The 48,567-nt window shown below is 75.8% G+C and carries 35 protein-coding genes and 1 pseudogene; 19 read left to right on the top strand and 17 right to left on the bottom strand.

Annotated features, from left to right (window positions below):
* Positions 1-942: ACR3 family arsenite efflux transporter (gene arsB / locus CUT44_RS15745; protein ID WP_100202494.1), on the top strand; the 942-nt coding region annotated here is incomplete at its 5' end.
* Between the two features lie 340 nt (positions 943-1,282).
* Here arsB and CUT44_RS15740 read toward each other — a convergent pair.
* From CUT44_RS15740 to CUT44_RS15715, 6 genes are all read right to left on the bottom strand, one after another.
* Positions 1,283-2,017: an ABC transporter ATP-binding protein gene (locus CUT44_RS15740; RefSeq protein WP_100202493.1), complete on the bottom strand. Its 735-nt coding sequence runs from the start codon at positions 2,015-2,017 to the stop codon at positions 1,283-1,285.
* Between the two features lie 71 nt (positions 2,018-2,088).
* Positions 2,089-3,117 carry an ABC transporter ATP-binding protein gene (locus CUT44_RS15735; protein ID WP_100202492.1) on the bottom strand — a complete coding sequence of 343 codons (1,029 nt, stop codon included), beginning with the start codon at positions 3,115-3,117 and terminating at the stop codon, positions 2,089-2,091.
* On the bottom strand, positions 3,114-5,891 hold the full coding sequence (locus tag CUT44_RS15730) for a hypothetical protein (RefSeq protein ID WP_100202491.1): 2,778 nt from the start codon (positions 5,889-5,891) through the stop codon (positions 3,114-3,116). The genes CUT44_RS15735 and CUT44_RS15730 overlap by 4 nt, the downstream gene beginning before the upstream one ends.
* A 1-nt stretch (position 5,892) precedes the next feature.
* Positions 5,893-9,231, bottom strand: coding sequence for an FtsX-like permease family protein (locus tag CUT44_RS15725; RefSeq protein ID WP_100202490.1), 3,339 nt, complete (start codon positions 9,229-9,231; stop codon positions 5,893-5,895).
* A gap of 491 nt (positions 9,232-9,722) precedes the next feature.
* Entirely contained in the window at positions 9,723-10,172 is a 450-nt protein-coding gene (locus tag CUT44_RS15720; RefSeq protein WP_146252238.1) for an STAS domain-containing protein, read from the bottom strand.
* Between the two features lie 164 nt (positions 10,173-10,336).
* A complete protein-coding gene (locus CUT44_RS15715) occupies positions 10,337-12,865 on the bottom strand; it encodes an ATP-binding SpoIIE family protein phosphatase (RefSeq protein ID WP_100202488.1) in 2,529 nt (842 codons plus the stop codon).
* Between the two features lie 260 nt (positions 12,866-13,125).
* On the opposite strand from CUT44_RS15715, the gene CUT44_RS15710 reads away from it, so the two are divergent.
* From CUT44_RS15710 to CUT44_RS15700, 3 genes are all read left to right on the top strand, one after another.
* Positions 13,126-13,461: a DUF3140 domain-containing protein gene (locus CUT44_RS15710; protein ID WP_408646747.1), complete on the top strand. Its 336-nt coding sequence runs from the start codon at positions 13,126-13,128 to the stop codon at positions 13,459-13,461.
* Positions 13,462-13,732: 271 nt separating this feature from the next.
* Complete coding sequence (locus tag CUT44_RS15705) at positions 13,733-14,947, top strand: NAD(P)/FAD-dependent oxidoreductase (protein ID WP_100202486.1); 1,215 nt, start codon at positions 13,733-13,735, stop codon at positions 14,945-14,947.
* Between the two features lie 76 nt (positions 14,948-15,023).
* A complete protein-coding gene (locus CUT44_RS15700) occupies positions 15,024-15,920 on the top strand; it encodes an RNA polymerase sigma-70 factor (protein ID WP_100202485.1) in 897 nt (298 codons plus the stop codon).
* Positions 15,921-16,039: 119 nt separating this feature from the next.
* Here the strand turns inward: CUT44_RS15700 and CUT44_RS15695 are convergent, their stop codons facing one another.
* From CUT44_RS15695 to CUT44_RS15685, 3 genes are all read right to left on the bottom strand, one after another.
* A complete protein-coding gene (locus tag CUT44_RS15695) occupies positions 16,040-17,284 on the bottom strand; it encodes a glycosyltransferase (RefSeq protein ID WP_100202484.1) in 1,245 nt (414 codons plus the stop codon).
* A gap of 352 nt (positions 17,285-17,636) precedes the next feature.
* Positions 17,637-17,918 carry a type 2 periplasmic-binding domain-containing protein gene (locus CUT44_RS15690; RefSeq protein WP_100202483.1) on the bottom strand — a complete coding sequence of 94 codons (282 nt, stop codon included), beginning with the start codon at positions 17,916-17,918 and terminating at the stop codon, positions 17,637-17,639.
* Between the two features lie 398 nt (positions 17,919-18,316).
* A complete protein-coding gene (locus tag CUT44_RS15685; RefSeq protein WP_146252237.1) occupies positions 18,317-18,829 on the bottom strand; it encodes a hypothetical protein in 513 nt (170 codons plus the stop codon).
* Positions 18,830-19,085: 256 nt separating this feature from the next.
* Between CUT44_RS15685 and CUT44_RS15680 the strand changes: the two genes are divergently transcribed.
* The gene (locus CUT44_RS15680; protein ID WP_100202481.1) at positions 19,086-19,811 is read left to right on the top strand and encodes a CBS domain-containing protein; all 726 of its coding nucleotides are present in this window, start codon (positions 19,086-19,088) and stop codon (positions 19,809-19,811) included.
* A 1,242-nt stretch (positions 19,812-21,053) separates the two neighbouring features.
* Here the strand turns inward: CUT44_RS15680 and CUT44_RS34530 are convergent.
* A complete protein-coding gene (locus CUT44_RS34530) occupies positions 21,054-21,518 on the bottom strand; it encodes a MarR family winged helix-turn-helix transcriptional regulator (protein ID WP_100202479.1) in 465 nt (154 codons plus the stop codon).
* A gap of 217 nt (positions 21,519-21,735) precedes the next feature.
* Here CUT44_RS34530 and CUT44_RS15665 point away from each other — a divergent pair, with 217 nt between their 5' ends.
* The gene (locus CUT44_RS15665; protein ID WP_100202478.1) at positions 21,736-22,527 is read left to right on the top strand and encodes a nuclear transport factor 2 family protein; all 792 of its coding nucleotides are present in this window, start codon (positions 21,736-21,738) and stop codon (positions 22,525-22,527) included.
* A 110-nt stretch (positions 22,528-22,637) separates the two neighbouring features.
* On the opposite strand, the gene CUT44_RS15660 is transcribed toward CUT44_RS15665, so the two are convergent.
* The gene (locus tag CUT44_RS15660) at positions 22,638-23,141 is read right to left on the bottom strand and encodes an NUDIX hydrolase (protein ID WP_100202477.1); all 504 of its coding nucleotides are present in this window, start codon (positions 23,139-23,141) and stop codon (positions 22,638-22,640) included.
* A 219-nt stretch (positions 23,142-23,360) separates the two neighbouring features.
* Here CUT44_RS15660 and CUT44_RS15655 point away from each other — a divergent pair, with 219 nt between their 5' ends.
* Entirely contained in the window at positions 23,361-24,380 is a 1,020-nt protein-coding gene (locus CUT44_RS15655; protein ID WP_233221426.1) for an O-antigen ligase family protein, read from the top strand.
* Between the two features lie 70 nt (positions 24,381-24,450).
* Here CUT44_RS15655 and CUT44_RS15650 read toward each other — a convergent pair whose 3' ends face one another.
* Together CUT44_RS15650 and CUT44_RS15645 are read right to left on the bottom strand one after the other, a co-directional pair.
* Positions 24,451-25,290, bottom strand: a complete 840-nt coding sequence (locus CUT44_RS15650) for a glutamate racemase (RefSeq protein WP_199185715.1) — start codon at positions 25,288-25,290, stop codon at positions 24,451-24,453.
* Between the two features lie 94 nt (positions 25,291-25,384).
* A complete protein-coding gene (locus tag CUT44_RS15645) occupies positions 25,385-26,710 on the bottom strand; it encodes a TerD family protein (protein WP_100202475.1) in 1,326 nt (441 codons plus the stop codon).
* A gap of 400 nt (positions 26,711-27,110) precedes the next feature.
* Between CUT44_RS15645 and CUT44_RS15640 the strand changes: the two genes are divergently transcribed.
* The 5 genes from CUT44_RS15640 (at position 27,111) to CUT44_RS15620 (ending at position 34,954) form a co-directional block, all read left to right on the top strand.
* Positions 27,111-27,620 carry a DUF6643 family protein gene (locus CUT44_RS15640; protein WP_100202474.1) on the top strand — a complete coding sequence of 170 codons (510 nt, stop codon included), beginning with the start codon at positions 27,111-27,113 and terminating at the stop codon, positions 27,618-27,620.
* Between the two features lie 34 nt (positions 27,621-27,654).
* Positions 27,655-28,482: an MOSC domain-containing protein gene (locus tag CUT44_RS15635; RefSeq protein ID WP_100202473.1), complete on the top strand. Its 828-nt coding sequence runs from the start codon at positions 27,655-27,657 to the stop codon at positions 28,480-28,482.
* 561 nt (positions 28,483-29,043) lie between these two features.
* The gene (locus CUT44_RS15630; RefSeq protein ID WP_100202472.1) at positions 29,044-31,425 is read left to right on the top strand and encodes a phosphoketolase family protein; all 2,382 of its coding nucleotides are present in this window, start codon (positions 29,044-29,046) and stop codon (positions 31,423-31,425) included.
* A 347-nt stretch (positions 31,426-31,772) separates the two neighbouring features.
* Positions 31,773-32,366 (top strand): Rv1733c family protein, encoded by a 594-nt coding sequence (locus CUT44_RS15625; protein ID WP_100202471.1) that lies wholly within the window; start codon positions 31,773-31,775, stop codon positions 32,364-32,366.
* A 152-nt stretch (positions 32,367-32,518) separates the two neighbouring features.
* Positions 32,519-34,954 (top strand): right-handed parallel beta-helix repeat-containing protein, encoded by a 2,436-nt coding sequence (locus tag CUT44_RS15620; RefSeq protein ID WP_100202470.1) that lies wholly within the window; start codon positions 32,519-32,521, stop codon positions 34,952-34,954.
* Positions 34,955-35,010: 56 nt separating this feature from the next.
* Here the strand turns inward: CUT44_RS15620 and CUT44_RS15615 are convergent, their stop codons facing one another.
* Positions 35,011-37,356 carry a hypothetical protein gene (locus CUT44_RS15615; RefSeq protein WP_408646746.1) on the bottom strand — a complete coding sequence of 782 codons (2,346 nt, stop codon included), beginning with the start codon at positions 37,354-37,356 and terminating at the stop codon, positions 35,011-35,013.
* 313 nt (positions 37,357-37,669) lie between these two features.
* Here CUT44_RS15615 and CUT44_RS15610 point away from each other — a divergent pair, with 313 nt between their 5' ends.
* The 3 genes from CUT44_RS15610 (at position 37,670) to CUT44_RS15595 (ending at position 39,914) form a co-directional block, all read left to right on the top strand.
* The gene (locus CUT44_RS15610; RefSeq protein WP_199185714.1) at positions 37,670-38,515 is read left to right on the top strand and encodes a DeoR/GlpR family DNA-binding transcription regulator; all 846 of its coding nucleotides are present in this window, start codon (positions 37,670-37,672) and stop codon (positions 38,513-38,515) included.
* A 266-nt stretch (positions 38,516-38,781) separates the two neighbouring features.
* Positions 38,782-39,138 (top strand): hypothetical protein, encoded by a 357-nt coding sequence (locus tag CUT44_RS34045; RefSeq protein WP_233221425.1) that lies wholly within the window; start codon positions 38,782-38,784, stop codon positions 39,136-39,138.
* 149 nt (positions 39,139-39,287) lie between these two features.
* Positions 39,288-39,914, top strand: coding sequence for an ATP-binding protein (locus tag CUT44_RS15595; protein WP_100202468.1), 627 nt, complete (start codon positions 39,288-39,290; stop codon positions 39,912-39,914).
* Between the two features lie 297 nt (positions 39,915-40,211).
* On the opposite strand, the gene CUT44_RS15590 is transcribed toward CUT44_RS15595, so the two are convergent.
* Positions 40,212-40,772, bottom strand: coding sequence for a GNAT family N-acetyltransferase (locus CUT44_RS15590; RefSeq protein ID WP_233221424.1), 561 nt, complete (start codon positions 40,770-40,772; stop codon positions 40,212-40,214).
* 4 nt (positions 40,773-40,776) lie between these two features.
* Positions 40,777-42,009 (bottom strand): ROK family protein, encoded by a 1,233-nt coding sequence (locus CUT44_RS15585; protein ID WP_100202467.1) that lies wholly within the window; start codon positions 42,007-42,009, stop codon positions 40,777-40,779.
* 82 nt (positions 42,010-42,091) lie between these two features.
* On the opposite strand from CUT44_RS15585, the pseudogene CUT44_RS15580 reads away from it, so the two are divergent.
* Both CUT44_RS15580 and CUT44_RS15575 read left to right on the top strand, forming a co-directional pair.
* Positions 42,092-42,851: pseudogene (locus CUT44_RS15580) on the top strand (maleylpyruvate isomerase family mycothiol-dependent enzyme).
* A gap of 204 nt (positions 42,852-43,055) precedes the next feature.
* Positions 43,056-43,844 carry an AfsR/SARP family transcriptional regulator gene (locus tag CUT44_RS15575; protein ID WP_100202466.1) on the top strand — a complete coding sequence of 263 codons (789 nt, stop codon included), beginning with the start codon at positions 43,056-43,058 and terminating at the stop codon, positions 43,842-43,844.
* A gap of 275 nt (positions 43,845-44,119) precedes the next feature.
* Here CUT44_RS15575 and CUT44_RS15570 read toward each other — a convergent pair whose 3' ends face one another.
* Positions 44,120-45,352, bottom strand: a complete 1,233-nt coding sequence (locus CUT44_RS15570) for a geranylgeranyl reductase family protein (protein ID WP_100202465.1) — start codon at positions 45,350-45,352, stop codon at positions 44,120-44,122.
* 411 nt (positions 45,353-45,763) lie between these two features.
* On the opposite strand from CUT44_RS15570, the gene CUT44_RS15565 reads away from it, so the two are divergent.
* Positions 45,764-46,939 carry a CPBP family glutamic-type intramembrane protease gene (locus CUT44_RS15565; protein WP_100202464.1) on the top strand — a complete coding sequence of 392 codons (1,176 nt, stop codon included), beginning with the start codon at positions 45,764-45,766 and terminating at the stop codon, positions 46,937-46,939.
* Between the two features lie 329 nt (positions 46,940-47,268).
* Positions 47,269-48,567: cytochrome c oxidase subunit I (locus tag CUT44_RS15560; RefSeq protein ID WP_100202495.1), on the top strand; the 1,299-nt coding region annotated here is incomplete at its 3' end.

Raw genomic sequence — 48,567 nt, 5'->3', positions numbered from 1 at the left:
ATCTCCCTGCCCATCGCGCTCGGCCTGCTGATCATGATGTACCCGGTGCTGGCCAAGGTCCGCTACGACCGCCTCGACGCCGTCACCGGCGACAGGAGACTGGTCGTCACCTCACTGGTCGTCAACTGGCTCATCGGCCCGGCCGTGATGTTCGCCCTCGCCTGGATCTTCCTGCCCGACCTGCCCGAGTACCGCACCGGCCTGATCATCGTCGGACTCGCCCGCTGCATCGCCATGGTCATCATCTGGAACGACCTGGCCTGCGGCGACCGCGAGGCCGCCGCCGTCCTGGTCGCCCTCAACTCCGTCTTCCAGGTCCTCGCCTTCGGCCTGCTGGGCTGGTTCTACCTCGACCTGCTCCCCGGCTGGCTCGGCCTGGGCAACGGCGAGGCCCTGGACATCTCCATGTGGGAGATCGCCCTCAACGTCGTCATCTTCCTCGGCATCCCGCTGCTGGCCGGCTTCCTCACCCGCCACCTCGGCGAGAAGAAGATGGGCCGGGAGAACTACGAGCGGCGCTTCCTGCCGAAGATCGGCCCCTGGGCGCTGTACGGCCTGCTGTTCACCATCGTCATCCTCTTCGCCCTCCAGGGGAAGACGATCACCTCCCAGCCCCTCGACGTCGCCCGCATCGCCCTGCCCCTGCTGGTCTACTTCGCGCTGATGTTCTTCGGCACCTTCGCCCTGGGCAAGGCCCTCGGCCTGGCCTACGAACGCACCACCACCCTGGCCTTCACCGCCGCCGGCAACAACTTCGAACTGGCCATCGCCGTCGCCATCGCCACCTTCGGCGTCACCTCCGGCCAGGCCCTGTCCGGCGTCGTCGGCCCCCTCATCGAGGTCCCCGTCCTCATCGCCCTGGTCTACGTCGCCCTCGCCTGGCGCAAGAAGTTCACCATCCCCGCACGGCCCGCCGCCACCACACCGGCCCGGGAGGGCTGACCTTCCGCACCTCCCTCTGCGGCCCTTCCCCTCGCCTCCCCCAGACCGCCGCCGGTACGGCTCGTACCCGTACCGGCGGCGGTCTTCGGACGGTTCCCCGATGCCGCCCTGTTCGTGGACATCCGCACCGCGGACGTCCTGCCCTCGCCGTTCACCGCCGCGGACCAGGCGGCGGGCGGGCCGCCCGGCGTGGTGGCCGGCGGTCCGGACACCCCCGTCCCCGGCCGGGGCCGCCCCGGGGAGATGCGCCGGAAGCCGGCGGCGGGCCCGGCACCGGCTTCACCGACCGTGCCACCGGCATGTACGTCACCGAGGGCGGCACCGCCTTCGACCGGTTCGGCTACCGGCCGGCGGTCACCACACCGTCCCTCAGCTCGAACACCCGGTCGGCGCGGCGCAGCAGTTCGTCGTCGTGCGTGGTCAGCAGGACGGTGGCACCCTCGCTGTCCACCACGGCGCGCAGCAGTTCCAGCACCGTCTCGCGGGTGCGGGTGTCCAACTGCCCCGTCGGCTCGTCGGCCAGCAGCAGCGCGGGCCGGTTCGCCAGCGCACGGGCTATCGCCACCCGCTGCTGCTGGCCGCCGGAGAGCTCCCCCGGCCGCTGGGCGGCGTGTTCCCGCAGTCCGACGAGGGAGAGCAGCAGCTCCACCCGCGCCTCGCGCTCGTGCCGGGGGGCGCGGCGCAGTCGCAGCGGGACGCCCACGTTCTCGGCCGCGGTCAGCGTGGGGATGAGGCCGAAGGTCTGGAAGACGAAGCCGACGCGCTCGCGCCTGAGCTCCAGCAGCCGCCGCTCGCCGAGCCCGGCCAGGTCGACGCCGTCCACGGCGACCCGGCCGGCGTCGGGCCGGTCCAGGCCGCCGACCAGGTTCAGCAAGGTGGTCTTCCCCGCGCCCGAACGCCCCCGCACGGCCACCAGCTCTCCCCGCGGGACCTCGAAGGTCACCCCGCGCAGGGCGCGCACGGCAGCGGGGCCGCCGCCGTAGGTGCGCACCAGGTCCCGGACGGCGACCATCGCCTCCGGCCCCGGCCCGTCCGCCGTGCGCCGCATGGGCGTCCCGGTGCCGGTCACCGGCATGTCCTCCCCTTTCCCCGCTTTCCCCGCTTTCCCTGCTTTCTCCGCTTTCCCCGCGTCTTCTCCGCGCCGCTTCACCGGCGGCTGTCCCGGCCGCCGTCCGCCTGCGCACCCCGGAGGTCCTCCGGTGCGCTCTCCCGGAGGACCTCCCCGGCGTCGTCCCGGTGGACGGCGATGTGGTCCGGCCGGAGCGTGAGCCGGGCCCGGTCGCGGATCGCCAGCTTCTCGGCGAACTCGGCCGGCAACTGCAGCCGCCCGGCCCGGTCGACCGTGACGTACTCCTGGGTCGTCACGGTCTCGGCGCCCTTCCCGTCGCGGGTCGCACGGCGCAGCACCTCCGAGGAGGTCCGCCCGTCGCGGATAGCCACCGTACGGCGGACCGCCGAGGCGACCGCCGCGTCGTGCGTCACGATCAGCACGGTGGTGCCCAGCTCCTCGTTGACCGTCCGCAGGGCCGTGAGGACCTCCTCCGCCGCCCGCGAGTCCAGTTCACCGGTCGGTTCGTCCGCCAGCAGCAGCACGGGGGCGTTGGCCAGCGCCACGGCGACGGCGGTGCGCTGCTGTTCACCGCCCGACATCCGGTGCGGCACGCGGTCGTGGCAGTGGCCCACGCCGAGCAGGTCCAGCAGATCCCGTACCCGTGCGGCCCACTGCCGCCGCCGTATCCGGCCACCGCCCAGCCGCATCGGAAGCGCCACGTTCTGGGCCGCGGTGAGGAAGGGCAGGAGATTGCGGGCCGCCTGCTGCCAGACGAACCCCACCACCTCCCGGCGGTAGCGCAGCCGGGCCGCCGCGTCCATCGCCGTGAGGTCGAACCCGGCGACCGAGGCGGTACCGGCCGACGGCACGTCGAGCCCGGCGAGGACGTTCAGCAGGGTGGACTTGCCGCTGCCGGAGGCCCCGACGAGCGCGGTCAGTTCACCCGTCCGCACCACCAGGTCCAGGCCCTGCAGGGCCTGGACCTCCACACCGCCGGCCGTGAAGATGCGCACCAGCCGGTCGCAGACGATCAGCGCGTCCGGGCCGCGCCCGTCCTCGCTCCGTTCGTCCGCGGCCCGCCGTTCCAGCTCGGCCAGGCTCACCGGCACCGTCGAACGGCTCATTCCCGCTCCCCCTTCCGCAACCGTCCGCCCTCCTCGCGCGCGCCGCCCGGCCAGGCTTGCACGGCCGCCACCCCGCAGGCCAGGGCGAGCAGGGCCGACGAGGGCCACAGCAGCGCTCCCGCGTCGGTCACCAGGGCCGCCCGCACGGTCTCCTCCCCGGCGGCGCGCGCCCGGGCCGTGAACGCCATCGGGGTCAGATCCACGGCGGGGCGCAGCAGCGCCACGGCCCCCAGCGCTGTCGCCACCCCGCCCAGTACACCCAGCGCCGTCGGGGGGAGCGTCTCGGCCCACACCAGGGCGCGGCCCTGCCGCGGGCTCATCCCCACCGCCCGCAGCCGCGCCAGGGCGGCCCGGCGCTCGGCCGCCGACTGCAGCAGCCACAGCAGCAGCGCGAGCGCGGCATAGCCCGCTCCGGCCGCCGCGGCTGCCAGCTGCATCCGCCGGGTGCCCTCCCGCAGGGGGCCTGCGCCGTACCCGGCCTCCTGCCGGGAGCGCAGGCTCACCGTCAGGCCGTCCGCCGTGCGGCGGGCCGCGTCCGCCAGGGCCCGGCCGTCGAGTCCGGGGCCGCTCACCAGCAGCACGGTGGGGCGCGGCGGTGCACCGCCGCGCCCCGCGGGCAGCGCCGCGGCCGACACGACGGCGAACTCCCCCGTGACGGCGGGCGTCTCGGAGCGGACGGCGACGGCCCGGACGGTCGCGCGGCCGCCCGCGGTGTCGACGGCGGCCGTCCCCCCGTCCCCGAGAGCCTCGGCCAGGCCGGGGGAGACGACCGCGGGGAGCGGACCGGCGCCCGGGGCGCGGCCGAGCTCCCCGGCGGGGAAGGGCTCGCCGCCGTCGAGCCCGGTGCGGCCGGCCAGCCGTGCGTAGGAGCGCGGATCGACGGCGACCAGCGCGAAGGCCGGTCCCCCGGCATCCTCCGGCCGCTGCCCGTACTCGATCCGCACGGCGGCCGTCCCGTCCACCCCCGGTACCCGGCGGACCCGGTCCACCAGACCGCCGGGCAGGGCGTCCGGTGCCTCCACCCGGGCGTCGGCGCCCACCTCGGCCAGTGCCGCGCGGTCGCGGCTCTCGGCGACCCCGGTCAGCACCGCGCCGCCGAAGGCGGACACGGTCAGACCGACCAGCACCGCCAGCAGCGGCAGCGCCGACACGGCCGGGGCGCGGCCGAGCCTGGTCAGTGCGAGGGGGAGGACGAGCCCCCGCAGCCGGGCGGCCGGACGCGCGAGCATCCGCAGCGGCAGCGGATACACCCGTAGCAGCACCAGCGCGGCCACCAGCGCCAGCAGCACCGGTACGGCCGCGGCCAGCGGGTCGGTACCGCCGGAGGCGGTGCCGGCCCGCCGCGCGGCGACCAGCCCGCCCACCGCCAGCGCGACGACCGTGAGTTCCGCGACCGTGCGGCGCCGGGAGGGACGCGCGGTGGCGACGTCGCCGCGGACCTCCGGACGCGGCCGGCGGTGGGCGGCCGCCGCCAGGGCGGGCAGCGCCGTACACGCCACCGCGGCCACCACCGCGCCCGCCGCCAGCGACACCGGCAGCGTGTCCCGGGGGGCGGGTACCCACAGCAGGGCGCAGCCGGTGCCCGCCGCGGCGGCGGGCACCGCGACGGCGGCCGTCTCCCCGAGCAGGCCGAGCCCCAGACCGGGCAGGCTCGCGCCCCGGGCCCGCAGCAGCGCCAGTTCCGGCCGCCGCCCGGCGGCCGTGAGGACAGCGGCTGTCACCAGCACCACGGTGGCCGCCGCGCCGACACCGGTGACGGCGGTCAGGACGAGCGAACGGGAGGTGCGGCGCTCCTCCTCGAACCCTTCCAGCAGGGCGATGAGTTCATCGGCGGCGACATCGGTGCCGGACACCGGTGAGCGGTCCCGCACCTCCGCCTCGTCCGGTCCGGCGGACAGCGCGGCCAGCGCGGACCGCAGGGCCGGTACGTCCGCCGCCGTGAGGCCGGCGGTGCGCACCGGGTGGTGCCAGTAGGCCATGGCACCGCCGTTGCAGCGCAGCAGTACCGCGCGGGCCCCGCTGTCGATCAGCGCGGAGAAGTACCAGTACTGGTTCGGGGGCGGCACCGTGGCCGGCACGGTCCGCAGTTCGGGCTCCAGCAGGGCGGGCTCGGCCCGCCAGTGGTCGGCGTCCGGGTCGCGGGGGGCGACCAGTCCGCTGACACGCACCGTCACCCGGGCGGCGGTGACGTCGGGGAAGTGGAAGGTGGAGCCGACCGCGAGGTTCATCACCTCGGCGGTGCGGGTGGTGACCACGGCCTCGACGGTGGTGCCGCGGACGTCCGGCGACGGCATCCGGCCGGAGACCAGCCTCAGCCGCACGCCGGCGTCCTGCGGCCGGGTGTGGAGGGTCAGCTGCGGGTGCAGGCCCGTGGGCCTGGGCAGCCCGTCGCCGCGGACCGCCACCGGGGCGCTGTTGCGCAGCCCGTACACCGCCGCCTCCCGGTCCGGGACGAGCGGCGGGCGCGCGGTGTCCCGCAGCACCCGGGCCGTCTCCGCCAGCCGCGCCGGGGAGAGGAAGTCGCGGCCGGCCTCGGACACCTCCTGGTGGGAGGCGGGTGCGGTGACCGTCACCGTACGCTCGTCCGGCTGTGCCCGGGCGAACGCGTGCCGCAGCGCGGCGTCCTCCTGGGCCGCGGTCTGCCGCGGTACGGCGGCCGCCAGAAAGGCGGTCACCGCCACCAGCACGGCCAGCGCGAGGGCACCGCCCGCCGACGCCCGCAGCCGGGCACGGACCCAGGGCACGGCCGCCCGCGGCCGTCCGGTCGCCGCCATGTCAGTCCTCCCCTCCGCGCGGCCGGTCCACCGGGCGCGTGCGGCGCGCGGCAGCGGCCGCGGCCACCACGGCGGGCACCGCCACCACGACGGCCGCCAGTACGGCGGGGAGCCCGCCGGGGAAGACCGTCTCCACCGCGGGCTCGGGCCGGTCCCCCCGCGGCGTCACGACGGTCAGGGGCACGACGACGCGGGCCAGTACGGTTCCCGCCAGCGCGCCCAGGCCGACGGCCGCCACCGCCAGGAAACCCTGCTCGACGGCGACCGATGCGGCGATCCGCGGCCGCGGGGCGCCCAGGGCGCGCAGGACCGCGGTGTCGGCGGCGCGGTCGCGCAGGGCTCCGACCGTGACCACCGCGGCCCCGGACAGGGCGAGGACCGCGGCGGCGAGCCCGATGGCCGGCAGGGCCGAACGGGGGCCGGCCGCCAGCGGGTCGGTGGCCAGTTCCCGGGCCACCTCGTCGCGGGCGAGCAGTGTCACACCGTCCGGCCTGGCGCGCAGTGCCTCGGCCACCGGCCGGTCCTGGCCCGGCTCGGCGGCCAGCCACCACTCGCCGGGCCGTACTCCCGGGGCGGACCGGGCGAGCAGGGCGTCCTGAAGGCCGCGCAGGTCCATCAGCAGGGCGCCCTCCTCCCCGTCGCCGCCGTGCAGGGGCGTGGTGGGCAGGCCACGCACCGAGCCGGTGATGCGGACCTCCAGCCGGGTTCCGGAGAGGTCGACGGTGGTGGTGTCGCCGACCTCGGCCCCCTGGGCCCGCAGAAAGGCGTCGGTGGCGACGGCCGCCGGACGCGGCCCGGACTCGTCGGGGGCGCCGGAGTGGACGGCGCTCAGGGTCAGTTCGCCGCCGAACCGGTCGCCGTACGGCCCGGGAGGCGGCTGCGCCCCGCTGCCGTAGCGCACGTCGGGCAGGGCCCCGTCCCGGGCGGCGGCCGGCAGGTCGGCGCGGACGTCCACATAACCGCGCTCCGGCGCGGACCGGAAGTCCGGGTCGTCGACGCGGGCCCGCGCCTCCCAGCCGGTGTCCGGCGGCACGGGCACCGCCACCGTGCCGCCGCCGGCGGTCACGGCCCGCAGCCCGGTGACGGTCAGCCGCAGGTCCACCGGGTGCTCCGGCAGGGGATGGCCGGCCGTCAGCCGGGTCAGGCGCAGCGGGCCGGCGGGCACTCCCGCGGGGCCGGCCGCGGCGGCGAGGTCCGCCTCCAGTACGTGGGGTTCGCCGTCGGCGGGCAGTTCTCCCAGGAGGAAGGTGTGGGGGACGCCGTACCGGTCCCGGACGACGGCCCGCAGCCGCTCCCGCGGTCCGCCGGCGCCCGGTCCTTCCCCGGCCCGCAGCCGGGCGGTGACGAGCAGCCGCCGGGCCCCGTCCGGCAGGACACAGCCGGCGGGCGGCCGGTCCGCGGTGCGCAGCGGGGCGAACAGCTGCTCCCCGGACCGGTCCGCCAGGTCCCCGCGCAGCCGTACGACGTCGGCCGCCCGGCCGGTGTCCATCGCCAGTAGGGTCGCCGTGCGGTCCCCGGCGAGGACCACCTGTTCCCGCGCCACCGGGGTGGCGGCGAGGACCCCGGCCAGCCCGTCGTAGACGCCTCCCTGCCCGAACACCGGGGTCGACATCCCGGTGACCCGCAGATCGGCCCCCACCGCGTAGTCGGCCTGGTCCTGCCGGGACTGGTCCCAGCTCGCCCCCTGGCCCGCGGCGAGAGTGGCCGTGGCCACGACCAGGACCCCCAGCAGCAGTGGCCCCGCGATCCGTCCGGTGCGCCGCGACAGCTGCCAGTGGGCGCCGGCCAGGACGAGGCCGCGGCCGCGGCCGGCCGCCCACCGGCCGGCCCGCGCCACCACCGGCAGCAGCCGTACCGCCAGCACCGCGCCGGCCAGCAGGCAGACCGCGGGGGCGGCGACGAGGACGGGGTCCACCCCGAGCGTCCCGTCGCCGTCCGGAGGCGCGCCGCCGTCCGCGTGCCCCGCCAGCCTGGCGTAGGCGACCGCGGCGACGGCCAGCAGCCCCACGTCGGCCCCGGCCCGCACGGTGGCGCCGAGTACGGGGCGGCGTATCCGCACGGCCCGCTCCCCCACGTAGGTGCCGCCGCGGCGCAGGGCGGGCGCGGTCAGCACCGCCGCGCACCCCAGGGCCACCGCGGCGGCGACCGCCCAGGTCCGGCCGTCCGCCGCGCCGGAGATCCGCACCCCGCCGCGGGCCAGTGCACCGTGCCGCGCCATCAGCTCCGCCAGGGGGCCGGCCGACAGCGCGGCCACGGCCGCCGCGGGAACCGTGAGCAGCAGCACCTCGCCGACGGTGAGGGCCGCGAGCCGCCGCCGGGTACCGCCGCGCGCGGTGAGCAGGGCGTTCTCCCCGAAGCGCCGTTCGTTCAGCGCCCCGGCCAGCAGGACCGTCACGCATCCGGCGAGGACCGTCAGTTCGGCCGCGCCCACCAGCAGCGCCGACCGGCTCGCCAGCAGCGACCGTTCCGTCTCGGCCAGCAGGGCGGGAAGGCCGCTGGCGGCCCGGGTGATGCCCGGGGCGCCGCCGAGCCGGTCCACGGCGCGGCGCACGTCGGCCCCGAGCCGATCGGTGCGGGCGGTGGTCACCGCCGAGAAGTCCGCCCGCGCCTGCCAGGCGGCGGCGGCCGGGGCGACCCGGCCGCCGGTGAACGCCGAGGGGTGGACGAGCAGCGGCCCGTAGGTGGTGAAGCCGATCGTGCGGGCTCCCCGGCCGTCCAGCGGGTCGAGCCGCCAGTACGGGTCGCTCCGGTCCGCCGGGCGGTAGACGCCCGTCACCAGGACCCGCAGCGGCGGGCCCTGACGACGGTCGGCGAGGGTCATCCGCTCGCCCGGACGTACGCCCAGGGTCCGGGCGGCCGCCTCCGGTACCGCGACCGGGACGGCACCGGCCTCCCCCGCCGGACCGGGCCGGGCACCGGCGGTGAAGGACACCCGGGAGGCGTCGAGGGTGGCCAGCAGGGTCAGCAGCGGATCGGCCGGGTCCCCGCCGGCCGGGCCCGTCTCGGGCGGCCGCTCGCCGGAGGGCAGCTGGTAGGAACCCGACCGGACGGTGGAGGCGACCCGGACCGGCAGTCCGCCGAAGGCGTCCCGCGCGGTGTCGCGCACCAGCGCGTCCAACCGGGCCCGGTCGTCCTCGGCGGCGACGGCATCGGACTCCGCCTCCAGCAGCGCCCTGGCGGCCGACCGGTCCTGGAGTACCCGCCGCAGTCCCGCGTCGGCGACGGCGTCCGCGTAAACCGCCGTCACGGTCAGCGCACAGCAGGTGAGGGTGACGGTGAACAGCACCGCGACCACCAACGACCGGTGCGCCCACGCCCGCCGGACGAGGAATCCCCCCACACCGCCCCCTGCTCCGTCCGTCCCGCCCGCCCGATTCCGGAAGCCGATCACCGTCCACCGGACGGGCGTACAGTCTCCCCGATCCGCGCCGGGCGGGGAACCGCCCGGCGCCGGGAACCCCCGGACCGCCCGGACGACGCCGCGGCACCCGCGCCCGGGGCCGCGTCCGCCTCCTGCCGACTGCCCCGGGCCGTGCCGCGCTCCCCGGCCCGGACGACGATGCGGAGGGCCGATGCCCCGGCAGGCCACCGCGGCCGGCCGGACCCCGGGGCGGCGCCGGGGCGGTGGGAGCCGCCCGCGTCGTGGCGGCGGTCACGATCGCGGGTACCGGTCGGATCCGGCCCAGGGCTGCCCGCGGGCCGGAGGCGCGGCCGGGATCGTCCGGGATCCGGGGCCGCGCGGTCCGGCCGTCCCGCGCTGCGACACACCGCCGGCCCGCCCGGCGCGGACTCCCGCCGCGGACACCGGGCGGGCCGGTGCCGCGGACCCGCTCAGTCCCGCTCCACCCGGTCCGGCCCGGCCCGGCCCTCCGCCAGCGCGTCGGCCACGGTGGCGTACAGCGGCAGCACGTCCACCAGGCGGGTGAGCTCCATGACACGTCTGACCTCGGGCTGGAGACCGGTGAGCGCCAGACGCAGGCCCTCCTCGGAACGGTGCCGGAAGATCTCCACGAAGGCGCCCAGCCCGCTGGAGTCGCAGAACGCCACCCGGGACAGGTCCAGGACCACCAGCGGCACCCGGCGCGGTTCCTTCGACCGCAGGTGTCCCAGGAGCTGCGGCGAGGTGTGGTAGTCGAGGGGGCCGTCGACGGCGACGACGGTGTGCCCCTCGCCCGTGCGGGACGCGAGGGTCAGGGTGGGACCGCTGGGCAGCGGTCCGGCACCGGCCGGAACGGCGGACGCGGCGGGCTCCGGCGGCCGACAGGGCGGTGATCTGTCCATCCTCGGTTCCGTGTTCGGCAGGTCCGTGTTCGGCGGTTCCGTGTTCGGCGGTTCCGTGTTCGGCGGTTCCGTGTTCGGCAGGTCCGTTCTCTGCTCGGCGCCCGGGAGCGCCGCGTCGGATCGTCCGCTTTCCTCCGGACGGCGGGCGGGCCCCGCAGCGGCGGTCACGCGGCCACCTCCGCCCACACCACTTTGCCGCCCGTCACCTGACGGGTCCCCCAGCGGGCCGCGATGGCGTCGATCAGAAAGATCCCCCGGTGCCCGAACTCCCCGGGCGCGGAGGTCACCAGCCGGGGCTCGTCGGAGCTGCTGTCCGTGACCTCGAGCACGATCCTGTCCTCGGCCCGGCGCAGTTCCATGCGCAGCGGCGTCCTGGCGTGGCGCACGGCGTTGGCCACCAGTTCGTCCGCGATGAGCATCATGTCGGTCGCCAGCCGCCCCAGGCCCCAGTCGTGCATGGTGTCGGACACCACCTGGCGGGCGATCGGGACCGCGTCGGACACCGGCGGGTACTCGCGGACGACCACGGCCCGGTCGTCCTCCTCCGCGGCGGGCCGGTGGACGCAGAGCATGGCGATGTCGTCGTGCCGGCCGCCGCGGGTGAGGGCGGCCAGCCAGGAGTCGCAGTCGGCCTCGATCTCCCCGGCCGCCCCGGCCAGCAGCTCCCGCAGCTCCCCCAGCCCCGCGTCGATGGGCCGCTCCCGGTGCTCGACGAGGCCGTCGGTGTACAGCAGCAGCCGGGCACCGGGCGGAAAGGGCACCTCCTGCTCCGTGTAGCCGTGCCTGCCCACGCCCAGCGGCGGGCCGATCCGCTCGTCCAGGAGGCGCACCGCGCCGTACGCGTCGCGCAGTGCGGGCGGCAGATGGCCGGCGACGGCCACGCGCAGCCGGCCGCGGTCCGCGTCCAGCGTCGCGTAGGCGCAGGTGGTGATGCGTCCGGGGGCGATGTCGTCCACCAGGGTGCTGAGCTGCCGCAGCACCTCGGCCGGGGTGAGCCCGAGCATCGCGTAGGCGCGGCAGGCGGTACGGATCTGTCCCATGACGGCCGCGGCCCGGATGCCCTTGCCCATCACGTCCCCGACGACCAGGGCCACCTTCCCGCCGGGCAGGGGGATCAGATCGACCCAGTCGCCGCCGGCCTCCGTGCCGCGGGTGGCGGGCAGATAGCGGGAGGCCCGCACGAGGCCGTCGACCTGGGGCAGGACCGGCAGCAGATGCCGCTGCAGCTCGGTGGCGGCGGCGCGTTCCTGCCGGTACGTCCGCGCGTTCTGCAGCGCGACGGCGGTCTGCGCGGCCACCCCGGTGGCCAGCCGCTCGTGCCGCTCGGTGAACATGCCGGGTTCGGGGTGGCCGAAGAAGAAACCGCCCAGCACCTCGCCGCGGGAGACCACGGGGACGGCGAGATAGCTGCGGACCGGCAGGTGCCCCTCGGGCATGCCCCGGTACGGCGCGTTGCGGCCGTACCGGGGGTCCGCGGTGATGTCGTCGGAGCGCAGGACGCCCACACCGCGGAAGGTCGGCTCGAACACCTCCGTGTTGCGGGGCAGGGGGAAGCGGTCGAAGGCCGACCGGTCCTCCCCGGAGACCACGTACAGCCGGTAGGACTCCCCGGTCTCACCCGTGACGTTGTAGAAGAAGGCGCCGAAGGCCGCCCCGGTCAGCCGGGTGGCGGCGTCGGAGGCGCGCTGCACCAGGGTGTCGAGGTCCAGCTCCGCGGCCAGGGCGTTCCCGGCCTGCTGCAGGGTCTCGACGATGTCCGCCTCCTCCCGCAGCTGCTCCTCGCGCCGCCGCAGCTCCCGCTGCGAGTCGCGCAGCTCCCGTGCGGTGGCGCTCAGCTCCGCCACCAGCGTCTCCAGGTACGCCGCCTGTCGCTGGACGGACTCCTCCAGCGCCCCGAGCAGTGCCTCCGTGGCGGCGGCGCGCTCGCGCACCGGCTGCTCGCCGGCGCCGCCCGGCGGCGGCGCGTCACCGGGGGCGCCGGGGATGAGCGCCATCCGGGTGCTGACGGCGACCGTGCGGAGCAGTTCGGCGGTCCGCGGGGGCAGTGGGACGCGGGAGAAGACGACGACGGCGAACAGTTCGCCGTCCGGCAGCGGGCCGCCGAACGCCAGGGCGGAGCGGATGCCGTACTCCGCCACGAACTCCCGGCCCCACAGCTCACGGGTACGGGTGTCGTCGGTGACCTGCAGGACCTCGAACCGGTCGCGGGACGGCGTCGGACCGCCGGCCCCCTCCCCCGGCTCCGGACCGCTGCCGGCGCCGGCGCCGATGCGCTCGACGAGCCGGGAGAGCAGCGGCACCTGCCGGACGGCCTCCGGAGAGGACATCGGCAGGGCGAAACGCTCGGCGCCGGTGTCCGGGTCCTGCCAGGGAGGGTAGGAGCCCCGGGACGCGACCAGGGCCAGGCAGCGGGTGTCCGGCGCCGGAGGTACCGTGCCCGGCCGGGCCGACCGGGACAGCGCCGCGCGGTCCTTCGGGCCGAGGGCGTCCCAGCGCCGCGTCACGAACAGCCGTACCAGGGGGCAGGCCGGGCGGCCCCCGGCGTCGGCCATGCCGCGGTACAGGAAGTCGGCCACGGTCTGTGCCGCCTCCTCCATGGACGCGGCCTCCCGGGCGGCCTTCCGCAGTTCCGCGCCGCAGCGCACCATCTCGCTGAGGCTGAAGGCGGAGAGGTCGAACCTGACATCCCCCACAATGTGTCACTTCCTGACGAGCGTTCCCGAAAAGCGGTCATGGCCCGAGAAACGCGGACGCAGGGAGATTATCCCGCTCCAGGCGATGCCCCACCGGTCGGGCTCTGTACCCGGGACTTCCCCGTTCACTCCTGACTCCCCGGTGACTCCCCCGCTTTCCGCCGGGGGCGGACATCCCGGCGGACGCGGCGGGCCCGTTTCCTTTCACCGCAGCCGGAAAACCGGACGGTACGGGATGAAAGGAGACAGAAGTGGCCGACATCTCGACTCAGGAGCTGGACGAGCTGTGGGGCGAGTTCCACACGGTGGTGAACATGACCTCACGCGAGCTGAACGAATGGCTCATGACCCGGTCCGCGGGCGAGACCACCGAGGAGCTGCCGGACCAGGCGGGCCCCCAGAACGGCCGCCGCGTGCTGGAGATCCTCGGCAAGCGCCGGGTGGACCTCACCGACGACGACGTCCGCGTCATGCGCAAGGTCGTCGACACCGTCACCGCCGAGCGGGGCGCCGACATGGAGCCCACCGCGGGCCAGTCCAACTGGCGCCACCGGCTGATGACACTCGGGCACGACCCGCTCAAACCGGCCGGGTAGCGCCCCCGCCCGGGTGGGACGCCGCAGGTCCGGCGGGCCTGCGACGGAAACGGCGCCGTTCCTCCGCCGCACCCCCGCCGTGCGGGACGGAAGGCTCCCGTGGAGGGGGCGAACCGGCGCGGGCGCGTGCCCGGCGGGCCGTACGGCGGTGCCGGCCGCGCGCGGCCGCAGCTCCGACCGGGGCACCGGCGACGTGATCCGGCTCACACCCTGTCACAGCGACCGGTCGCGCGGTGTCTTGAGGCCGAACCCCCGAGGCGGAGGAGGCACCATGACCGGGAAGACGCAGGTGGTCGTGATCGGTGGCGGATACGCGGGCGTGATGGCCGCGAACCGGCTGACGCGACGCGACGACGTGGCCGTGACGCTGGTCAACCCGCGCCCGGACTTCGTCCACCGGGTCCGCCTGCACCAGCTGGTGGGCGGATCCGACGACGCGGTCGTCGCCTACCGGGACGTCCTGGCCGAGGACGTCCGGCTGGTGGTCGACACCGTGACCCGGATCGACGCGGCCGGGCGCGGCGTGACGTCCGCGTCCGGCGGGACGCTCGGCTACGACTACCTGGTCTACGCCGTGGGCAGCGGCAGCGCCGAACCGGACGTGCCGGGGGCGGCCGAGTTCGCCCACCCGGCCGCCACCCTGGAGGAGGCGCGGCGGTTGCGCCGGGTGGTGGAGGCCACTCCCGCGGCGGCTCCGGTGACGGTGGTCGGCGCCGGTTCCACCGGCATCGAGACCGCCGCCGAGCTGGCGGAGCAGGGCCGCCGGGTGACCCTGGTCTGCGGCGGCGTCCTCGGTCCGTACCTGCACGCCCGGGGCCGGCGCTCGGCCGCGCGGCAACTGGCCGGTCTCGGTGTGCGGGTCGTCGACGGCTCCGGCTCGAAGGTGACGGCGGTGACCCGCGGCGCCGTGCGGCTCGCCGACGGCCGTGAGCTGCCCGGCGAGGTCACCGTCTGGACCGCCGGCTTCGGCGTTCCCGGCCTGGCCGCCCGCAGCGGGCTGAGCACCGACGCCGCGGGCCGCCTGCTCACGGACGAGACGCTGACGAGCGTGGACGACGCGCGCGTCGTCGCGGCCGGGGACTCGGCGGCGCCGTCCGGCCTGCCGCTGCGGATGAGCTGCCTGAACGCGATACCGCTGGGCGCACGGGCCGCCGACACGGTGCTCAGCCGGCTCGCGGGCGAGCAGCCGGCGCCCCTCCACCACTCGATCTACGCCCAGTGCATCAGCCTGGGCCGGGGCGCGGGCGTCTACCAGCTCGCCAACCGCTCCGACGTCGCGGTGTGGCTGCACATCGGCGGCGGCCCGGCCGCCAGGATCAAGGAGCTGGGCTGCAGGAGCATCCCCGGGTACCTGACCGGGGAGGCGCGCGAGCCCGGTTCGTACCGCCTGCACCGCCTGCCGGGAGGCGCCGCCAGGCGCCGGAAGCTGCTGCGCGCCGGGGCACCGGCCGCCGCCGGCCGGACGGCTGGCCGGCGCGTGCTGTGAGGATTTCGCCGTGGACGCACGCGGACGCGGCCGGCCGCCGGGGCCGGCCGCGCGGAACGGGGAGAGCGGACGAGGGATGAGTGACGAGGCCACCGATCCGGCGACCGAGGCGTTCCTCGCCCACCGCAGCCTGCTGTTCACCGTCGCCTACGAGATGCTCGGCTCGGCGGCCGACGCCGAGGACGTCCTCCAGGAGACCTGGCTGCGCTGGGCCGGGACCGACCAGGGGCAGGTGCGCGACCGGCGCGCCTACCTGGTCCGGATCACCACCCGCCAGGCGCTCAACCGGCTGCGCGCCGTCAAGCGCCGCCGGGAGGCGTACGTCGGGCCCTGGCTGCCCGAGCCACTGCTCACCGCGCCGGACGTGGCCGAGGACGTCGAGCTCGCCGAGAGCATGTCGATGGCGCTGATGCTCGTCCTGGAGACGCTGTCGCCGACCGAGCGCGCCGTCTTCGTGCTGCGCGAGGTCTTCGACGTCGGCTACGACGAGATCGCCGAGGCCGTCGACAGGAGCACCGCGGCCGTCCGCCAGATCGCCCACCGCGCCCGCCGGCACGTCCAGGCCCGCCGGCCCCGCCGGGCGGTCTCCCCGGGCGAGGGCCGGGCGGTCCTGGAGTCGTTCCGGCGCGCGGTCGAGACCGGGGACCCGCAGGCCCTCCTGGACGTGCTCGCTCCCGATGTCGTCCTGATGAGCGACGGCGGCGGCGTCCGGCACACCGCGCTGCGGCCGGTCACCGGCGCCGGGAAGGTGGCCCGGATGTTCGCCGGGGGCATCGGCAGGCTCGACGGCACACTCACCACCGAGCCGGCCGCGGTCAACGGCCATCCGGCGCTGCTGGTCCGTCTGGACGGGGAGTTCGACGGCGTCCTGGCGGTCCGTGTCGAGGACGCCCGCATCTCGGGCCTCTACTACGTCCGCAACCCGCAGAAGCTGTCCCACGTCGCCTCCGCGGCCCCGCTCACCCTGCGCTGAACACCACCGGTCCCCGGCCGCCGGGGGCCGGGATTCCCGCCCGTACGGCGGCTGCCGGGCGGGCCGGCGGCGGTGGCGTCCGCCGGTCTGCGGTACCCGGTCCGGCGGTTCCACGTGGTTCACGCCGACACCGGCGGTCCTCCCCGGCCGGCCAGGTCGAGCAGCAGTTCCGCGGCCACCTCCGCCCCGTCGGTGCGGATCGCGCCTGCCACGTCCCGCGCCCGGGCGCGGGTCTCGGGTGTCAGGGCCGCTTCGAGTACGGCCGAGAGGGACCCGGCGGTCGGCGTCGGGCCGTCGTGTGCCGAGCCGATGCCCAGTTCGGCCACCCGGGCGGCCCAGTAGGGCTGGTCCGCGATCTGGGGGACCACCACCTGGGGTGCGCCGGCCAGGGCGGCCGTCGTCGTGGTGCCCGCGCCGCCGTGGTGCACGACGGCGGCCACCCGGCGGAACAGCTCCTGCTGGTTGACCTCGCCGACGGCGAGGCAGTCGTCGGCGCCGTCGACCGGGGCCAGACCGGCCCAGCCGCGGGCGAGGACGACACGGCGGCCCTGCGCCCGGACCGCTGCGACGGCCACCTGGGCGATGTCCTCCGGGACGTACGAGGCGATGCTGCCGAAGCCCACGTACACCGGCGGCGCGCCGGCGTCCAGGAACGCCTCCAGCTCGGCCGGGAGCGGACGCTCGTCGGGCAGGATCCACGCCCCGGTCTGGACGAGGTGGAGCTCCGTCAGGTCCTTCCACGGGAGCAGGACCGGGTCCGCCGCCAGCAGCGCCCGGCCGGTGAAGACGTGGTCGCGGACGCTGCCCACCGGCGGCAGGCCGATCGCCGCCCGGTGGCTGTTGAGCGCCTCGCGGTACAGCGCGTTCACCCGCCGGGCGTCCTCCTCCCACAGCACTTCCAGGTCGGTCGGACCGGCCTCCTCCGGTGAGGAGCGCCTGCCCGGCCGCGCTCCCGGCGGGAAGTGCCGCGACGGCAGTCCGTAGGTCTGGAGGCAGGCGAACACGTAGGGGATGCCCAGCTTCTCGGCCACATCCCGTGCACCGGCCGGCAGCAGGCCGGTCGCCAGCAGCGCGTCACATCCCTCGGCCACCGAAGTGAGCGTGTCGAACCGCGCGGCGACCAGCTCGGCCGCGAGCCGGAACGCGTCCTGCGCCGTCGGCGGACGCGCACCGGACACCACCGGGCGCACCTTCGGGCCGAGCGGCACCAGCGGCACACCGGCACGCGCCGCCAGCTCCGCGAACTCCTCGTCCGGCGGCGCACACACCCGCGCCTGGGCGCCGAGTTCCCGCAGCCGCGCCGCGAGCGCCACCAGTGGCTCGATGTCCCCGCGCGATCCCCATGCCGACAACACCACACGCATACCGCAAGTCACCCATTTCCGCAGATCCCGGCTTCGGCCGACCATCCTGCGGCACGACGGGGGCCTTGCCGCAAGCCCCCCGGTGCGCTATAGGTTGAAAGTGGCGAGGAGCGGGTCTCCTCGCCTTTTCCGTGCCCGCCCACCGCGTACGGCGGCGCGCCGGGCGACGGTCCGGCCATGCCGACGGGGCGGCGGCTCCAGACTGCCGTGCGGGACGGCGACCGGCACCGTGATCCGCGCGGAGGGCACCGGCGGTCCCGGTGCGGGGAGCCCCCGCCCGTTCGTCTCTGTTCCATGTGCCGCTTGGCACACTTTTATTGATGAAGTGCCCCGGAACGGGGCAGCGGGAGCCTCAGTCCTTCGAGCAGGAGTAGGCGTCGATGTCGGAGACGGCCGGCTTGTAGTGCTGCTCGAACTGCTTGTCCTCGTCGGCCAGTTCGGGAAAGTGGTTCCGGAAGGACCCGCGCCAGTGGGCGGAGGTGATGAACTCGCGCAACTTCTCGGCGACCTGCCTGCACTTCTTCTCCCTGCCCTCCGGGATGCCGATTCCGTAGAGCTGGGGTGAGCCGATCTCCAGGCCTTTGACGACCTCGACGTCGTCGTGGACCTCCTTGACTTCCTCCCCCTCGTTCACGAGGGGGAGGAAGTCAACTGACGACCGAAGGCGTGCACCACTCCCGTCCCCGGCTGGTACCCGTCGACCTGCGTGTCGTTGTCCGACTCGTGTTCGCTCATGGACCGACCCTCCTTCTGTCCTGCCGCAACGCGGCTCCGCCGCGTCAAGGCACGGCGCACGGCGCGTACAGGGTCCGGTCCGACGCACACAGAACAGCCCCCGTCAGCGCCCCTGGTCACCGCCAACGTAGGCACAGGGAAAGCGGCATGTCCTATGAACAGACCACATACACCCACCTGCACATACCCGCCGGAATCACCTGTCCTCCCGTACGCACCCGGGCCACCCGGGCCACCCGGTGCGCGTGGTGGTGCCGGGAGCCGCTTGAGCGATCCGCACAGCATGGTCCGTGATCTTCAGCGGCTCTCTTCGACTTCGGCGATCGCGGCCCGTCCCCGTACCTCCCGGCCCAGGGTGACCAGGTAGACCCGGCCGCGGAAGTGCCGCCGCACCCGGCGGTCGGCGCAGACCACCCGCGCCAGCGTCGTCTTGCCGAAGCCGCCCGCGCCGTGCAGGGCGGTGGTGATGCCCACCGTGCGGCGCCCGCCGCACACGGCGGCGACCACGCGGGCGCTCTCGGCGCGGTCCACCACCCAGCCGGGCACCTCGAAGGGCGGCGGGGGCGTCGGGTCGCCGTCCGGCGCGGCGCCGGGGCGGTCCTGGAACCACCACAGCGCCACCGTGCCCGCCACCAGAACGGCGGCGAGGAGGCCGGTGGCAGGCCACGGATGCCGCCGCAGCACGTCCAGCACGCCCGGCCAGCGCTCCTGCCCCGTTGCGGCGTTGGCGGCCAGCGCGACCAGCAGGCCCGCGGTGCTCACCACGACGGTCAGCGCCGCGATCCACGCGGCGCGCAGCCCGTTCCTCACCCGCACCCCCGCGTCTCGCCCCCGGTCGCGACCCGCTCCTGCCGCGTGAGGCTACCGCCCCGCACGCGCGCCTCACGAACGGCCGTGGACAGGGGCCTTCCGGGCGGCAGCCTCCGTCGTACGGGGGCGGGCGCGGGGAGCGGGGCGGACACCGGGGCCGGTGAGCCGCGGGAACAACCGGAGGGATAACCTCCGGTCTCAGTCCGGCCGCCCGGCACCAGGAGGCGGCCGGTGAGCACGGCAGGAGTCGATCCCCATGGCGCAGCGCCCGTACGACCTGTTCATGTCCGCCTTCAACGACATCGAGGCGCACCTCCGGCAGAGCCTGTACCGGGAGGGGGACAGGTACCAGGGCTTCCGGGCGATGCTCGACGAGTACCAGGCGAAGCGGGGCCGCCGCCTGAACCCGAAGCAGTACCGGGAGCTCCTGCCGCTCGCGGAGCTCCGCAACGCCCTCACCCACGGGCGGCGGCTGAACGACCAGCCGCTGGCGGAGCCGACCGATGCCGCCGTGGCGGCCGCACGGCGGCTGCGGGACGAACTCCTCGGCCCGAAGCTCGTCCTGGCCCTCCTCGGACAGCGCGGCCGGCCGGTGACCGCGGCCCCCGGCGAGTCCGTGCGCCGGGTGCTGGACACGATGTACGAGAACGACTTCTCCCAGGTGCCGGTGTACGACGACAGCACCTACGTCGGGCTGCTGACGACGAACACGGTCGCCCGGTGGGTGGCCGACCAGATGCGCCGGCACGACGGCCTCGCCGAGGACGCCCCCGTGCGGGAGGCGCTTCGGTTCTCCGAGGGCGTCGAGCGGGTCGAGCACCTGCCCCGCGAGACGACCGCCCCCGAGGCGTTCTGGCGGTTCGCCACCGCCGCCGAGGACGGCAGGCCGCTGACCGCCGTCATCATCACCCACAGCGGGAAGCCGACCGAGGCGCCGCTGGGCATCGCCGTCGCCGACGACCTCGCACGGCTGTCGGCCTGAGGCCCGCGTTGCCGCGTACGGTCCGTCAGGGCTTGCTCCGGCCGGGCGGGCCACCGGTGGGGACTCCGGCGACCAGCCAGGCGCGGCCGGTGCGGGTGCGTTCACGAACCGCCCCGCACGCAGAACCGTGCCGGACCCGGGGCTGTCGCGCACCGCCGGTCCGGCCACCGCCGGGGCACCGGTCACGCCCTCGGACCCCGGGGTGCCGCGGAAGCGCTCGGCCGGATGTTCGCCCGCGCGCCCGCGGGAGGCCGGCGCGTGCGACGATTACGGGGTGGAGCGGCCAGGTGACCGTCGGCCCCTTCCGGAGAGCGGGGTCAGGTGAACGACGACGAGATACGCGCACAGTTCGACGGTCGCGGCCGCGTCGGGCTCCGGCCCGGCCGGGCCACAGCCGCGGAAAGGCACCGGATCGAGGAGATCGCCCACGCGCTCGGCTACCGGCTGCTCGCCGTCGAGAACCTCGGCCGCTTCGGTGTCCGGCTGGTCTACGGACGTGATGACGCCCCGCACGCGCGCCGCCGCGCCGAGCTGACCATCGCCAGGCTGCGTTCGGGAGGACCGCTGCTGCCGGCGGTGGAACCGCCTCCTCCCCCACCGCCGGCCCCGCCGCCCCCGGTTCCGCCGCAGCTCCACCCCCGGCGGCCCAGCCGTCCTCCGGCGGAGCCCCCGCCGCCTCCTCCGGTGGCTCCCCCGGTGGCTCCGGCCCGGCCCCGGTTTCCGCCTCCGCCGCCTTTCCCACCGCCCCCGCCGGCCTCCGACGCCCCATCCTCCTGACGGCGTTCGCCCGTGCCCGGCGGTGTCCTGGGGTGGCGCCACGAACCGGGGCGTTCATCCGCGCGTGGCCGTGCACGGGGTGTTCCATCACCGCCGGCCGATTCCGGAGGGAGACCGCCTGCGGCGGTCGGCCGAGGACGAGCCCGACGTCCCTGTCCGAGCAGTACCTCGTGACGGTGACCGGTTGGCGGGTGTCGTCGACGCCTCGCCGGAGAACGGGATCGTTGTCGTCGTGTCGCCGCAGGCCGATGGCTCCTCCAGCCGGGGCGGACCGTCCCCGAGACACGGACCGTCTGTACGCCGCCGGGCGGGGGCCCGGGGTGCGCGGAGGGCGCGCGGCCGGAACTCGCCGGAGTCCAAGCGGTGTCCACGGGGCCGTCCACCGCGGCCGGCCCGCCGCGCCGCAGCCGCCACAGGACCGTGTGGACCCGTGCCGGCGGTGCGGTGAGGATCCGCCGCCGGGGCTCAGCCGCCTTCCGGGACGTCCCGCGGGTACGGGATATCGAGGGCCGCCATCGTCCGGAGCAGCAGCCGGCGCAGTTCCCCCTGCTCCTCCCCGTCCAGCAGCGCCACCGCCCGCTCGTGCACCGGCTCCGTGCACGCCTTCGCGCGCTCCAGCAGCTCACGGCCCGCTTCGGTGATCCGTACCTCGATGACCCTGCCGTGCGTCGGGTGCGGGCCGCGCAGGACCAGTCCCCTTTTCTCCAGCGACGCCAGTGAGGCGGACATCGCCTGGGGCGTCACCCCGGCGCGCCGGCCGAGTTCCGCGCCGGACAGCCCGCCGCCGGACTCCAGCGAGAGCTGGGCGAGGGCGGCCAGTTGCGCCTGCGTCAGGCCCAGCGGCCGCAGCGCCCGCTCGATCCGCTGGTTGAGCGTGTTCGACAGCATCCAGACCAGGTACGGGAACCTCGTGGTCGGTTGGACGGCCATCTCACCCTTCCCTTCGATCACGGCAACCCTATGCCGGCCGCCGCCGTCCGCGCCCGGCGGCCATGCGGCATGATGTAAAGTAGTTTATAAATTGCATGATGCGAGAGCCGGAGAGGAGGCCCCTCCCCGCGGCTCGCGGGACCGGCGGCGGGAGCCCCGCCACCCCCACACCGGCTCCTCCGGCGCAACGGACGGACGAACGGACAAGGAGCACCTCATGCCCCAGGCCTCGTACAGCACGGTCGTCGACGCCTCCTACGAGGAGGTCCGCGTCCTGCTCACCGACAAGATCGACCGGCCGCGCAAGTACGTGCCGGTGACCCGCTGCAGGATCCTGGAGCGGACCGGCGACCACGTCCTGCGCGAGATGTTCCAGCCCCTCCCGGTACCGCTGACCATCCGGGAGAGGATCCGAGAGATTCCGCTGGACGACGGCGTCGACGTGGTGTTCGAGCACGTCGGCGACGACACCTACACCGGCGCGTTCCACAACACACTGCGCCGCGGGCCCGGCGGAGTGACGCTCGAGTACCGCATGGACTGGCGGCCCCGGTCGGGCACCGACCCCCTGCCGGACGAGGAGGCGGCCCGGATGGTCCGCGAGGGCGTACTCCACATGAAGCACCTCGCCGAGCACCCCGTGCGGGTCCCCGGCTGGGCAGAGGAGTTCTTCGGCCTGCTCGACGCGGCGGACACCGCCGCGCTGGGCGGGCTGCTCACCGAGGACTGCCGGTTCCGGCTCGGGGACGGGCCCGAGACCACCGGACGGGCCGCCGCCGTCGCCGCGGTCGAGGCGGTGGCCCGCCGGTACGCCGCGATACGGCACGACCACGTCGGCGTGACCGTCGTGGACGACCGCGCCTTCGTCAGCGGCTACGCCGAGTACACCGCCCACGACGGCGACACGCACCTGGTCCCCCGCCTCACCGAACTGCGGCGCCGCGGCGGCAGGATGTCCTCGGTGCTGGCGTTCGGCGGCGACTTCCCCGCCGGGCCCGGTCCGCGCTGACCGGGTCCGGCCGTACGGCCGCTCCGCCGGGCGGCGACTGGACCGGTTTCCTTGTCGCTTGGCACACTTTTTCATACGGTCGGCGGCGCCCGGCGGGCCGCGCCGCCGCGTCAGGTGCCCGTGCGCGGGTCCGGCACGGTGGTCTCGAACCACGCGGGTCCGTCCCCGCTCCCGGCCGCGCGGGCGATGCGGGTGAGCGCGAACTCGTCCAGCGGCGGGAGGGCGTCCGGCGCGAACCACGCCACGTCCAGGGACTCGTCGTCGTTGACCCGCGGCCGCTGCCCGCCGGGCGCGCGGCAGCGGAAGGAGATGTCCATGAACTGGCACACGTCCCCGTTGGGGTAGCGGACCGGGGCCTGGGTCTGCACCAGCAGCAGCCGCTCCGGCACGGCCCGCACGGCGGTCTCCTCGTACACCTCGCGGACCGCGGCGTCGGCGGGCTGCTCGCCGGGGTCGGGTATGCCGCCGATGAGCGCCCAGCGGCCGGTGTCGGCCCGCCGGCCCAGCAGGATCCGCCCCTCGTCGTCGAGGACGACCGCGCTCACCCCGGGCAGGAAGAGCAGCTGCCGCCCCGCACTCGCGCGCAGTTCACGGATGAAGTCGGGAATCGCCATGCGGTGAGCCTACGTGTCCCCTCCGTGCCTTCGGGTGACCGGTCGGACACCGGTTGTCGATCCTTTTCGGCGCCGACGCATACCCGCGGACGGGTCCCAGCGGCTACGGTGGCCCCTGAAGTCACGGCCCGCGCCGCCGTCCGGACACTTCCCGGGGGCCACCGCGGGACCGTCTGTATCGGGGGTTCGCAGACGATGGCGTCACCGGCGCTCGGAACAGTGTCCGTCGCACCGGAGCGGAACGGCTCGCCGCATGCGGTGGGCACCGTGGTACTGGGCTGCTGGGTCGGCTGGGTCCTGCTCTGCGCGGCGGGCCGGGACGCCCGCCCGGAGGGACTGCTGCTCGCGGTGCTGGCGGTGACCGCCGGGTACGCCTGCGGGCGGATAGGGGGTTCCCTGCTGCCCGCCGCCCTGCCCGCCGGGGCGGCGGTGGCCGGACCGGTGATCGTGCTGGCCTCCGGGTACTCCCCGCTGGGCGTCCCGTACGCCACCGGGCCGGACGGCCGGATGGGCGCCGACGCCGCCCTGCTGGCGCTCTCGGCGGGTGCGGCCTGCTGTGCGGCCCACTCCGTGCGGACCGGTCCGGCGCGCCGGCTGCTGCACCTGCTGGCCCTGGCGATCGCGGCGGCCGCGCCGGTGATCGGCTCGCCGGCCGGGGGCGCCGCGGCACTCGGGGTACTGCTGTTCTCCCTGGCCGCGGGCCGGATGCGCCGCCGGCTTCCCGTGCTGGCCGTGCTGGCGGCGGTCGCGGCCGCCGCGTCGGCCACCGTCTGGGCGGTGGCCGACGGCACCGCGCCGCCCGCTCTGCGGCCGGTGGAGAGCGTGCTGGCGGACCGGCTCGGCACGTACCGGGTCGGGCTCTGGGAGGACGCGCTGGCGCTGGCGGCGGCGGAGCCGGTGCGCGGGGCGGGTCCCGACCGGTTCGGCGAGCTGAGCCCGACCGCGGCCCAGGACCCGGCGGCGGACGGCAAGCCGCACTCGGCACCGCTGCAACTGGCGGCCGAGCAGGGGCTGCCCGGGGTGCTGCTGCTGGGCGGCGCCTTCGGCTGGCTGCTGCTGGCGCTGTACCGGTCCCCGCGGCCGGCGCCGGTGGTGCTGGTGGCGGGAGCCGCGCTCACCGTGCTGGCCGTGCTGGCGAGCGCGGGCAACGCGCTGAGCTTCAACCAGGTCACCGTGGGCGCTGGTCTGCTGGCGGGGGTGGCGACGGCCCACCGGCCGCCCGAGGGCGGGCTGCCGTGAGCGGCTTCTCCCCCGTTCGTTCCCCGGCTCCCCCGCTCTCCGTCCTCTTCGCGCTCCCCGTTCCCTGCCGTTACTCCGCCACCTCGGCCGGTGTCCGCCCGGACCCGTCCGCCGTCCCGCGGGTCGTCCCGTCCGCCGCGGCCAGCAGCCTGCCCTCGGCGTAGCGGTGCGCGGGGGCGGTCAGCGCCGCCGGACGGCCGCCGAGCAGGACGGCCAGGCTTCCGGTGGCGGGTGCGGCCGGGGCCGGTTCCGCGCCGATCCGGCGCAGCGCCTGGGCGGCGACCGCGGCGGCCGAGCCGTACAGGGCGGGCTCCGGACCGGCCGTGCCGGGGGTCCGTACGGCGGCGCGGATACGGTCGGCGACCAGTTCGTAGTGGGTGCAGCCGAGCACCACGGCCCGCACTCCGGCCGGGGTGAGCCGGGCGGCCGCGGCCACGGCGGTGTCGATCAGCGGCTCGTCCGCGCGTTCCACGGCGTCGGCCAGGCCGTGGCAGGGCACCTCGGTGATCTCGGCGCCGTTGCCGTAGTCGGCGATGAGGCGGCGCTGGTACGGGCTGCCGGTGGTGGCGGGGGTGGCCCAGACGGCGACGGAACCGCCCGCCGCGGCGGCGGGCTTGACGGCGGGCACGGTGCCCACGACCGGGACGGCCGGCTCCAGTTCGGCGCGGAGTACCGGCAGGGCGTGCACGGAGGCGGTGTTGCAGGCGACGATCAGCGCGTCGGGCGACAGCGCGGCGGCCGCCCGCGCGCAGGCCAGGGCGCGGGCGGTGATGTCCCCGGTGGTCCGCGGCCCCCAGGGCATGCCGTCGGGGTCGCTGGACAGCACCAGGTCGGCGTCGGGCCTGGCCCGGCGTACCGCGGCGGCGGCGGCCAGCAGTCCGAGCCCGGAGTCCACAAGCGCGATCTTCACGGGGAACAGGGTACGGGCAGCGGCTTCCCGGGCCGCCCGCCGGTGCCCGGAGGGGTTCCGGCTCCGGCGGGCGGCTCACGGGGTCCGCGGTGCGTCACTTGCGGCCCGGGGTCCACTGCATGCCCCAGCCGTAGGCGTGGTCCACCGTGCGCTGCGGGCTCACCCCCCGCTCGGGGATCAGGTAGCGCGCCTCGCGCTGGACGACGAGGTCGCCGCCGTTGTTGGTGATCAGCGCCAGGGCGCAGACGGTGGAGGGGACGGTGCACTCGTCGAGGGAGAAGTCGACGGGCGCACCGTGCTGCGGGGTGAGTGTCACGGTGGCGTTGAGGCCCGCGAAGCTGCGGGCGCCCTCGTAGATCGTGACGAAGACCAGGACGCGCCGGAGGGCGTCCTTGTGGTCGAGGTTGACGGTGAGGTTCTCACCGGTCTCGACGGCACCGGTGCGGTCGTCGCCGTCGAGGAGGATGTACGGCGGCCGGTGGAGGGCACCGAAGGCGTTGCCGAGCGCCTGGATGACGCCCTTGCTGCCGTCGGCGAGCTCGTACAGGGCGCACAGGTCCAGGTCGAGGTCGGCGTGCAGGGCCATGGCCCGGCCGAGTTTGGCGCCCCAGCCCTTGAACTGCTTGTGCACCTGCCAGTTGAGGTTGACCCGCATCGCGCCGGAGGTGCCGCCCTGCTTGGCGAGGGAGATCCTCGGCGCCTCCTTGGTCAGGGTGACCTTGGTCAGCCGCACGGGCCGCGGAGGCGCGGGGGGTGCCGGGGGTGTGGGCGCGGATGATGTGGACGGCGCGGACGGTGCCGGAGGCGCCGCCGGGGACGCGGGCGCGGCGGCCGGCGGCGCGGGCGGCGCGGGCGCCGGTGCCGGGCCCCGCGGTTCGTCGACGGTGATGCCGAAGTCGGTGGCGAGGCCGGCCAGTCCGCTGTCGTAGCCCTGGCCGACGGCCCGGAACTTCCAGGCGCCCTGCCGCCGGTACAGCTCGCCCAGGACGAAGGCCGTCTCGGAGGTGGCGTCCCGGCTGTCGAAGCGGGCCAGTTCGGCCCCGCTGCCCGCGTCCACCACCCGTACGGACAGTCCGGGCACCCGGCCGAAGGTGCCGCCGTCCGCGGAGGCGGCGACGACGACCGTCTCGACGGCGGGCTCCACCCGCGCCAGGTCCACGGCGAGGGTGTCGGTGACGGCGCCCTCACCGGCGCCCTCACCGGCGCCGTCGGCGGGCACGGACCGCTTGCCCTCGTGGCGCACGGCGCCGGAGACGTGTCCGGGCTGGTTGTAGAAGACGAGGTCGCCGTCCGAGCGGACCCGGCCCGAGACCAGCAGCAGCGCGGAGGCGTCCACGTCCGGCACGCCCGGCCCGGTACGCCATCCCACCTCGACCCGTACGGCCTCCGCCCGGACCGGGACGTTGGTGCCTTTGAGCATGCTCATGCTTCCCCCTCGCTGCTGGGCCCTCGCGCACTTCGGGTGCTCTGCCGGGCCACAACTTATTGCACCCGGTTCTGCCCCCGGAGGTGTCACGGCGGGAAACGGAGGCGGAGAGCGGGACGGGGCGGTGGACGGGACCGCCGGGAGGAGCGGGAGAGGGGGCGGGAAAGGAGGGGAAGGAAGGGAAGAAGGCCGGAGAACCCGAGAAGAACCGGGAGGGGAAGCGGAAGGAGACCGCCGTTTCCCGCGGAATCCGTTCCCGCCTCCCGGATCATGGACGGGATGGGCGCTTTTCTCCCCCTTTGCCCACACCGGTGGCTCATGACCCCGGAGAACCCGGGAAATGACCTTCCTAACGGTCTCCCCAACTGGCACATCGTGGGCTTAACTTATGAGTATGACGTCCCCCCGCAGCACCTACGGCGGCGGTTACTACTCCACGCCCTCCTTCGCTGACACCCCGATCTACGACAGCCTGGTCGCCGAGCGGGGTAAACCTCAGATCGCGCCCATCCGGGTCCCGTCGTCCCCGTACGAGACCCCGGGTTACCTGCCCGCCCTGCCGGCCGCGCTGCCCGCGCTGCCGTCCGGGCCCTCCGCCTACCAGCCGCAGGCGGCGGCCCCGCCGCGGGGTTACCAGCAGGCTCCGGCCTACCAGCAGCCCGCGCCCGTCCAGCAGCCCGCCCCGCTGCAGCAGGCGCCCGCGCCGTACGTACCGCAGCAGGCCGGCGCGCCGCGGGGCGGCTACGGCTACCCGAACCAGCAGCAGCCGCAGATGCGTCCGGTCGCCCCGCGCCCGGTGCCGCCGCGGCAGATGCCCGCTCCCGCCGCCGCCCCGGCCCCGTACCCGGGGTCCTACGAGGAGCAGCCGTACGGCGGCCACCCGTACCAGGGGCGTGGTTACTGACCCGACTGTCCGATCCGGGTGGCAGGGTGGCCGTATGACCATGCCCGCGCTGACCGCGCTCGTCCGCTACCCGGTGAAGTCACTCGCGGGTGCCGGCACCGCCCGTGCCGCTGTGGAGCCCTGGGGACTGTCGGGGGACCGGCGCTGGATGGTGACCGGCCCGGACGGCACGCTGCTCACCCAGCGGGAGCACCCGCGTCTGGCCCTGGCCGCCGCCGAGCCGCTGCCCGGCGGCGGCCTCCGGCTGTCCGGCCCGGGGATGCCGCCGCTGACGGTCGAGGTGCCGGATCCGGCCGCCGGCACGGTCGTGGCACGGATGTGGCGCACCAAGGTGGAGGTGGTGGAGGCGGCGGACGGCGCCCACACCTGGCTGACGGCGTATCTGGGCACCGGGGCACGGCTGGTCCACCTCGACGCGCCCGGGCACCGGCGCCCGGTCGATCCGGAGTACGGCCGTCCCGGCGAGACGGTGAACCTCGCCGACGAGTTCCCGCTGCTGCTGACCACGGTGTCCTCGCTGGAGGCGCTCAACCTGCTGATAGCGCAGGGGGACCACCCGGACGAGGGCCCGCTTCCGATGGGCCGCTTCCGGCCCAACGCCGTCGTCGAGGGCACCCCGCCGTGGGCCGAGGACGGCTGGCGCCGGGTGCGGATCGGCGAGGTCTCCTTCCGAGTCGTCAAGCCCTGCGCCCGCTGCGTGGTGACCACCACCGACCAGGCCACGGGCGAGCGCGGCAAGGAGCCGCTGCGCACCCTGGCCCGGCACCGCCGCTTCGGGGACGCGCTGGTCTTCGGACAGAAGCTGGTTCCCGAGCACACCGGTGTCCTGCGCACGGGCGATCCCTTCGAGGTCCTCGGCTGACACCCGCGGGTGCGGAGGTGGTACGGCGGGCGGCGGGCTTACGGCACACTCCGGGACCCGCCGGGGCACCGCCCGCGCACCGCTCGCCGTCAAGCGGGCCGCGCCCCTGCCGCACCACCCCGGTTCCTCCGGGAGGAAGGCGCCGCTCCGCACCCCGCTTCCGGGTGTCACGCCGCCCGCGGAGGCGGCCGCTGCGGCGCCCGGCGGCGCCCGTGGCGCCCGGCGGCGTCACGGCGGCGGAAGAACCGGCGCGGTGTGCCGCACCAGGACGCGTACCCCCGTGCGCGACGCACCGCGGTACCACCGGCGGGACGAACGCCGGCGGACGGCGGGCCGCGAGGGCGCCGGGGCGTACGGGTGTGACACACCGGTCAGCGGGGACACGCCTCTGGGGCACCGCTCACGCCCGCCCCCGGCGCGGGTTCCGGCGGAAGGCGGCCCGGTGGTCCCCCTCCCCGCCGGGCGGGGACCCCGGCCCGGCGGCACGGTCCGGTCCGGCCTTCCCCCGGGCGGCGGGAAGCCACCACAAGCCGACGACAAGCGATCCCCACCAGGAGACCGATGGAGACGCAGGGAAAGCTCACCGACCGCGAGTGCGCGGAGCTGGACGCCCACTGGCGCGCGCTCAACTACCTGGCCGCCGGCCAGCTCTATCTGCGGGGCAACCCGCTGCTGCGCGAGGAACTGCGGCCCGAGCACGTCAAACCGCGGCTGCTGGGCCACTGGGGCACCTGCCCGGGGCTCGCCCTCGTCCACACCCATCTGAACCGGGTGATCTCGGCCCGCGACCTGGACGCGCTGTGCGTGTGGGGGCCGGGGCACGGCGCGCCCGCGGTGCTGGCCGGGAGCTGGCTGGAGGGCACCTTCGGGGAGCGGTGGCCGGACGTGGGACGGGACGAGGCCGGGATGACCCGGCTGTTCGAGCAGTTCTCCTTCCCCGGCGGGCTGCCCAGCCACACGGCCCCGGAGGTGCCCGGCTCGATCCAGGAGGGCGGTGAGCTGGGGTACTCGCTGGCGCACGCCTACGGGGCCGCCCTGGACAACCCGGACCTGCTGGCCGTCTGCGTCATCGGGGACGGCGAGGCCGAGACGGGGCCGCTGGCCGCCTCCTGGCACGCGAACAAGTTCCTGGACCCGGTGCACGACGGGGCGGTGCTGCCCGTCCTGCACCTCAACGGCTACAAGATCGCCAACCCGACCGTGCTCGCCCGGCTGCCCGAGGAGGAACTGGACGCCCTGCTGCGCGGCTACGGGCACGAGCCGCTGTGGGTGACGGCCGAGCCGGACACCCCGCCGCACCGGGTGCACCGCGCGCTGGCCGCCGCCCTGGACGAGGCGCTGGAGCGGATCACCGCGGCGCGGCGGGCGGCCCGCGCGGGCGGCGGCGCCGGGCGGCCGCACTGGCCGGTGCTCGTACTGCGCACCCCCAAGGGCTGGACCGGTCCGCGCGAACTGGACGGCGAGCCGGTGGAGGACACCTGGCGCTCCCACCAGATTCCGCTGGCCGGGGTGCGGGAGGACCCCGAAAGGCTGCGCGCGCTGGAGCGGTGGCTGCGTTCGTACCGGCCCGACGAGCTGTTCGACGAGCACGGCGGTCCCCGTCCCGAGGTGCTGGCCTGCGTACCGCGCGGGGACCGGCGGCTGGGGGCGAACCCGCACGCCGACGGCGGCCGGCTGCGGCGGTCCCTGCCGCTGCCCGGCCCGGAGGCCTTCGCGGTGCCGGTGGAACGGCCGGGCGCCTCCTCCCACGAGCCGACGCGGGTGCTGGGCGGGATGCTGCGCCGGATCCTGGAGGACACCGAGGGGCGGCGCGACTTCCGGGTGGTGGCACCCGACGAGGCGGAGTCCAACCACCTGGGTGAGGTCTTCGCCGTCACCGACCGCGCCTGGCAGGGGGAGACACTGCCGACGGACCGTCACACGGGGCCGCACGGCCGGGTGATGGAGGTGCTCTCGGAGCATCTGTGCGAGGGCTGGCTGGAGGGCTACACGCTCACCGGGCGGCACGGCCTGTTCAGCTCCTACGAGGGGTTCGCCCCCATCGTCGCCAGCATGGTCACCCAGCACGCCAAGTGGCTGCAGAGCGCCCGCCAGGTGCCCTGGCGCGCCCCGGTGCCCGGCCTCAACCTCCTGCTGACCTCGCACGCCTGGCGGCAGGACCACAACGGTTTCTCGCACCAGGATCCCGGTTTCGTCGACCACGTTCTCAACAAGAGCCCGGACGTGGTGCGCGTCTACCTGCCGCCGGACACCAACACCCTGCTGTGCGTCGCCGACCACGTCCTGCGCACCACCGACACCGTCAACGTCGTCGTCGCGGGCAAGCAGTCCTGTTTCGACTGGCTCGGGCCCCAGGAGGCCCGCGCCCACTGCGCGCGCGGGGCGGGCATCTGGGAGTGGGCCGGAACCGAGCGCCCGGAGCGGGAACCGGACGTGGTGCTGGCCTGTGCCGGCGACGTGCCCGCCCAGGAGACGCTGGCCGCGGCCGCGCTGCTGCGCGAGCACCTCCCGGAGCTGGCGGTGCGCGTGGTGAACGTGGTGGACCTGGCCCGGCTGATGCCGCGTTCGGCCCACCCGCACGGGCTGGCGGACGCGGAGTTCGAGGCGGTCTTCACCCGTGACAGGCCGGTGGTCTTCGCCTACCACGGCTATCCGTGGCTGATCCACCGGCTCGCCCACCGCACCGGTGTGCACGACCGGTTCCATGTGCGCGGCTACCGGGAGAGCGGGGCGACCACCACCCCGTTCGACATGGTGCTCCGCAACGACCTGGACCGCTACCGGCTGGCCATGGACGTCATCGACCGGGTGCCGGGCCTGGCGGCGCGGGCGGCGGGCGTGCGCCAGCGGATGCAGGACGTGCGCCACCGGCACCACGACTGGGTCCGCGAGCACGGCACCGACCTGCCCGAGGTCGCCGACTGGAGCTGGCCGGGCTCCTGACGGTCCGCCGGCCCGGCGGCGGGTGTCCCGGGACGGCGGCCGGCCCCGCGCGCCGCGTCCCGGGGCGGGCCCGGCCGCCCGCGGCTTCCTCCTCCCTCGTGTCCCCGCCCGTTTCCGGGAGTTCCCCGCCGCCTCCCGCCGCTTTCCCGACGCCCGGGGCCCGCCGCGGAGCGGCCGGGGGCCGCTACCCTCGACCTGCGGAGGGGACCGGACCCGCGGGCACGTACCCGGCCTCGCGACGGCGCTCTCCCCCGGCCACCCACCCGCCGTCGCGCGTTCCCGTGCGGACGGCGGCGGACGGGGGCGGACGGCGGCGGAGAGGTGCGGACGGCAGGAGACAAGGGGGGGTGGGGCCCGTGTGGGCGATCACCGGGTTGTGGCACCGGCGGCGCGGTCCGCTGCACCGGAGTGCCGACCGGGCCGAGGGCAGGCTGGCACTGGCCGCCGTGCTGCTGATCGTCCTGGCCGTACCGGCCGCCGCCGGGTGGGGCGGCCGGGCCGCGCACGAGGCGCTGGCCGAGACCGCGCGCGAGCAGCACCGGGAGCGGCGGCAGGTGTGGGCGACGGTGGACCCGTCCACCGCGCGGCCGGTCCCCGGAGACGGGCCGGAGGCCGGCCACCGGGTGACCGCCACCTGGACGGCGCCCGACGGCCGCGCCCACGCGGGCACGGTCACCGCCGACCGGGCGGCCGGGCCCGGGGAACGACTGCGCGTCTGGATCGACTCCCGCGGCCTGCCCACCACACGCCCCCTGGACCCGGCCGCCGTCGCCACGCACACCGCCCTCGCCGGGATCGGCGCGGGAGGCGCCGCGGCCGGAGCGGTGGAGCTCCTGCGGCGGTCGGCGCTGCGGCGGCTGCGGGCCCGGCGCCTCGCCCGCTGGGACGAGGAGTGGGCCCGCACCGACCCCGGCCGGGGGTGCGCCGGCCACGTCGGCTGAGCCCTCTCCCGGCGGACACGGCACCGGTCCGCCCCCCGGGTTCCCCGGGAGGGCGGACCGGTCATCCCATCGGTCCGGCACACGCTACGGTGGTGCATCCGGCAGACGGCAGCGCGATCGACGTTCGCACGAGGTTTGGGGCAAGGCTGTTCATGGCAGAGGGCTCGGTCCAGGTGACGTACACCGGCACATCGCGGTGGCGGCGCCGCACGGGCGACTACGCCTCCCTCTCCGCCGCCCTGCAGGCCGCGGGCGACGGTGACGTACTGACCGTCTCCCCCGGCACCTACCGCGAGAACCTGGTGATCGAACGCGCCGTCACCCTGCGCGGCCCCGAACGCGCGGCCGGCGGCTCGGTGCGGATCGCCCCGGCCGACGGGGTGGCCCTGACCGTGCGCGCCACCGCGGTCGTGAAGGACCTGCAGATCGAGGGACAGGACGCGGCGGCGCCCGCGGTGCTGGTCGAGGACTGCGTCGCGGAGCTGTCCGGACTGCGGGTGGTGACGCGCTCGGCCGCCGGTGTCGAGGTGCGCGCCGGTGCCCGGCCGACCCTGCGCCGCTGCACCGTGGACAACCCGGCGGGAGTGGGCATCAGCGTCGGGGGCGGCGCGGGCGGGCTGTTCGAGGAGTGCGAGATCGTCGCGGCCGGACAGTCCGGGATCGCGGTGCACGACGGCGCCTCCCCCCGGCTGGAGCGCTGCCGGATCCACCACGCCTCGGGCGCCGGGCTGTCGCTGACCGGGGAGGGCAGCACGGTGGAGGCCGTCGGCTGCGAACTGTACGAGATCAAGGGGGCCGGGGTGCGGGTCGCCTCCCGAGCCTCGGGCCACCTCACCGACTGCCGGGTGCACCGCACCTCCGCCGACGGCGTCACCCTGGACACCGACGCCGTGCTCACCCTCGCCGACTGCGAGATCCACGACATCCCGGAGAACGCGGTCGACCTGCGTTCCCGCTCGGTGCTGACGCTGACCCGCTCCACGGTGCGCCGCTTCGGCCGCAACGGCCTGTCGGTGTGGGACCCGGGCACCCGGGTGGACGCCAACCGGTGCGAGATCAGGGAGAGCACCGGCGACTACCCGGCGGTGTGGATCAGCGACGGCGCATCGGCGGTACTGGACTCCTGCCGGGTGCAGGACGTGCCGGACGCACTGTTCGTCCTGGACCGGGGGTCGCGGGCCGACGTCCTGGACAGCGATCTGACGCAGGTGCGCAACACCGCGGTGTCGGTGAGCGACGGCGGTACGGTGGAGCTGGACGACTGCCGCATCCGCCAGGCCGCGACCGGCGCCTGGTTCCGCGACCACGGCAGCGGCGGGACGCTGGCGAGCTGCACGATCGACGACGCGGGGACGGGCGTGATCGTCACCAAGGGCGCCGACCCCCAGGTCGAGCAGTGCACCGTGACCGGTCCGGCCGAGGCGGGCTTCTACGTCTCCGCCGAGGGCCGGGGCACCTTCACCGGCTGCCGGGTGACCGGTTCCCGGGGGTACGGCTTCCACGTGATCGACGGCTGCCGGGCCACACTGCGCCGCTGCCGCACCGAGCGCTGCGCGCGCGGCGGTTACGAGTTCGCCGACGGGGGAGCCGTCGTCGAGGACTGCACCAGTGACGAGAGCGCCGCGCCGGCCGTTCCCGAGCCCGCCCCCGTCGTCCGGAACACCGGCCTGCTCGGCGGCATACCCCAGCAGTCGGCCGCTTCGCCCGCCGGCCCGTCCGACGCTTCCTCCGGCCCGGACGCCGGTGCCGGGGAGGCGGCCGGGAAGCCCGCGCGGCCGGCGAAGGAGGTGCTGGGCGAACTCGACGCGCTGGTGGGGCTGGAGAGCGTCAAACGGGAGGTGCGGGCCCTCACCGACATGATCGAGGTGGGCCGCAGGCGCCGCGAGGCCGGGCTCAAGGCCGCCTCGGTGCGCAGGCACCTGGTGTTCACCGGCTCCCCCGGCACCGGCAAGACCACGGTCGCCCGGCTCTACGGGGAGATCCTCCACTCGCTGGGCGTGCTGGAGCGCGGTCATCTGGTGGAGGTGTCCCGGGTGGACCTGGTCGGCGAGCACATCGGTTCGACGGCGATCCGCACCCAGGAGGCGTTCGACCGGGCCCGCGGCGGCGTGCTGTTCATCGACGAGGCGTACGCCCTCTCCCCGGAGGACTCCGGGCGGGACTTCGGCCGGGAGGCGATCGACACCCTGGTGAAGCTGATGGAGGACCACCGCGACGAGGTGGTCGTCATCGCCGCGGGGTACACCGCGGAGATGCGGCGCTTCCTGGACGTCAATCCCGGGGTGGCCTCGCGCTTCTCACGGACCATCACGTTCGGCGACTACGCGCCCGGGGAACTGCTGCGGATCGTCGAGCAGCAGGCGGAGGAGCAGGAGTACCGGCTCGCGCCGGGTACGGCCGAGTCGCTGCTGAAGTACTTCACCGAGCTTCCCAAGGGGCCCTCGTTCGGCAACGGCCGCACCGCGCGGCAGACCTTCGAGGCCATGGTCGAGCGGCACGCGGGCCGGGTCGCCCAGCTGGCCGACCCGGACACCGACGACCTGACCCTGCTGCACCCGGAGGACCTGCCGGGCTCCCCGGCGCACTGACCGCGCGGCCCCGGGGCCCGGCCCCGGGTTCCCCCGCCTGCGCCGGTGGCCGGTCCTCAGGATCCGGGCCGCGGCGCGAGCGGCCCGGCCTGCCCGGGGACGGCGGGCCTCCGCCCCGCCCCGGCCAGCCGGTCCAGCAGCGCCGCCCGCTCGGCGCCGAAGACGGGGTCGGCCTGGTACTCGCCGTGTCCCAGGATCGGCGCGGGCAGCGGGTGCTCCATGCTGCGGCCGTAGTGCAGCGGGTCCTTCAGCGGACCGCGGTCGACCGGCGGGGCGCCGTCCCCGCCGTCCCCGCCGACCAGCACCGGGCCCCCGATCGGGTCGGTGAGCCGCCACAGGTTCCGCCAGCAGTCCACCTCCCCCGCCAGCGCGTTCAGCGGGCCGGGACCGAAGCAGGCCGGGAACCAGCGCCCGTAGAGCCGCTCCAGCGGGGAGCCGTAGGTGAGCAGCGCGACCCGGCCGCGGGTGGCCGGGTCGAGCTGCCAGACGGCCGCGGCGGCCAGCACACTGCCCTGGGAGTGCCCGGAGATGACCAGCCGGCCGCCGGTGAGCCCGGTCCAGGCGTACATCCGCCAGGTCAGGTCCGGCACCGCGCGCTCGGCGTAGCAGGGCGGCGCGAAGGGGTGCGCGGCGCGCGGCCAGAAGGTGCCCACGTCCCACAGGATGCCGACGGTGCGGCGGGCGGCGGCGTCGCGGTAGGCGCGGCGGCCCATCGCCACCAGCAGCAGCACCATGGCGCCCATCAGCCAGGAGCCGAGTGACTGGACGGTGTCGGCGAGCGCGGGCAGCGGGCCGGGCCAGGTGTCCGCGGCAGGTCCGGGCGGGGTCCCGGTGAGCGCGGCGCCCGCCAGTGCGCCCGTCCCCAGCAGCAGGGTGGCGGCGGTGACGGCGGCGGCCAGGGCGGGCGTGGAGTCGGTCAGCCGGGCGCGGGCGACGGCGCGGGCGATCCGTCTGCTGCGGGAGACCGATTCGCGCCGCTCCCCCTCGTAGGAGCCGACGACGCCCGGGGCGATCCGGCGGCAGAGGTGCCACGTCCGCGCCGCGGCGTACCCCGCGAAGACCACCACGACCAGCAGCAGCACGGGGATCACCGCGGCCTGCCAGCTCAGCAGCACCGGCGGCCCGGCGACGGCGCCGCCGGCCACCCCCGGGGTGCCGCCCCGGTCCAGCCAGTCCGCGACCCGCTGGGCGGTCCCGCCGGTCAGCACCCCGCCCAGACCGCACGCGAGTAAGGCGGCCGCGGCGCCGCCGAGTCCGCCCATGGCGCACCGCCCCGCGCAGCCCTCCGGCGGCGCGGCCCGGTGCAGTACGCAGGCGGTCCCGGCCAGCGCGGTCACCAGCACGCCCTGCAGCAACATGAGCCACGCGAACACCCCGGTGCCGGGCAGCCGGGCCGCGGCGGACCACTCCGGGCGGGACCAGGCGGCGTACCCGGCGACCAGTGCCAGCACGCCCAGCGCGGCGCCCGGCAGCACCTTCGACGCCCACCGGTCGGTCCGTTCGTCCGGTTCCGCCTCGGTGCGGCCCCGGCGCGCCACGACCACCACGACCGCCGCCCAGCCCGCCGCGACCGCGGCGGCCAGTGTCCAGCCCCAGACGGCCGCCGCCCCTCCCCCGCCGGGCCGCCGGTCGTGTCCGAGGGCGGGGACCAGCAGGGCGGCGGCCACCGTCAGCAGTCCGGCGGCGGTGTGGGCGGCGCGCAGCCGGGACACCAGCCGGCGGCCGTACCAGAAGCCGGGCAGGGACAGCGCGGGCCGCTCACCGCCGGGCAGCGGCCGGACGGGGCCCGGCGGGCGCGGCGGCGGCGAGGCGGACTCGTAGGCGCTCCAGGTGCGGTGCGACAGCCACCACAGCAGCGCGGTGAGCGCGACGGGCGCCGCCGCGGCGAGGACGAGCCGGCGGCCGGGCTGCGCCCACCAGCCCCCGGTGAGCGGCCCGAGCCAGGGCTTGCCGGCCGCGCAGTGCTCGGCGGCGGCGCACTGCCAGGCCACCAGGTCGAGTGCCACCTCGCAGGCGGCCGCGGTGAGCAGCACGGTCAGGGAGAGGGCCACCAGGCGGACCAGGACGTCGTAGAGCCGCTGGGCCGCGTGGCGGGCGGGAGCGGCGGGCCGCATCCAGTGGGCGATGTTGGCGACCATGAACGGCAGCAGGAGCAGCCACAGGGCGCGGGCGCTGTTGCCGGAGGTGAGGTTGGACCAGCAGTACGCCTCGGGGATCGGCCGGCCGGCGTCCTCCCCGGCGCCGTCCGGGTGCCGGCCGCGGTGCTGGTGCTCCGGACGGCGGCTCTCGGCGTCCGCGTCGGCGGTGCGGCGGTGGATGCCCGCCGTGTCGTCGCCGGCGATCCGCACGGTGCGCGGATCGCCGAGCATCTCCTGCGGTGTGGTGCCTCCGACGCCGTGCACGAGGAGTTCCAGCGCCGGTGCGCCGGAGGCCCGGAACGCGCCGGGTGTACCGGGTGTGCTGGCCGGTGTTCCCGGCCGGTTCTCCGCCACGCTGCCCCCAGGTGTGTGCCGTGTGCGCCCCGCGTGCCGCCGGTTCCAGGATGGCGGCCGCGGCGGTCCGTCCGCAGCCCGACCGGCGGACCCGGGCGTCACAATCGTGCCTCGGGGACGGCCCGTGCGCCGTGGAAGGATGGGGCCGAACAGTTGCCCGTACGACTGCCCCGTACGACGCGCTCCGTACGACGCCCGCAGACGAGAGAGGACGGTCCAGCAGGTGAGCGACAACCACAACCTCCTGGCGGAGCAGCGTCGTGCGCTCATCCTGGAGGAGGTCAGGCGCCGCGGCGGGGTGCGGGTCAACGAGCTGACCCGCAGACTGAACGTCTCCGACATGACGGTGCGCCGGGACCTGGACGCGCTGGCCCGGCAGGGTGTGCTGGAGAAGGTGCACGGCGGCGCGGTGCCGGTGTCGGGAGCGAGCACCCACGAACCGGGTTTCGAGGCGAAGTCGGCGCTGGAACTGGGCGCCAAGAAGGACATCGCGCGGACGGCGGCGTCGATGGTGGCCCCGGGTGGCGCCATCGCGCTGTCGGGCGGGACGACGACGTACGCCCTGGCCCAGCATCTGCTGGACGTCCCGGAGCTGACGGTGGTGACCAACTCGCTGCGGGTCGCGGACGTCTTCCACGCCGCGCAGCGCGCGGACGGCGGCCCGCGCGGCGTCCCCGCGGGCGCGGCGACCGTGGTGCTCACCGGCGGGGTGCGCACCCCGTCCGACTCCCTGGTGGGGCCGGTGGCGGACGCGGCGATCCGCTCCCTCCACTTCGACGTGCTGTTCCTGGGGGTGCACGGGATATCCACCCGGGCCGGGCTGTCCACGCCCAATCTGGCCGAGGCCGAGACCAACCGCCGGCTGGTGCGCTCCGCGCGCCGGGTGGTGGTGGTCGCGGACCACACCAAGTGGGGGACGGTGGGGCTGAGTTCGTTCGCCTCGCTGGCCGAGGTGGACACCCTGGTGACCGACGGCGGGATGCCGGAGGCGGTCCGCGCGGAGATCCGTGAGCAACTGCCGGAACTGGTGGTGGCGGGCACGGACCGGGAGGCGCGGGGGGAGCTCTGAGCCCTCGGGGGCCGAAGCGGGCTCCGGGGGCTCCGGGGGTTTCGGGAGGGGACCGGCCGGGAGGTGCGCACGGGGCGCCTGCCGGGACCGTACGCGCGGTGTCCCGCGGGGCCGCCGCCCGAAGGCCCCGCGGAGGACTGCCCGCGCTCTGGCGCACCGGCGGGGAGGCGTGCAGACTTTCTGAGCAGGGGCACCCGGTGGGGGTGGCGCCGAGGACGGTCCGCGCGACCGCGGGCCGGCGGTGACGAGAGGGGAGGCGGTGCGCCGTGGCGGAACCCGAGTTCAGTGCCACCGGTGTACGGATCGCGCGGTGGCTGCGTTCGCTCACCCGGGCCGGGCAGGTCGTCGTCCGCGACGGCCGGCTGGTGCTGCTGACCAGCTACGGCCGGGAGATCGACAGCGCGCCGGTGGAACAGGTCCGGATCAGCGGACCGTGGTACGCCACCGCCGACCTGGCGATGGCGACGCTCAACGGCAACCGGTACGCACTGCGGCTGAAGGGGCAGATGCGCGACGCCCTCGTGGCCACGCTGCGCCGGTCCCGCGCCGGCCGCGGGCCGCAGGTCGCGGCGGAGCCGCGGGCCGCCGTCGGCCGACCGGTCCACCGGCCGGCCGGCCGGTAGTCGGCGCGAGTCCTTCACTCCTCGAGAAACGCCCGACTTGCACGCTTTTGTGACGTGAATCACGCTGATGCTGTGTCACAGCGGCCGTCAGCACGCTTGACGCGCTCTCCGTCGTCCGGACCCTCAACCGCCATCAGGGAGCCGCAGTCGTGATCAGCCACCCCAGCACGTCCGACCGGCAGCGGACGGTGGAGTTCCAGGCCCTGCCCACGCGGACCGACCAGGTCCGCAGGATCGTCTCCGCCCAGCTGCGCTACTGGAAACTGGACGGCCTCGTCCGTCCGGCCGCCCTCGGTGTCACCGAGCTGCTGGCCAACGTCCACCGGCATGTGGCCCCGGACCGGCACTGCACCGTGGAGATCGCGCTGCGTCCCGGCCGGGTGACCGTCTCCGTACGCGACCACGATCCGAACATGCCTCCCCTGCACCCCTCGGGAGTCCTCGCCACCCACGGGCGCGGGCTGGCCCTGGTGGCGGCGGTCAGCGACAGCTGGGGCATGCGGATCCAGCGCGACGGCACCGGCAAGGTGGTGTGGTTCACCCTGCCGGTGCCGGTTCCGGTTCCGGCGCGGACAGCGGCACCGGGGAGGCGGGCGGGGGCGCCGGACGGGACGCCGCGCCAGGAGCCGCTGCCGTCGCCCGCACCGCTGCCCGCGCCGGAGCCGCTGCCCCGGCCGGATCCGCTGCCGCGCGGCCGTGTCTCCGCTCCCGCGGCCCCGGCGCCCGCGGCGGCTTCGGCGGCAGGGACGACGGTCGCCCCCGTCGCGCACCTCTGACATCCCCCGGCACCGCCGCGGAGATGTCCCCGCGGACGGCGCGCCGCCGTCGCGCCGCGGCCCACCGTCCGGCCGGGGCCTCCGGTCCGGACCGCGGTACCGGCCCGCCGGGCAGGGTCCGCACCGCGGCAGGTACCGCGGGGTTCCCGTACGAGCGGACGGCCCGGTTCGGCCCCCGGTGTCACCGAGGACGGCGCCCGGCTGCCGGGCCGGGAGCCTCCGGAGAAGTCCGGCCGCACGCCGCGGGACTTCCCGCCGGCACTGCCCCGAGCCCGGCCGGCGGCGCGTTCCCGGTGCTCACAGGTCCCGTCGCATGCACACCCTCGGCCACTGGTCCAGGCCGTGGGCGGCCTCCCGGCTGCGGATCGCCCGCAGCCCGGGAGTGAGTTCGGCGGGTGCCAGCCTGCGGAAACCGCAGCGCTCGTAGTACGGGGCGTTCCACGGCACCTCGGCGAAGGTGGTCAGGGTCAGCGCGCCCTCGCCGCGGGCAGCCGCCTGCCGCGCGAGATGGTCGATCAGCGCCCGGCCGATACCGCGCCGGGCGCTGCCGGGGTGCACGGACACCTGCTCCACGTGGGTGTTGCCGTCCACCGGATCCGCCAGCAGATAGGCCACGGGACGGTCACGGGGGTCCGCCGGGTCGGCCGCGACCCACAGCCGCCCGTCCGCCGCGTACTCGCGCAGTGTGCCCAGGGACGGGGGCTCGTCGTCGGCCACGGCGTCCATGCCCAGTTCGCGGAAGCAGCCGCCCGCGGCCCGCTCGACCTCCCGCAGCAGGGGGAGGTCGCCGCCCCGGCCCGGGCGCACCCGGACCGGCGGCACGGGCGGTACTGGCGGCAGGGGCTGCGCGGTGTCCACCGGCTCATCCTGACAGCGCCGCCGCCGGGTCGTCCAGGACCGGTTGCCAGGCCAGCTCGGCCGCGCCCACCAGGCTGCTGTGCTCCAGTTCGCAGGCCAGCACCGGCACGCTGCCGCTGCGCCCCCACAGGCTGCGCTCCGCGATGACCGCGTGCAGCCGCTCCGCGTCCGCCTCCAGCAGGGCCCGGTGCAGCCCGCCGAGGATGATCCGGTCCGGGTTGAGGATGTTGACCAGCCCGGCCAGCCCCAGACCGAGCCGGTCGATGAGCAGCCCGGCGGCGTCGCGTACGGCCGGGTCGGTGGCGTACTCCGTGCGGAGCAGTTCCATGGCCCGGCTCAGCAGCCCGGTCTCCGGGCCCGGTTCCCGTCCGGCGGCCTCCAGGAAGGCCAGCGGATCGGTCTCCACGTCCAGACAGCCCCGGCCGCCGCAGTGGCAGGCCCGGCCGTCCGGGTCCACGGTCAGGTGGCCGACCTCCAGGGCCAGGCCCGCGCTGCCGGTGTGCAGCCGGCCGTCGAGGACCAGCGCACCGCCCACACCGCGGTGCCCGGTGGCCACGCACAGCAGGTCGCGGGCGCCCCGCCCGGCGCCGTGGCGGTGCTCGCCGAGGGCGACGAGGTTGATGTCGTTGGCGGTGTGGCCGGTGGCGGGCACCTTCCCCGACGGACCGGGGACGCCGGCGTCGGCCAGGCAGCGGGCGAAGATCTCCCGGACGGGCGCGCCCGGGGGCCAGGCCAGGTGCAGCGGGTTGAGGGCGGTGCCCTCGGGCTCGGCGACCGCGGAGGGCACCGCCAGGCCGGCCCCCAGACAGCGCCGTCCGGTCCCGCGCAGCAGCCGGGCCCCGGCCGCCACGACCTCGGTGAGCACCTGGGCCGGGTCGGCCTCCACCGTCACGGCGCCGGGCGCGGTGGCGACGATCCGGCCGCCGAGCCCGACCAGGGCGGCCCGGAAACCGTCGGCGTGCACCTGGGCGGCCAGGACGACGGGCCCCTCGGGATCGACCGACAGCCGGTGGGAGGGGCGGCCCTGGGAGCCGGAGGCGGCGGCGGGCCGGGAGTCGACGGTGATCAGCCCGAGCGTCTCCAGTTCGGCGGCCACGGCCCCCGCGGTCGCCCGGGTCACACCGAGTTCCGCGGTGAGCACCGCACGGGTGGGCGCCCGTCCGGTGTGCACCAGTTCCAGCGCCGGACCGAGGGCGCTGCGGCCTCTCTCCAGCCTTGTCGTACGCGTCGGGGTCACGACCCCATTCTGGCTTTGTGTCGCCCTCGAACAAAGTCGGCCGGTCCACTCGCCGGAACCACGCGCTGTCACACTGTTGCCCGTGGAGATCGACCGTCACCTCGAAGTCCTGGAGGCGGAGGGCGAATTGCTGCTCACCGCGGCGCTGCGGGCGGGATGGGACGCCCAAGTCCCCACCCTGCCCCGGCTGGCGGGTGCGGGACCTGGTGGCCCACCAGGGCATGGTCCACCGCTGGGCGGGCACCGTCGTCGCCGGGCGGCACCCGGCAGGCATCCCGGCGCCGCGGTAGGACATGCCCGACGACCGGCTGCCGGGCTGGTTCGCCGAGGGCCACCGGAGGCTGCTGAGGATCCTGCGGGAGGCACCCCCCGACCTGGCGTGCTGGACCTTCCTGCCCGGCTCGCCCACCCCGCGCGCCTTCCGGGCACGGCGCCAGGCCCATGAGACGACGGTTCACCGCGTGGACGCCGAACTGGCCTCGGGCCCGGCCCCCGGCCGGATCGGCCCGGCCTTCGCCGCCGACGGGATCGACGAACTGCTGACCGGCTTCCACAGCCGCCCCAAGAGCCGGCTGCGCCACGTCCCGCCCCGGGTGCTGCGGGTGACGGCCCCCGGGGCCGCGCCGTGGACCCTGCGCCTGTCCCGGGAGCCGCCGCGGGTGAGCCGGGAGGACGGCATCCCGGCGGACTGCGTGATCGGCGGCCCGGCCGAGGTCCTCCACCTGGCCCTGTGGAACCGGTGGCCGCACGGCGGTGCGCCCGCCGGGGAGGTGACCGTCGAGGGGGACGCGGAGCTCGCCGCGCTGTGGCGCACCGCCGCCGCGGTCCGGTGGGACGACTGAAGCGTGAGGGGCACGTGAGGGGTACGTGACGGGCACGGTGTCCGGTCACCCGGTCCGGCGGGAGCCCGGCCGGGCCTCCCCGTGAACCGCCGGGGCGTCCCCTCTCGTACGTGCTGTCGGTGCGGTCGCGCTCCCGCGGTCCGCCGGAGGATCCGCCGGAACGGCTTCCAGGCCGTACTCTCATAGGGCAGCGAGGGAGGGCACATGGCTGAGGGTCTGCGATTCGAACTGCTCGGTCCGCTGCGAGCCTTGCGCGGCGGGACCGAGATACCGCTGGGACCGCCCCGGCAGCGGGCGGTGCTCGCCGTCCTGCTGCTCCAGGAAGGGCGGCCGATGCCGTACGACGCGCTGGTGAGCGCGGTCTGGGGCGGCGAACCGCCGTCACACGTGCGGAACCTGGCACAGAAGTACATCTCCGGTCTGCGCCGGGCCTTCGCGGCCGCGGACGGCGGCGCCTCGGCACCGGAACTGGTGTGGACCGGCAGCGGCTACCGTCTGGAGAACGCGGCGATCGACGACCTGGCGGAGCGGCGGACGCTGCTGCGCGCGGCGCTGGCCGCCCGCGAGTCGGGGGATCTGCGCCGGGCGGGCGCGCTGGCGAAGGAGGCGGAGGAGCTGTGGCGGGGCGAGTTCGCCGAGGGCCTCACCGGTCCCTACCTGGCCGGTGAGCGGCGCCGCTGGGCGGAGAAGCGGCTGATGGTGCTGGAGACCCGGCTGGAGGGCGATCTGGAGCTGGGCCGGTACCACGAGTGCCTCCCCGAACTGACCCGGCAGGTGGTCGAACACCCGTTGCGGGAACGGCTGGTGGGCCTGCTGATGCTGGCCCTGTACCGCAGCGGCCGGCCTTCGGACGCACTGCTGGCGTACGAGGAGGCCCGGGGCCGGATCGCGGAGGAGATGGGCTCGGAGCCGGGCCCGGCACTGCGCGAGCTGCACGGGCGGATCCTGCGCCAGGATCCCTCGCTGCTGCCCGCCTCGGCCCTGGCCTCCTGAGCCCGGGGCCGTCTCGCGGGGAGGGACCTGGGGGCGGCCCCCGTCGGCCGGGTGCGGTGAGCCGTGGGGCAGCACGTACTCGTGCGGACGGTCCAGGATCCACCGGTGTACGGCCCGGCAGACCGACCGCCGGGCGGCACGCCTCGTCCCTGACGGCCGGGGCCGTCCCGCTGCGGGCTCGCGCCCCGGCTTCCCCGACCGCAGCCCCGGGCCGGTGCGCCGCTCCCGGACCGCCGCACCGGACGGGAAGCGGCACTCCCGCGGACCGGGGCCGCTCAGCGGTCCATCGCCTCCAGGGCGCGCCGGGCGAGGGGGTGGGTGCGGACGAGTTCCCCGAGGGTGGTCGTCCCCCGGGTGACCTTCGCGAAGGCGCTCCAGGCGGGGCGGAAGCCGGTGAGGACCGCGTGCAGCGTCCCGGGACGCCTGGCGAAGACCGCGTGCAGTCTGCCGCCCACCCCCATCTCCACGCCCAGGCCCGACTTGACGGCGAAGGCGTAGTTGAGGGCCTGGCGGCGGGCTTCCACCGCGTCGTGCGCCTCGGCGATCCGCACCGCCCACTCCCCCGCCAGCCGTCCGGAGCGCAGGGCGAAGGAGATGCCCTCCCGCGTCCACGGCTCCAGCAGGCCGGCGGCGTCACCGCAGACCAGTACCCGGCCGCGGGTCAGCGGGGAGTCCGCCGAGCGGCAGCGGGTGAGATGGCCCGAGGAGATCTCCGGCTCGAAGCCCGCCAGCCCGAGACGGGCGATGAAGTCCTCCAGATAACGCTTGGTCGCGGCGCCCTCGCCGCGGGCGGAGATCACCCCGACCGTGAGCGTGTCCCCCTTGGGGAACACCCAGCCGTAGCTGCCCGGCAGCGGTCCCCAGTCGATGAGGACACGGCCCGCCCAGTCCTCCGCAACCGACGGCGGCACCGGGATCTCGGCCTCCAGGCCGAGATCGACCTGGTCGACCTTCACCCCGACATGGGCTCCTATCCGGCTGGCGCTGCCGTCCGCGCCGACCACGGCACGGGCCAGCACCGTCCGGCCGTCGGCGAGCATCACGGCGACGGTGCGCCGGTCGGGGACGGCAGGGCCGTGCTGCTCCACCCGGCTGACCGTGACCCCCTCCCACAGCTCCGCGCCCGCCTTCCGCGCGGCCTCCACCAGCGCCTGGTCGAAGTCGGGCCGGTTGACCAGGCCGAACAGCATGGTCCGGGAGCGGCGGGTACGGGTGAACCGGCCGTCCAGCGAGAAGGTCACCGCGTGCACCCGGTCGCGCAGCGGAAGCTCGAAGCCGGGCGGCAGGGCGTCCCGGGAAGGGCCGATGATGCCGCCGCCGCACGTCTTGTACCTCGGCAGCCGGGCCTTCTCCAGCAGCAGGACCCGCCGTCCGGTGACGGCCGCGGCGTACGCCGCCGAGGCGCCGGCCGGCCCCGCCCCCACCACGACGACGTCCCACACCGGTTCCCGGCCGTCGTCCCGCTCGTCGTTCCGCCCGCCCGCGCCCTCGGCGTTCTGGCTGCTCACGTGTGTTACCGCTCCCGCTCGACCGCTTCCGGATACCGCCGCATCCTAGTGCCGCGTCAGCCAAGGTTCACCCCGCTCACCGCCCTGGCCCGTGCTCGCCGCGCTGACCGAAAGCCCAGGTAGGACCGACTACATACGGCTTCCGGCCGCTTTGCGGCCCCACCCCTCGGCCCGGAGCCCGGGGAGGTCTCGGCTGACGCGGCACCCGCGACCCGCACCCCGGGACGTGAGGTACGGACGGCGGCCGCCCGTCGTCACCCGCCGTGTTCCGGCATGTGCCGAAAGCGCCGCCGGAAGTGTCGTCGGCGTGTGACCGGCTATCCGGAAGAAAGAGGCACCGAAGCACCGGGACGTCGATGCGCCGACGTGTCGGTCCGCCCGCCCGCGCCGACGCATGAGAGGGCAGCCGCCATGTCCCACAGCCCGCCGCAGACCACAGCCGCCCACCGGACCGCCGGTCCGCCTGACCGGCGCCCGCCGCCGGGCGGCCGGCGGCGGGCGGCACGCGACCTGCGGTGGCTGCTCCTGGTGACCTGCGCCGTGCCGGTGGCGGGGTCGGCGGCCGACTTCGCGCTGCTGGCCGGTGCGCCGGCGGACGGCTGGTCCGGCGCGGTGCTCCCCTGGCTCCGGCTGCTCTGCTCGCTGGCCACCGGCTGCTGGCTGGCACGTCTGGTGGCGGACCGCACCGGGGCGCACCCGACCCGTCCGCCCGTACGGGCTCCGAAACGCGCCCCGGGACGGGGACGGGGACGGGGCGGGCTGAGGGCGGTGCTCGCCCTGACCGTGCTCGCCGGCGCCGCCCGGTCCGTGGATCTGGTACGGGCCGGTGAGGCGCAGAGCGCGGTGGGCGGCGTGGCCACCACCGTCCTGCTGGCCTGGCTCTGCGGGGAGCTGGCCGTCTCGCACGGCGTGGGATGGCGGGGCCTGGGAGTGGCTCCCCCCGGCGCCCGCACCCCCCAGGGACGGCTGACGGCCGTACTGGTCTTCGGAGCCGTCTTCGTCCTCGCCTACACCACGGTCGTCTGGATGGCCCATCTCCAGGTGAGCCTGCCGGCGGCCGCCCCCTGGCTGCCGGTGCTGCACGAGGCGCAGAGCTCGGCGCTGGGATGGCGCGGCCCGGCGGACATGGTGGCCAACGTCCTGTTCACCGGCGTCGCCGAGGAGATGGTGCTGGTCGGCGCCGTCATCGCGCTGGGCCGTGCCGCGGGCCGGCCGCTGTGGGTCCTGTGCGCGCTCAGTCTGCTGCTGCGGGTGGCGGGGCACCTGTACCTGGGGGTGCCCGGGGCGGCGCTCGTCCTGCTGGGGGCCTGCTCGCTCTTCCTGTACCTGCACCGCGGCCGGCTCGTCCCGCTGGTCGCCGGGCACATCGCCTACGACCTGGCGGCCACCCTCGCGCCCTCCCCCGAGGCGCTGAGCACCTGGGTCCTGGGCGTCCTGCTGGGGACCGGCGCGGCGTTCGCCGCCTGGCTCCACTGGTTCGCCCCCGCCGGATCCGGGACGGCACGGTCCCGGCCGCCGGGCCGGCCACACGGCCGGGAGACCGCCGCCCGGCCCGCCCGGCCCGCCCGCACCGGAGAACTCCGCTGACGCGGCGTCGGACCACACCCGGCCGGGACCGGGGTTTGAGGCCCCGCCGCCGGGGGACTCCGCACTGCCGGTCCGACCCGCCGCGGTGCCCTGAGGGGCCGTCACGACGGGACGGTACCGCCGGTCGGCGGACACGGGGGCGATGCCGTTGCCGTCGGCGGCCCGTACGCGTATGACGGAAGGCAGCAAAGGTGGCATTCGTTTCGTAAACCCCCGAGGAACCAGGCACCAGCGGGCCCGTCCGCCGTCGGCGGACGGGCGTACACGCGCCGGGCGGGGAAACACCTCCGGCCGCGGCCGGAGCCGGTGGGTCGAGAGGACGCGGGTCAATGACGCTACAGACAGAGCAGCCCCGGCAGGGGGAGACGCGCAAGCGGAGCCGAGGTGCGGTGGCGGTCGGCTGGCTGACCACCACCGACCACAAGAAGATCGGCTCCCTCTACCTCATCAGCTCCTTCGTCTTCTTCACGTTCGGCGGGCTGCTGGCACTGCTGCTCCGGGCCGAACTGGCCCGCCCGGGGACTCAGATCCTCAGCAACTACCAGTACAACCAGGCGTTCACCATGCACGGCCTGATCATGCTGCTGGTGTTCGCCACCCCGCTGTTCGCCGGTTTCGCGAACTGGATCATGCCGCTGCAGATCGGCGCGCCCGATGTGGCGTTCCCGCGGCTGAACATGCTCGCCTACTGGTTCTACTCCTTCGGCTCCCTCATCGCGGTGGCCGGCTTCCTCACCCCGGGCGGCGCCGCCAGCTTCGGCTGGTTCGCCTACACCCCGCTGAGCAACGCCGTCCACAGCCCCGGGGTCGGCTCCGACATGTGGATCATGGGGCTGGCGCTGTCCGGCTTCGGCACGATCCTCGGCGCGGTCAACTTCATCACCACGATCATCTGCATGCGCGCGCCCGGTATGACGATGTTCCGGATGCCGATCTTCACCTGGAACGTGCTGCTGACCGGTGTGCTGGTGCTGCTCGCCTTCCCGGTGCTGGCCGCCGCGCTGTTCGCGCTGCAGTCGGACCGGACGTTCGGCTCCCACATCTTCGACCCGTCCAACGGCGGCGCGCTGTTGTGGCAGCACCTGTTCTGGTTCTTCGGGCACCCCGAGGTGTACATCATCGCGCTGCCGTTCTTCGGCATCGCCTCGGAGGTCATCCCGGTCTTCAGCCGCAAGCCGATCTTCGGCTACATCGGCCTGATCGGCGCGACGATCGCCATCGCGGGCCTGTCGATCACCGTGTGGGCGCACCACATGTACGTCACCGGCGGTGTGCTGCTGCCGTTCTTCGCCTTCATGACGTTCCTGATCGCGGTGCCCACCGGAGTGAAGTTCTTCAACTGGCTCGGCACGATGTGGAAGGGCTCGCTGTCCTTCGAGACGCCGATGCTCTGGACGATCGGCTTCCTGATCACCTTCCTGTTCGGCGGTCTGACCGGTGTCATCCTGGCCTCCCCGCCGCTGGACTTCCACGTCTCCGACAGCTACTTCGTGGTGGCGCACTTCCACTACGTGGTCTTCGGCACGGTGGTCTTCGCGATGTTCGCCGGCTTCCACTTCTGGTGGCCGAAGTTCACCGGGAAGATGCTCGACGAGCGGCTCGGCAAGATCACCTTCTGGACGCTGTTC

It is taken from the genome of Streptomyces carminius, from assembly GCF_002794255.1.
Lineage (GTDB): Bacteria > Actinomycetota > Actinomycetes > Streptomycetales > Streptomycetaceae > Streptomyces > Streptomyces carminius.
Note: the sequence above shows the minus strand (reverse complement) of the source record. Positions and strands in the feature narration are given on the sequence as shown.

What these genes read in the sequence shown, in the direction of transcription:
- CUT44_RS15620 (WP_100202470.1), top strand. Translation starts at nt 32,519, where the DNA reads ATGGCAGAGGGCTCGGTCCAGGTGACGTACACCGGCACATCGCGGTGG.
- CUT44_RS15645 (WP_100202475.1), bottom strand. Translation starts at nt 26,710, where the DNA reads ATGCTCAAAGGCACCAACGTCCCGGTCCGGGCGGAGGCCGTACGGGTC.
- CUT44_RS15740 (WP_100202493.1), bottom strand. Translation starts at nt 2,017, where the DNA reads ATGCCGGTGACCGGCACCGGGACGCCCATGCGGCGCACGGCGGACGGG.
- CUT44_RS15630 (WP_100202472.1), top strand. Translation starts at nt 29,044, where the DNA reads ATGGAGACGCAGGGAAAGCTCACCGACCGCGAGTGCGCGGAGCTGGAC.
- CUT44_RS15695 (WP_100202484.1), bottom strand. Translation starts at nt 17,284, where the DNA reads ATGCGTGTGGTGTTGTCGGCATGGGGATCGCGCGGGGACATCGAGCCA.
- CUT44_RS15635 (WP_100202473.1), top strand. Translation starts at nt 27,655, where the DNA reads ATGACCATGCCCGCGCTGACCGCGCTCGTCCGCTACCCGGTGAAGTCA.
- CUT44_RS15575 (WP_100202466.1), top strand. Translation starts at nt 43,056, where the DNA reads ATGGCTGAGGGTCTGCGATTCGAACTGCTCGGTCCGCTGCGAGCCTTG.
- CUT44_RS15700 (WP_100202485.1), top strand. Translation starts at nt 15,024, where the DNA reads ATGAGTGACGAGGCCACCGATCCGGCGACCGAGGCGTTCCTCGCCCAC.
- CUT44_RS15665 (WP_100202478.1), top strand. Translation starts at nt 21,736, where the DNA reads ATGCCCCAGGCCTCGTACAGCACGGTCGTCGACGCCTCCTACGAGGAG.
- CUT44_RS15705 (WP_100202486.1), top strand. Translation starts at nt 13,733, where the DNA reads ATGACCGGGAAGACGCAGGTGGTCGTGATCGGTGGCGGATACGCGGGC.
- CUT44_RS15735 (WP_100202492.1), bottom strand. Translation starts at nt 3,117, where the DNA reads ATGAGCCGTTCGACGGTGCCGGTGAGCCTGGCCGAGCTGGAACGGCGG.
- CUT44_RS15565 (WP_100202464.1), top strand. Translation starts at nt 45,764, where the DNA reads ATGTCCCACAGCCCGCCGCAGACCACAGCCGCCCACCGGACCGCCGGT.
- CUT44_RS34530 (WP_100202479.1), bottom strand. Translation starts at nt 21,518, where the DNA reads ATGGCCGTCCAACCGACCACGAGGTTCCCGTACCTGGTCTGGATGCTG.
- CUT44_RS15720 (WP_146252238.1), bottom strand. Translation starts at nt 10,172, where the DNA reads ATGGACAGATCACCGCCCTGTCGGCCGCCGGAGCCCGCCGCGTCCGCC.
- CUT44_RS15730 (WP_100202491.1), bottom strand. Translation starts at nt 5,891, where the DNA reads ATGGCGGCGACCGGACGGCCGCGGGCGGCCGTGCCCTGGGTCCGTGCC.
- CUT44_RS15680 (WP_100202481.1), top strand. Translation starts at nt 19,086, where the DNA reads ATGGCGCAGCGCCCGTACGACCTGTTCATGTCCGCCTTCAACGACATC.
- CUT44_RS15640 (WP_100202474.1), top strand. Translation starts at nt 27,111, where the DNA reads ATGACGTCCCCCCGCAGCACCTACGGCGGCGGTTACTACTCCACGCCC.
- CUT44_RS15660 (WP_100202477.1), bottom strand. Translation starts at nt 23,141, where the DNA reads ATGGCGATTCCCGACTTCATCCGTGAACTGCGCGCGAGTGCGGGGCGG.